This window comes from Halobellus sp. GM3 (assembly GCF_052545375.1).
Window position 1 is genome coordinate 508,632 of record NZ_JBQWLT010000001.1, and the last position, 46,271, is coordinate 554,902.

53 protein-coding genes, 1 tRNA gene and 2 pseudogenes are annotated in these 46,271 nt (G+C 68.2%); 28 read left to right on the top strand and 28 right to left on the bottom strand.

The features are described from left to right. Positions 1-141 precede the first annotated feature (141 nt). From ACT3HL_RS02490 to ACT3HL_RS02510, 5 genes are all read right to left on the bottom strand, one after another. Positions 142-924: a trypsin-like peptidase domain-containing protein gene (locus ACT3HL_RS02490; protein ID WP_445085215.1), complete on the bottom strand. Its 783-nt coding sequence runs from the start codon at positions 922-924 to the stop codon at positions 142-144. Positions 925-1,152: 228 nt separating this feature from the next. After that, positions 1,153-1,225 (bottom strand) — tRNA-Gln (locus ACT3HL_RS02495). 75 nt (positions 1,226-1,300) lie between these two features. Next, complete coding sequence (locus ACT3HL_RS02500) at positions 1,301-1,543, bottom strand: hypothetical protein (protein WP_445085216.1); 243 nt, start codon at positions 1,541-1,543, stop codon at positions 1,301-1,303. Positions 1,544-1,726: 183 nt separating this feature from the next. Continuing rightward, positions 1,727-2,179 carry an iron dependent repressor, metal binding and dimerization domain protein gene (locus ACT3HL_RS02505; protein WP_445085217.1) on the bottom strand — a complete coding sequence of 151 codons (453 nt, stop codon included), beginning with the start codon at positions 2,177-2,179 and terminating at the stop codon, positions 1,727-1,729. Between the two features lie 31 nt (positions 2,180-2,210). Continuing rightward, entirely contained in the window at positions 2,211-2,705 is a 495-nt protein-coding gene (locus ACT3HL_RS02510; RefSeq protein ID WP_445085218.1) for a ferritin-like domain-containing protein, read from the bottom strand. A gap of 296 nt (positions 2,706-3,001) precedes the next feature. Here ACT3HL_RS02510 and ACT3HL_RS02515 point away from each other — a divergent pair, with 296 nt between their 5' ends. The 4 genes from ACT3HL_RS02515 (at position 3,002) to ACT3HL_RS02530 (ending at position 6,984) form a co-directional block, all read left to right on the top strand. Then, complete coding sequence (locus ACT3HL_RS02515; RefSeq protein WP_445085219.1) at positions 3,002-3,433, top strand: DUF5791 family protein; 432 nt, start codon at positions 3,002-3,004, stop codon at positions 3,431-3,433. Then, positions 3,433-4,344: an NAD-dependent epimerase/dehydratase family protein gene (locus tag ACT3HL_RS02520; protein ID WP_445085220.1), complete on the top strand. Its 912-nt coding sequence runs from the start codon at positions 3,433-3,435 to the stop codon at positions 4,342-4,344. Before ACT3HL_RS02515 ends, ACT3HL_RS02520 begins: the two co-directional genes overlap by 1 nt. A gap of 244 nt (positions 4,345-4,588) precedes the next feature. Then, positions 4,589-5,782, top strand: coding sequence for a DHHA1 domain-containing protein (locus tag ACT3HL_RS02525; RefSeq protein ID WP_445085221.1), 1,194 nt, complete (start codon positions 4,589-4,591; stop codon positions 5,780-5,782). A gap of 107 nt (positions 5,783-5,889) precedes the next feature. Next, positions 5,890-6,984: an aldo/keto reductase gene (locus ACT3HL_RS02530; RefSeq protein ID WP_445085222.1), complete on the top strand. Its 1,095-nt coding sequence runs from the start codon at positions 5,890-5,892 to the stop codon at positions 6,982-6,984. 126 nt (positions 6,985-7,110) lie between these two features. Here ACT3HL_RS02530 and ACT3HL_RS02535 read toward each other — a convergent pair whose 3' ends face one another. Further along, positions 7,111-7,281: an HVO_0758 family zinc finger protein gene (locus tag ACT3HL_RS02535; RefSeq protein ID WP_445085223.1), complete on the bottom strand. Its 171-nt coding sequence runs from the start codon at positions 7,279-7,281 to the stop codon at positions 7,111-7,113. A gap of 176 nt (positions 7,282-7,457) precedes the next feature. Here ACT3HL_RS02535 and ACT3HL_RS02540 point away from each other — a divergent pair, with 176 nt between their 5' ends. From ACT3HL_RS02540 to ACT3HL_RS02555, 4 genes are all read left to right on the top strand, one after another. After that, the gene (locus ACT3HL_RS02540; RefSeq protein WP_445085285.1) at positions 7,458-8,585 is read left to right on the top strand and encodes an MFS transporter; all 1,128 of its coding nucleotides are present in this window, start codon (positions 7,458-7,460) and stop codon (positions 8,583-8,585) included. 121 nt (positions 8,586-8,706) lie between these two features. Continuing rightward, positions 8,707-9,840 (top strand): glycosyl transferase family 2, encoded by a 1,134-nt coding sequence (locus ACT3HL_RS02545; protein ID WP_445085224.1) that lies wholly within the window; start codon positions 8,707-8,709, stop codon positions 9,838-9,840. Then, the gene (locus ACT3HL_RS02550) at positions 9,833-10,453 is read left to right on the top strand and encodes a DUF7109 family protein (protein WP_445085225.1); all 621 of its coding nucleotides are present in this window, start codon (positions 9,833-9,835) and stop codon (positions 10,451-10,453) included. Before ACT3HL_RS02545 ends, ACT3HL_RS02550 begins: the two co-directional genes overlap by 8 nt. An 82-nt stretch (positions 10,454-10,535) precedes the next feature. After that, a complete protein-coding gene (locus tag ACT3HL_RS02555) occupies positions 10,536-11,135 on the top strand; it encodes an NUDIX domain-containing protein (protein WP_445085226.1) in 600 nt (199 codons plus the stop codon). Between the two features lie 19 nt (positions 11,136-11,154). Here the strand turns inward: ACT3HL_RS02555 and ACT3HL_RS02560 are convergent. From ACT3HL_RS02560 to trpC, 6 genes and pseudogenes are all read right to left on the bottom strand, one after another. Next, positions 11,155-11,553 (bottom strand): annotated as a pseudogene (locus ACT3HL_RS02560) (Hsp20/alpha crystallin family protein); the annotation flags it as partial. Between the two features lie 44 nt (positions 11,554-11,597). After that, positions 11,598-11,756, bottom strand: a complete 159-nt coding sequence (locus ACT3HL_RS02565; protein WP_445085227.1) for a DUF7559 family protein — start codon at positions 11,754-11,756, stop codon at positions 11,598-11,600. 147 nt (positions 11,757-11,903) lie between these two features. Continuing rightward, complete coding sequence (locus ACT3HL_RS02570) at positions 11,904-12,698, bottom strand: 2-amino-3,7-dideoxy-D-threo-hept-6-ulosonate synthase (RefSeq protein ID WP_445085228.1); 795 nt, start codon at positions 12,696-12,698, stop codon at positions 11,904-11,906. Between the two features lie 27 nt (positions 12,699-12,725). Further along, positions 12,726-13,595 carry a tryptophan synthase subunit alpha gene (trpA, locus tag ACT3HL_RS02575; RefSeq protein WP_445085229.1) on the bottom strand — a complete coding sequence of 290 codons (870 nt, stop codon included), beginning with the start codon at positions 13,593-13,595 and terminating at the stop codon, positions 12,726-12,728. A 1-nt stretch (position 13,596) separates the two neighbouring features. Continuing rightward, positions 13,597-14,892 carry a tryptophan synthase subunit beta gene (trpB, locus tag ACT3HL_RS02580; protein WP_445085230.1) on the bottom strand — a complete coding sequence of 432 codons (1,296 nt, stop codon included), beginning with the start codon at positions 14,890-14,892 and terminating at the stop codon, positions 13,597-13,599. Continuing rightward, the gene (trpC, locus tag ACT3HL_RS02585; protein WP_445085231.1) at positions 14,889-15,755 is read right to left on the bottom strand and encodes an indole-3-glycerol phosphate synthase; all 867 of its coding nucleotides are present in this window, start codon (positions 15,753-15,755) and stop codon (positions 14,889-14,891) included. Before trpC ends, trpB begins: the two co-directional genes overlap by 4 nt. 100 nt (positions 15,756-15,855) lie before the next feature. On the opposite strand from trpC, the gene ACT3HL_RS02590 reads away from it, so the two are divergent. Together ACT3HL_RS02590 and ACT3HL_RS02595 are read left to right on the top strand one after the other, a co-directional pair. Next, entirely contained in the window at positions 15,856-16,662 is an 807-nt protein-coding gene (locus ACT3HL_RS02590) for a pirin family protein (RefSeq protein ID WP_445085232.1), read from the top strand. Between the two features lie 98 nt (positions 16,663-16,760). Continuing rightward, the gene (locus ACT3HL_RS02595; protein ID WP_445085233.1) at positions 16,761-17,213 is read left to right on the top strand and encodes an MGMT family protein; all 453 of its coding nucleotides are present in this window, start codon (positions 16,761-16,763) and stop codon (positions 17,211-17,213) included. Between the two features lie 33 nt (positions 17,214-17,246). Here the strand turns inward: ACT3HL_RS02595 and ACT3HL_RS02600 are convergent, their stop codons facing one another. The 3 genes from ACT3HL_RS02600 to lonB are packed head-to-tail and all read right to left on the bottom strand — an operon-like array spanning position 17,247 to position 20,848. Next, the gene (locus ACT3HL_RS02600) at positions 17,247-17,594 is read right to left on the bottom strand and encodes a hypothetical protein (RefSeq protein WP_445085234.1); all 348 of its coding nucleotides are present in this window, start codon (positions 17,592-17,594) and stop codon (positions 17,247-17,249) included. Positions 17,595-17,648: 54 nt separating this feature from the next. Continuing rightward, complete coding sequence (locus tag ACT3HL_RS02605) at positions 17,649-18,563, bottom strand: CPBP family glutamic-type intramembrane protease (RefSeq protein WP_445085235.1); 915 nt, start codon at positions 18,561-18,563, stop codon at positions 17,649-17,651. A 5-nt stretch (positions 18,564-18,568) separates the two neighbouring features. Next, positions 18,569-20,848 carry an ATP-dependent protease LonB gene (gene lonB, locus ACT3HL_RS02610; RefSeq protein WP_445085236.1) on the bottom strand — a complete coding sequence of 760 codons (2,280 nt, stop codon included), beginning with the start codon at positions 20,846-20,848 and terminating at the stop codon, positions 18,569-18,571. 166 nt (positions 20,849-21,014) lie between these two features. On the opposite strand from lonB, the gene ACT3HL_RS02615 reads away from it, so the two are divergent. Both ACT3HL_RS02615 and ACT3HL_RS02620 read left to right on the top strand, forming a co-directional pair. Continuing rightward, positions 21,015-21,548 carry a nicotinamide-nucleotide adenylyltransferase gene (locus tag ACT3HL_RS02615; RefSeq protein ID WP_445085237.1) on the top strand — a complete coding sequence of 178 codons (534 nt, stop codon included), beginning with the start codon at positions 21,015-21,017 and terminating at the stop codon, positions 21,546-21,548. Next, complete coding sequence (locus ACT3HL_RS02620) at positions 21,545-22,375, top strand: SAM-dependent chlorinase/fluorinase (protein WP_445085238.1); 831 nt, start codon at positions 21,545-21,547, stop codon at positions 22,373-22,375. The genes ACT3HL_RS02615 and ACT3HL_RS02620 overlap by 4 nt, the downstream gene beginning before the upstream one ends. A 21-nt stretch (positions 22,376-22,396) precedes the next feature. Here the strand turns inward: ACT3HL_RS02620 and thsA are convergent, their stop codons facing one another. Then, entirely contained in the window at positions 22,397-23,962 is a 1,566-nt protein-coding gene (thsA, locus tag ACT3HL_RS02625; RefSeq protein ID WP_445085239.1) for a thermosome subunit alpha, read from the bottom strand. Positions 23,963-24,233: 271 nt separating this feature from the next. On the opposite strand from thsA, the gene ACT3HL_RS02630 reads away from it, so the two are divergent. Then, positions 24,234-25,070, top strand: coding sequence for an amidohydrolase family protein (locus ACT3HL_RS02630; protein WP_445085240.1), 837 nt, complete (start codon positions 24,234-24,236; stop codon positions 25,068-25,070). A 32-nt stretch (positions 25,071-25,102) separates the two neighbouring features. On the opposite strand, the gene ACT3HL_RS02635 is transcribed toward ACT3HL_RS02630, so the two are convergent. Both ACT3HL_RS02635 and ACT3HL_RS02640 read right to left on the bottom strand, forming a co-directional pair. Then, a complete protein-coding gene (locus ACT3HL_RS02635; RefSeq protein WP_445085241.1) occupies positions 25,103-26,005 on the bottom strand; it encodes a glycosyltransferase in 903 nt (300 codons plus the stop codon). Positions 26,006-26,109: 104 nt separating this feature from the next. After that, positions 26,110-26,832: a methyltransferase domain-containing protein gene (locus ACT3HL_RS02640; protein ID WP_445085242.1), complete on the bottom strand. Its 723-nt coding sequence runs from the start codon at positions 26,830-26,832 to the stop codon at positions 26,110-26,112. A 237-nt stretch (positions 26,833-27,069) separates the two neighbouring features. Here ACT3HL_RS02640 and ACT3HL_RS02645 point away from each other — a divergent pair, with 237 nt between their 5' ends. The 5 genes from ACT3HL_RS02645 to ACT3HL_RS02665 all read left to right on the top strand — a co-directional run bounded on the left by ACT3HL_RS02645 (position 27,070) and on the right by ACT3HL_RS02665 (position 30,155). Then, entirely contained in the window at positions 27,070-27,342 is a 273-nt protein-coding gene (locus tag ACT3HL_RS02645) for a winged helix-turn-helix transcriptional regulator (RefSeq protein ID WP_445085243.1), read from the top strand. 132 nt (positions 27,343-27,474) lie between these two features. Further along, the gene (locus tag ACT3HL_RS02650) at positions 27,475-28,275 is read left to right on the top strand and encodes an MBL fold metallo-hydrolase (protein ID WP_445085244.1); all 801 of its coding nucleotides are present in this window, start codon (positions 27,475-27,477) and stop codon (positions 28,273-28,275) included. Between the two features lie 62 nt (positions 28,276-28,337). Further along, complete coding sequence (locus ACT3HL_RS02655) at positions 28,338-29,150, top strand: YkgJ family cysteine cluster protein (protein WP_445085245.1); 813 nt, start codon at positions 28,338-28,340, stop codon at positions 29,148-29,150. A 77-nt stretch (positions 29,151-29,227) separates the two neighbouring features. After that, the gene (locus ACT3HL_RS02660; RefSeq protein WP_445085246.1) at positions 29,228-29,617 is read left to right on the top strand and encodes a hypothetical protein; all 390 of its coding nucleotides are present in this window, start codon (positions 29,228-29,230) and stop codon (positions 29,615-29,617) included. Positions 29,618-29,699: 82 nt separating this feature from the next. Beyond that, positions 29,700-30,155, top strand: coding sequence for a TIGR00725 family protein (locus ACT3HL_RS02665; RefSeq protein ID WP_445085247.1), 456 nt, complete (start codon positions 29,700-29,702; stop codon positions 30,153-30,155). A 55-nt stretch (positions 30,156-30,210) separates the two neighbouring features. Here the strand turns inward: ACT3HL_RS02665 and dph2 are convergent, their stop codons facing one another. After that, positions 30,211-31,245 (bottom strand): diphthamide biosynthesis enzyme Dph2, encoded by a 1,035-nt coding sequence (gene dph2 / locus ACT3HL_RS02670; protein WP_445085248.1) that lies wholly within the window; start codon positions 31,243-31,245, stop codon positions 30,211-30,213. 153 nt (positions 31,246-31,398) lie between these two features. Here dph2 and ACT3HL_RS02675 point away from each other — a divergent pair, with 153 nt between their 5' ends. Then, on the top strand, positions 31,399-31,773 hold the full coding sequence (locus ACT3HL_RS02675) for a YlbF family regulator (RefSeq protein WP_445085249.1): 375 nt from the start codon (positions 31,399-31,401) through the stop codon (positions 31,771-31,773). Between the two features lie 83 nt (positions 31,774-31,856). Continuing rightward, positions 31,857-32,483: pseudogene (locus tag ACT3HL_RS02680) on the top strand (MinD/ParA family ATP-binding protein); the annotation flags it as partial. Positions 32,484-32,635: 152 nt separating this feature from the next. Here ACT3HL_RS02680 and ACT3HL_RS02685 read toward each other — a convergent pair. Continuing rightward, on the bottom strand, positions 32,636-33,418 hold the full coding sequence (locus tag ACT3HL_RS02685) for a nitrilase-related carbon-nitrogen hydrolase (RefSeq protein WP_445085250.1): 783 nt from the start codon (positions 33,416-33,418) through the stop codon (positions 32,636-32,638). An 80-nt stretch (positions 33,419-33,498) separates the two neighbouring features. Between ACT3HL_RS02685 and ACT3HL_RS02690 the strand changes: the two genes are divergently transcribed. Continuing rightward, positions 33,499-34,125 carry a DUF7125 family protein gene (locus tag ACT3HL_RS02690; protein ID WP_445085251.1) on the top strand — a complete coding sequence of 209 codons (627 nt, stop codon included), beginning with the start codon at positions 33,499-33,501 and terminating at the stop codon, positions 34,123-34,125. Between the two features lie 33 nt (positions 34,126-34,158). On the opposite strand, the gene ACT3HL_RS02695 is transcribed toward ACT3HL_RS02690, so the two are convergent. Next, on the bottom strand, positions 34,159-34,452 hold the full coding sequence (locus ACT3HL_RS02695) for a hypothetical protein (protein ID WP_445085252.1): 294 nt from the start codon (positions 34,450-34,452) through the stop codon (positions 34,159-34,161). Between the two features lie 143 nt (positions 34,453-34,595). Further along, positions 34,596-35,600 (bottom strand): FKBP-type peptidyl-prolyl cis-trans isomerase, encoded by a 1,005-nt coding sequence (locus tag ACT3HL_RS02700; RefSeq protein WP_445085253.1) that lies wholly within the window; start codon positions 35,598-35,600, stop codon positions 34,596-34,598. A 256-nt stretch (positions 35,601-35,856) separates the two neighbouring features. On the opposite strand from ACT3HL_RS02700, the gene ACT3HL_RS02705 reads away from it, so the two are divergent. Next, positions 35,857-36,297 carry a hypothetical protein gene (locus ACT3HL_RS02705; RefSeq protein WP_445085254.1) on the top strand — a complete coding sequence of 147 codons (441 nt, stop codon included), beginning with the start codon at positions 35,857-35,859 and terminating at the stop codon, positions 36,295-36,297. A gap of 51 nt (positions 36,298-36,348) precedes the next feature. Here the strand turns inward: ACT3HL_RS02705 and ACT3HL_RS02710 are convergent, their stop codons facing one another. From ACT3HL_RS02710 to ACT3HL_RS02735, 6 genes are all read right to left on the bottom strand, one after another. Further along, the gene (locus ACT3HL_RS02710) at positions 36,349-36,552 is read right to left on the bottom strand and encodes a hypothetical protein (RefSeq protein WP_445085255.1); all 204 of its coding nucleotides are present in this window, start codon (positions 36,550-36,552) and stop codon (positions 36,349-36,351) included. Positions 36,553-36,812: 260 nt separating this feature from the next. After that, positions 36,813-37,205 (bottom strand): hypothetical protein, encoded by a 393-nt coding sequence (locus ACT3HL_RS02715; protein ID WP_445085256.1) that lies wholly within the window; start codon positions 37,203-37,205, stop codon positions 36,813-36,815. Positions 37,206-37,239: 34 nt separating this feature from the next. Then, on the bottom strand, positions 37,240-37,500 hold the full coding sequence (locus tag ACT3HL_RS02720; protein WP_445085257.1) for a cytochrome C oxidase subunit IV family protein: 261 nt from the start codon (positions 37,498-37,500) through the stop codon (positions 37,240-37,242). 9 nt (positions 37,501-37,509) lie between these two features. Then, positions 37,510-40,116, bottom strand: a complete 2,607-nt coding sequence (locus ACT3HL_RS02725; RefSeq protein WP_445085258.1) for a cbb3-type cytochrome c oxidase subunit I — start codon at positions 40,114-40,116, stop codon at positions 37,510-37,512. Beyond that, a complete protein-coding gene (gene coxB, locus ACT3HL_RS02730) occupies positions 40,113-40,811 on the bottom strand; it encodes a cytochrome c oxidase subunit II (protein WP_445085259.1) in 699 nt (232 codons plus the stop codon). Before coxB ends, ACT3HL_RS02725 begins: the two co-directional genes overlap by 4 nt. Before the next feature lie 105 nt (positions 40,812-40,916). Beyond that, entirely contained in the window at positions 40,917-41,435 is a 519-nt protein-coding gene (locus ACT3HL_RS02735) for a DUF6789 family protein (protein ID WP_445085260.1), read from the bottom strand. Positions 41,436-41,564: 129 nt separating this feature from the next. On the opposite strand from ACT3HL_RS02735, the gene cyaB reads away from it, so the two are divergent. The 6 genes from cyaB to ACT3HL_RS02765 all read left to right on the top strand — a co-directional run bounded on the left by cyaB (position 41,565) and on the right by ACT3HL_RS02765 (position 46,164). Then, positions 41,565-42,158, top strand: coding sequence for a class IV adenylate cyclase (gene cyaB / locus ACT3HL_RS02740; RefSeq protein WP_445085261.1), 594 nt, complete (start codon positions 41,565-41,567; stop codon positions 42,156-42,158). A 121-nt stretch (positions 42,159-42,279) separates the two neighbouring features. Beyond that, on the top strand, positions 42,280-43,485 hold the full coding sequence (locus tag ACT3HL_RS02745) for a methionine adenosyltransferase (RefSeq protein ID WP_445085262.1): 1,206 nt from the start codon (positions 42,280-42,282) through the stop codon (positions 43,483-43,485). A 25-nt stretch (positions 43,486-43,510) separates the two neighbouring features. Next, positions 43,511-44,746, top strand: coding sequence for a THUMP domain-containing protein (locus ACT3HL_RS02750; RefSeq protein WP_445085263.1), 1,236 nt, complete (start codon positions 43,511-43,513; stop codon positions 44,744-44,746). A 100-nt stretch (positions 44,747-44,846) separates the two neighbouring features. Further along, positions 44,847-45,137 (top strand): hypothetical protein, encoded by a 291-nt coding sequence (locus tag ACT3HL_RS02755; protein ID WP_445085264.1) that lies wholly within the window; start codon positions 44,847-44,849, stop codon positions 45,135-45,137. Between the two features lie 106 nt (positions 45,138-45,243). Next, a complete protein-coding gene (locus tag ACT3HL_RS02760) occupies positions 45,244-45,702 on the top strand; it encodes a DUF5804 family protein (protein WP_445085265.1) in 459 nt (152 codons plus the stop codon). 147 nt (positions 45,703-45,849) lie between these two features. Further along, positions 45,850-46,164, top strand: coding sequence for a PRC-barrel domain-containing protein (locus tag ACT3HL_RS02765; RefSeq protein ID WP_445085266.1), 315 nt, complete (start codon positions 45,850-45,852; stop codon positions 46,162-46,164). Positions 46,165-46,271: the final 107 nt, after the last annotated feature.

Below are 46,271 nucleotides of genomic sequence, written 5' to 3' on the forward strand. Positions count from 1 at the left end.
GCGTTCGAACCGCGAGGTCCCGAATCCGCTCGCCCTCTGGGCCCGACTCCGCGAGGATATTTCGTGCTCACGACGTTGTTCGCGCGAAAACAGTCCCGGCGGATCGAACAAAACAATCTTGCATCCACCGCCTCCACGTACTTACTTCCACTCTTGCACCCACTTCTCGATCGTTTTCGACGGATTGGCGGTCGCTAAACTCTCCTGTCTGGGAAATTCAGTGTAAACTTTTTCCGGACGGTCAACAGAACTTGATTCACCACCTGTTTTGGTGGTACCACTAATACAACCGAATACGACGCCGTCGAGTGTAACAATCGGTGAACCGCTGTTTCCTGGTGAGGTTGGGATGTCGGATAGTTCCCAATTGATGCCTTCTTCGTACCTTTGGTATCGACCAAGACTGATTACCCAGTCACCCACATCGCCGGGATGACCGACGCTCAATACAGGATCTCCCTTTGAGACGCCGGTGTTCGTTTTCATCGGGAGCGGCGAAGGAGTCTCCATATTCGTCTTCATCAGAGCAATATCTGGGATCATATCTTCGTGATAGCCGACTCGCGTCGCCGTGGCCGACCGACCATCGAATGTTTCGATATCCATCGTCTCGAAGTCCCGGGTGACGTGGGAATTAGTGATGATATAGCCATCCTCAATAACCCATCCAGTACCTCCTGAGTTACCTTTGGTGAGTTTGACGACCGATTGCTGGACGGTTTCCCCCAGATCTCCCGCTCTTGTGAGAGTTTCGTCTGAGAAATCGGAGCTCCCGTCTTGATGGTCGTGTTGAACCACTTCGTCTTGCGTACCGGCCGTTGAGCTCTCGTCTTGGGAAGACATCCCAGCACATCCACCGAGAATCCCGAGAGCACCGAGGCCGGTTACCGACATCCACTTCCGACGTGTCATCATCTTAGACATCTGTTAGGAGTGGTAGCAACTATCATTTATACCTAGTCATCTATGAAAGAAAGTGGAATTGGATTTCACTCCTGACACCCTTCGAATTTCTTGTTTGTACACAGACACGAAACTGGCTAGGAATGGAGGCTCTGGCACGCGCCATAGAGACTGTTCGAGACAGACTTCACCACCTGAAACTATCGGGAACAAATCTTTCGAAAACGAGGATTCGAGTCAAAATGGGTATAGTCCCGGGCGGATTCGAACCGCCGTCATGGGCTCCAAAGGCCCATATGATTGGCCACTACACCACGGGACTGCATCCGTTACTCACACCGCAGTCTTTGAAAACCCATCGGGTCGCGGCGAGCGCGAGACGGCGAGTGCGAGCGCGCTATTCGACCGCCGTTCCGTCGCGCTCGCGGCCGTCTTCGCGCGCTCCGTCGCGGGTGATCGTCTCCGTGCGGGCTTCCACTGAGAACCCACCGCACTCCGGGCAGACGTGATGCTGCACCTCGTACGTGACCTCACAGCCCAGACAGGCGTACGGGCCGTCCGCCTCTCTCGCCGCAGCGGTCCCGCCGCAGGCCCCTCCCACGAGCGAGCGGAGCCGAGCGAGCGCTGCTGTCCCATCCATAGGTGGCGATACCGTAGCAGCATCTTGAAGGTAGTGTTTCTACTGTGGCGTCTGCACCTGATTTCGGATCCGACCGCACGAGGGCTCGTACGAGGGCGTGCGATCGAATGAGCAAGCAGTTGCAAACGCTACTATAGCTCCGCCGATCGTATCCGCGGTCGAACGACGGGAGCGCGCCGCGGCTCAATCGGCGCGCTGCTCTCCGGTCTCGGCGCCTTCGACGCCGATCTCGAGATGGCAGCAGGCGTCGGTCTCCGGATCGAAGCAGTCGGGACAGTCCGCCTCCCGGTCGATGATCGTATCGAGGCGATCGGCGACAAGGTCGTCGATCACCGGTTCGAGGTCGCGGGCCTCCGCGCGGAACGCGTCGACCGAGAGGACGTTCGCGAGGAAGCGCTCGATGATACAGTACGTCTGTAACGCGTCGCGGGCGCGGACGATCCCCTCGTCGGTGAGCGTGACGCCTTTGTACTTCTCGTGTTCCGCCAAGCCGCGAGACTCCAGTTTGCCGATCATCTCGTTCGCGCTCGCCGGGCTGACGTCGAGTCGGTCCGCGAGCGATCCCGTCGAGGCCGGGCCGTTCTCCATCTGCTGCAGGAGGTAGATCGCCTTCACGTACTGGTCGGCCGTGTTCATTGCTCCCCTCCGTTCCGCGTCGTGTCTCGTCTCATTGGCGGGTGTTCATAATCTTCGTGACCTCTTCGACGCCCTCGGCCTCCTCCTCGCGGATCCCGACGAGGACGTCGATGAGGTGGTCGCGGTCGATGCCGAACGTCGCCTCCGAGGCCCGGATCGCGCCGACGAGGTCGTCGTAGAACTTATACGCAGTCTCCTCGTTGCAGAGCTGATCGTAGAGGATATCGTCGAAATCGTCCGGCGCGGTCCCGCCGTACTGCGCCTTTACGAGGGCTTCGATCTCCTCGTAGGGGATGCTCTCGGCGTCGAGTTCAGCGACGAGCGCTTCCAGTCGCTCGCGGTGCTCGGCCGACTCCTCGGCGGCGTGTTCGAGCAGCGATTCGATCTCTCCGTCGAGCTTCGGCCCGTCGTCGATCGACTGGTAGTGGTGATACGACCGGGCCTCGACGACCTCTTCGAGGACGATGCCGATCTGCAAGAGCCGCGCGAGCTGGTGATCGGAGTTCACGCGGTGGCCGACGCTCACGGCCCCACCTCCGGTTCTGTGGGCGATACGCGGTCCATACTCGTTCGGTCGGCGGTGACGGACTTAAGCGGTTCCCCTTCGCCGACGCCAACCGACGTGCCCGCTGTCGGATTCCTCCAACGGTCGAATCCGTGCGTTTCCTCCGTGTACCGTAGCGTTTGCACCTGATTGTACACTCGACCGAACGACAGCGTGCGGTCGAGCGCGCAACGTGCAAACGCTACTACAGCTCTGTGACTCCTCGAGGCGCCCGCAACAACCGAGTGAGTGAAGTCTCTCAAAGCCCACACTCGCGTATGCTCTACGACGCGGCCGACGAGCCGGCCACGTTGACGGCCGAGACGCTGCGCGAGGCGTACGAAGCCCAGCTCAGAACCGTCGTGAACGACGTCGGCATCGAGCCCGCCGCCGCCGAATCGGGGGTCGACGCCGAACTGATCGAGGCGATCGAAGCGGGCGGCGTACCCGACCTCCCGGTCGAGGACGCCGCGGCGATCCTCGCGCTCGCCGACGGCCGCCCCGACGCGGAGTCGATCGTTCTCGAACTCCGCGATCACTTGCTGTTGGCGATGACGACCGGCGTCGTCGACGTGGATACGATCGCCTCGAACGTCGATCTCGACCTCTCGGGGCAGGAGATCCAGCAGGCGATCGAGGGGCGAACCGCGATGACGCTCGGCCAGCTCGCCGCGATCCAGCGGTACCTCGCCGAGCGGAACGATCGCTGATGTCCCGGGTCGTCATCGTCGGCTGCGGCTACGTCGGCCTCGAACTCGGCCGGCAGCTCGCCGCGGCCGATCACAAGGTGACCGGGGTTCGCCGATCGGACGAGGGGCTCGCGGCCGTCGCCGACGCCGGTCTCGACGCCCACCGCGCGGACGCGACGGCGCCGGAGACCCTCTCGGGACTCCCCGACGCCGACTGGGTCGTCTTCGCGGCCAGTTCCGGCGGTCGCGGCGCCGACGCCGCCCGCCGCGTCTACGTCGAGGGGCTCCGGAACGTCATCGACGAGTACGCCGGGCGAGACGCGCCGCCGGATCGACTCGTCTACACCTCTTCGACGGGCGTCTACGGCGATCACGGCGGCGACTTCGTCGACGAGGAGACGCCGATCGATCCCACGACCGAGAAGACGCGCGTCCTCGCGGCGGCCGAGCGCGTCGCCCTCGAGGGGGCGACCGACGCCGGGATCGAGGGCACCGTCGCCCGGTTCGCGGGGCTGTACGGCCCCGGGCGCTACCGACTCGACCGCTATCTCTCCGGGCCGGTCACCGAGGGCTACCTGAATATGGTCCACCGCGAGGACGCCGCCGGCGCGGTCGCCTTCCTGCTGGAGTCGGACCTCGCGCGCGGTGACGTCGTCCTCGTCGCCGACGACGAACCCGCCAAGAAGTGGTCGTTCGCGGATTGGCTGGCCGAGGAGTGCGGCGTTTCTCCGCCGCCGAAGCGGACGGTCGAGGAGCGACTGGCGGCCGAGAGCCTCTCGGCGGCCGCGCGTCGGCGCCTCCGGACGAGCAAGCGATGCTCGAACCAGCGACTGCGCGCGCTCGGATACGAGTTCGCCTATCCGACGTACCGGGAGGGCTACCGGGCCGCGGTCGAGGCCTTCAGATCCGGGGCGGACGCGGCGTCGGTTTGAGCGGTCGGGGTTGGTTTGAGCGAACGCCCCGTTCGTTCCTCGGGTAAGCGACGCCCACGGGTTTGTACCGGTGGCCCGAGGGCGACGCGGTTGTTGATGTTAGTTGTATATGGCGACATTTGCGTGACAGATAGCGACCTATAGTTCACCGATTGTGTTATTTACCTTCGATTGACGGCCGGAAAGCCGGACTTGTTGCGGGAATTGAGGGAATCTTCTTGGGGATGGACCCGTACCGTTCGGTATGGCGTCCCCGCTCTCCGAACTCGATTCGAGCCTCGGTTCGGAGCTGCTCGATCGCGCGCGGTGGTTCGTCCTCCAGTATCCGGCACTCACCGTGGTACTCGTCGTCGGGCTCCTCGCGCTCGTCGTCGGATACTACGCCCTCAGACACTTCGAGCGGCCGATGGGGACGCGCTTCCGCGATCGGATCGCGGCGCTCGACGAAGTCGCGGTCCTGCTGCATCCGAACCCCGACCCCGACGCGATGGCGACGGGCATCGGCGTCGCCAGCCTCGCGGCGCAGGTCGGGACCGACGCCCGCGTCCAGTACCCCGGGCAGATCCGCCACCAGGAGAACCGCGCCTTCCAGACCGTCCTCGACCTCGACATCGACCGGATCGACCACGTCAGCGACCTCTCCGCCGAGCACGTCGTCCTCGTCGACCACAACCGGCCGCGGGGGTTCGCCGGGTCCGACAGCGTTCTCCCCTTCGCGGTCATCGATCACCACCCCGGCGACGGGACCGGCGAGGCGTTCACCGACGTCAGAACCGACTACGGTGCGGCCTCCAGTATCGTCACCGAGTACTTCCGGGATCTGGGCGCCAAGCCCGTCCCCCCCGCCAAACACGAGAGCGAGATCGACGCCGACTACACGGTCTCCTCGATGGTCTCCACAGGTCTCCTCTACGGCATTTTGACGGACACGAAACGGCTCACTTCGGGGTGCTCGGCCGCTGATTTCGCGGCCGCTGGCTTTCTGTATCCCGGCGTCGACGAGGACCGGCTCGACCGGATCGCCAACCCCGAGGTGTCGACCGAAGTGCTGGAGCTGAAAGCCCGCGCGATCGCCGGCCGCGACGTCCGCGGGCCCTTCGCGGTCAGCGACGTCGGCCGGATCTCGAACGCCGACGCCGTTCCGCAGGCGGCCGACGAACTCGTCCAGTTGGAGGGCGTCACCGCGGTGGTCGTCCTCGGCGAGCGCAACGGGACGATTCACCTCTCGGGTCGGTCCCGCGACGATCGCGTCCATATGGGCCGTACCCTCGATGCGGCGCTCTCGAACGTCCGCGACGCCTCGGCCGGCGGCCACGCGCGGATGGGCGGCGGACAGCTCCCGCTGCGTGACGGCGCGATCCGGACCGACGGCGGCGACCCCGTCGACCGCGACGCGCTCGTCGAACGGCTCTTCGAGTCGATGACCGGCGACGTCTAGCGACGCGCTGACCGGGGGCCGCGCGCCGTCTGGGACCCGCCACCGCGCTCCGACGCGTCGGTCGGTCCCTTCGACGCGCGTTTACCGCTGGGACGCGTACGGCCGCTATGGCGACGAGTCAGGGGACGTGGGCGTATCGCGACCGATTCGGCGACGCCTTCGCGCGGACGTACTTCCGGCGGTTCGGACCGGGCGTCGCGTCGAGCGTCGGCGTCGGGACGTATCTCGGCGAGCCGACCGACGCGGTCGACGACGGGTACCGCGACGCCCTCGTCGAGGCGCTGGAGTCGGGCGTGAACGTCGTCGACACCGCGATCAACTACCGCTGTCAGCGGAGCGAGCGCGTCGTCGGCGAGGCCGTCGACGCCGCCGAGATCGACCGCGAGGAAGTCGTCGTAGCGACCAAGGGCGGCTTCGTTCCGTTCGACGGCTCCCCACCCGCGGACCCGAGCGCGTACGTCCGCGAGGAGTTCCTCAGAACGGGGCTGCTCGACGCCGCGGACCTCGCCGCCGGGAGCCACGCCATCGCGCCCGACTTCCTCGATGCGATGCTCGATCGCTCGCTCTCGAACCTCGGCCTCGACGCCGTCGACTGCTACTACGTCCACAACCCGGAAACGCAACTGCGGACGCGGAGCCGCGAGGCGGTGTACGACCTGGTGGAGGCGGCCTTCGAGCGCCTCGAACGCCGGCGGGCAGCGGGCGATATCGGCGGCTACGGCGTCGCCACGTGGGAGGCGCTTCGCGTCCCCCGCGACCACGACGCGTACCTCTCGCTGCCGGAGATCGTCGCGCGCGCCGAGGCCGCCGCGGCGGCCGTCGGACTCGACGGATCCGGCCTGACGGCGGTTCAGCTCCCGTTCAACGTGACGATGGCGGACGCGTTCACGGTCGCGGCGCACGCGCACCCGACGGAGGACCGCGACGTCAGCGCCCTCGACTACGCGCAGGCGGCCGGCCTCGACGTCGTCGCGAGTGCGTCGATCGGACAGGGCGATCTGGCGTCATCGATCCCCGCGGCCGTCGACGCGGAGCTTCGGGGCGATACGGCCGCTCAGCGCGCCATCAACTTCGCCCGGAGCGCCCCCGGCGTCACGACCGCGCTCGTCGGCACCAGTTCTCCGGCGCACGTCCCCGAGAACGTCGCCGCCGGGACGTTCGAGCCGCTGGGCGCGCGGGCGTTCGACGCGGTCTTCGAGTGACGCGCCGCGCGGGTCTTCGAGTGACGTGCCGCGGCAGTCTCACTCTCACCCCTCTCGTGGCCGTTTCACTGACGGGCCTCGGGGCTTGACCCCGGGCGGTTGACTCGTCCGTTCGCCTCCGTGCCCCTAGCCGAGTTCTTTCCACTCGCGGTCACAGCCGGGGCAGCGCCGCACCGTGAACACCTCGTCGGGATCGTTCCTCGTCTTCAGCGACTGACCGCACGCCACGCAGATCAGCCGCTCGTACGTGTCCTTTTCTAACTCCCCGTCTCGAAGCCCCTTCCGCGTCGTCTTCATCCCACCTCTGGACTCGGGGTCACGAGGTAAAAAGACCGGTACCGGTCCACACTTCCGCGGGGGATTCACGCGATTTCGGCGTCGGGACCGCAACGCGTCGGGACCGCAACTATTGAAGTCGACGCCGGCGAAGGGCGGCCGTGTCCCGCCGCCGTCTCTTCGGCTCGCTCTGTTCGATGATCTTCCTCGTCAGTCTCGCGAGGGTCGTCTTCGCGCCCCTCCTGCGGGAGTTCATCGCGGTGTTTCAGATCGGCGAGGGAACCGCGGGCCTCATCGCGACGCTCGCGTGGCTCGGGAGCGCGCTCCCCCGCGTCCCGACGGGGTGGCTCCTCACGCGTGTCCCGCGTCGCCGAGTGGTGCTCGCCACCGGCGCGGTACTCACCGTTGCGGCGGCGTTCACGTCGACGGCCACTTCGGTGTCGATGGTCGGCTTCGGCGCGCTCCTGATGGGGCTCTCCTCGGGCGTCTACTTCGTGGCCGCGAACCCGCTCGTCAGCGAGCTCTACCCCGAGCGCGTCGGCCGGGCGATCGGCATCCACGGGATGTCGAGCCAGCTCGCCGCCGTCGTTGCCGCGCCGCTCGTCACGCTGGTGCTGCTGCTGTTCGCCGACTGGCGAGTCGTCTTCGTCTGCATCGCCGTCGTCGCCGCCGCCGCCACGGTCGCGCTGTATTACGCCGCGCGGGCCGCCGCGCTCCCGGACGCCGGAACCGCAGACCGGGACCTGTTCGGCGCGATCCGCGCGGAGTGGCGAGTCGTCCTCCTCGGTGTCGTCGTCGTGGGCGCGACGGGGTTCGTCTGGCAGGGGCTGTTCAACTTCTACGAGCTCTACTTGTTGACCAAAGGGATCGACGAGACGACGGCGAAGAACCTCCTGACGGTGATCTTCGCCGCCGGCGTTCCGGCCTTCTTCGTCTCCAGCCGGCTCGCGGACCGACTGCCGCGCGTTCCGTACATTCTGGCGATCATTGGTTCGTTCACCGTGTGTGTGCTCGCGTTGACCGTCACCTCGGGGCTGATCCCCGTCATCCTACTCACGGCGGTGATCGGATACGTCGTCCACAGCCTGTTTCCGGCGGTCGACACGTACCTGCTCGATACGCTCCCCGACGACTCCCGAGCCAGCGTGTACGCGTGGTTCTCCGGCGGGATGATGGCCGTTCAGGCGACGGGATCTTCGATCGTCGGGGCGCTTCGTGAGGGCGGGCTCGCCTACGACGCGATCTTCACGCAGTTCGCCCTGGGGCTCGGCGTCGTCGTCGCCGGACTGCTCGTCTTACAGCGCGGCGGTCGGCTGCCGGAGTGAACCCCCCGGGCTGTGGTCTCCGAGCGCTCGTTCGTTCGGGGCATACCGGCCTGTTCGGTCCGCCGGTCCCACCGGCCCGGAACCCCCGAACTTTTGCTCGTCCCGACCGGAGGGGACGCCGATGGAGTACGTGCAATCGCGGGTGACGACGCTCCACGACCTCTCGGGTCCGCTCCCGTCGGCCCCGACGGACCGAACGGCGGTCGTCGTGCCGATGGCGGAGCGCGAGCACCGGACCGACGCCGCAGATCGGGTGTTCTCGACGCTCGAACGGCTGAACCCCGCACGCGTCGTCGTCCCGCTGCGCGCACCCGCGGCCCGCGTCGGGCCGATCCGCGAGTGGCTCTCGACGTACGATCTCCGATTGGATCTCCTGTGGTGTGACGGCCCCCGCGTGGCCGGCCTGCTGGCGGACGCCGGACTCGACGGCGGTCGCGGGAAGGGACGCGACGTCTGGTTGGGGCTCGGCTGTGCGACCGACGAGGCGTTCGTCGTCGTCCACGACGCCGACACGACGACCTACGGCGAGTCGTTCGTCCGCCGGCTGCTGTTTCCGCTCTCTCGGGGGTACGACTTCTCGAAGGGGTACTACGCCCGCGTCGAGGAGAACCGCCTCTACGGCCGCCTCTTCCGCCTCTTTTACGTCCCGCTCGTCAGGGCCCTCGTCGATTCGAACCCCGGCCCGTACCTCCGGTATCTGGACTCGTTCCGCTACGCCCTCGCCGGCGAGTTCGCCGCCACCGCCGAGACGGCGCGGCGGATCCGCGTGCCGAGGGGCTGGGGCCTCGAAGTCGGCACGCTCGGCGACGCGTTCGCCGCCGCCGGCTTCGACGGGACCGCGCAGGTCGACCTCGGCACCTACGAGCACGATCACCGCCCGGTCGACGGCACGACCGGCCTCTCGGAGATGAGCCGAGCCGTCGGCGAGACGCTCCTGCGGAGCGTTCTCGAACGCGGTATCGACGTCGACTTCGGGACGCTCGTCGAGCGGTATCGAGAGACGGCGCGGTCGCTTGTCGACCAGTACGCGCTCGACGCGTCGTTCAACGGGCTCGACTTCGACCGGGGCCACGAGCGCGCGCAGGTAGATCGCTACGCGGCGGCGATCAGGGAACCGACCGCGCCCGACGACCGACTCCCGGCGTGGGAGAACGCGCCGCTCTCACCGGCGGCGATCGAAGCCGCCGCGGCCGCGGACGTCGAGTCCGCTATCGACGCCGCGACCGCCGACGTGCGGGGTGGCGACGATGACTGAGGACGAACCGGGCGGTGCGACCGACGGCCTGACCGCCGGCGAAACCGACGGTGCGACCGACGGCGCGGCAGACGGCGAGTCCCCCTCGGCCGCCGGCCTCACGCCGGACGAACTGGCCGGCATCGTCGACCTCTTTGGCGGCCTCACGCTCGAGGACCTCGAACGCGCACTCGAGGAATTGGCCTTCAAGCGGGGCGTCGAGATCGACGGAGACGAGGTCGAAGCGGCCGTCGACGGCGCGGTGTCGGCGTACGCGCTCGTCCGATACGGGACCGGGGGACAGACAGACGCGAAAGATACCGGCGGGCAGACGGACGCGAAAGCGGACCGCGATCTTCTGGTCCCGGGGCCGACGGCGTTCCCGACGCTCCCGGCGAACGCGGAGGACCTCCCCCACATCCTCGACGTTCCGACGCGGCGTGTCGACCGTTCGGCGGCCGGGCAGGCGGTGGCCGAACGGCTCCGAGAGGACGCCGCGAACGCCATCGAAGCGGGCGACGAGGCATCGATGCAGGCGCTTTTCGACGTGACCTACGACGTCGACGTGTGGTCCGACACCGTCGACGTCGACGGCGTCCGCGAGCGGCTCGCCGGCGCGCTCGAGGACGCGTGAGCGAAGCGCGGCCGTGCGCCGAATCCTTCACGAATCTTCAGCCGACAGTATAAGCCCCCTCGGGTCGTACACCGCTTCGAGTATGGATCTCTCGCGGGTGACGGCGCACGCGCCGACGGTCGTCGACGACGCGGGCCGGCAGGCCGCGGTCCTCGCCCCGGTTCTCCGCCGGGACGGGGAGGACCACGTCCTGTTCACGAAGCGCGCGGAACACCTCGGCGAGCATCCCGGACAGATGAGCTTCCCCGGCGGATCGCGCGAGCCCGAGGACGGCGGTCTGGAAGCGACCGCCCTCCGCGAGGCCGACGAGGAAATCGGGTTGCGACCGCCGGAGGCGACCGTCGTCGGTCGACTCGACGACATCCGGACGGTGACGGACTACTCCGTGCGACCGTTCGTCGCGCGCGTCCCCGACCGGGCGTACGACCCCGACGAACGCGAGGTGGCCGAGGTCGTCGCGCTCGCGGTGTCGGATCTCACCGCGCCGGAGAACTACGAGTCGGAGCTGCGCGAGCACCCCGAGTACGACGCCCGCCGCATCCACTTCTTCCACGTCCGCGACTACACGGTCTGGGGCGCGACAGGCGTGATGCTCGTCCAACTGCTCGAACTCACCACCGACTGGAACGTCCCCGAAGAGCCCGACCGCGTGGTCGGCCCCGACGCCGAACTGCCGGTGTGACTCGGGAGCGCTAGGCGCCGTCGACGCCGCGTTCCCGCTTCGGCACGCGGACCTCCAGTGTCCCCTCTTCGGTCACCGTCGCAGTGGCGCCCTCTGGATCGACGGCCGCGCCCTCAGGCAGTGGCGCCGCCCCGTCGAGGGAGAGCCCGCGGCCCGGAAAGCGCATCTCGAACCCCTCGCGGAAGTCGCGGAAGCGGTCGACCGTGACGCGCACGACACCGTCGGCGAAGCGCACGTGCACGTCCTTTCCCCTGACGCCGGGCGCGTCGAAGACGACGAGGTAGGCGTCCTCGCTCTCCAGCAGGTCGTACGGCAGCGGGGTTCGCTCCTGCACGCGGGCGACGCCCCGCCCGACGCGCTCGAGGGCGTCCTCGGCGATCGACTCGCCCAGTTCGCGCAGTCGGCCGGGATCGCCCAGACCGCGGACCGGCCCCCGGCCGCCGAGCGCCCGCTCGGACCCGGTCATAGCTCGATCGCCTCCAGCGTGTCGCTCTCGCGGCAGTACGGGCAGACGAAGTCGGCGACGCCGACGCTGTCCGGCATATCGTACGTGTAGTGGAGCTCGAACATGTCGAGTTCGCACTCGTCGCTGACGCATCGAACTTCGAGCGTGGCTGGCATACCTGCGCGTTGACTCGCCACGATGATAAACGCGCGGGCTTCGACGAGAGAAAAGACGATGTAGGGGCGCTGTGCACGCGTCCGCACTGAGCGCGCGCCGCTTCGGCGGTACTGCGGCGATCGCGCTGAGCCAGCGCCCTCGCGGCGTTACGCTTCGATACCGATCCCGGCCGCCTCGACCGCGGTGTCGACGTCGGCGTCGTCGTGGATGATCGCGCTGACCGCGCGCGTGATCGCCTCGGGGTCGTCGTGCTGGAAGATCGACCGGCCCATCGAGACGCCGGCCGCGCCGGCGTCCATCGCCCCGCGGACCATCGCCACCGTCTCGCGGTCGGTGCCGCGGCTGCCGCCGGCGATGACGACCGGGCGGCGGGTCGCCGCACACACCCGCTCGAAGGAGTCGGCGTCGCCGGAGTAGGCGGTCTTCACCACGTCAGCGCCGAGTTCCTCGGCGATTCGGACGGCGTGCGCCAGACTCTCCGCGTCGTGTTCGTCGACGCCGGGGCCGCGCGCGTAGCTCATCGCGAGGACGGGGATCCCGAGCCGGTGGGCCTTCTCGGTCAGGTCGCCGAGCTCGGTCAGCTGACCGGGCTCGTGGTCGCTGCCGACGTTGATGTGAAAGGAGACCGCGTCCGCGCCGGCGCGGAGCGCTTCCTCGACGGACCCGGTCCGGCGCTTGTCGTTGGAGTCGGGGCCGATCGACGTCGAGCCGTTGAGGTGGACGATGTACCCCTTGCCGTTCTTGTTCGGGTGGACGCGCGGGGCGACGCCCTTCTGGGTGAGGACGGCGTCCGCGCCGCCGCGCGTGATCGCGTCGACGGTCGATTCGAGGTCGACGAGTCCCTTCACGGGACCGAGTGTGATGCCGTGGTCCATTGGCACGACGAGGTATCGCCCCCCTGTGGAGATGCGATCGAGCCGTGCCGAGAGTCCTGCGTCCATCGTGTGTGATCCTGTGGCAACCGTCGGTTATTTGCCTTCCGCTTGGGGCACGCGTTGTTCGTATCCGCGACGCGCGCCAGCTTTCAGTTCTCGGGCCTTCTCCTCCAGTCGCGCGGCGACCTCGTCTGCGGAGTCCTCGGATTCGACGCCGCCAGCCACTATGTCGACGAGCGCGCTGCCGACGATGATCCCGTCTGCGCCCCCGGCGACGATCCGCTCGGCGTGCTCGCCGGTCTTGATGCCGAACCCGACCGCCTTCGGCACGTCGTATCCCGCGAGCCGTTCGAGGCTCGCCTCGGTCTGTCCGGAGACGTCGTCCTGCGCGCCGGTGACGCCCAGCCGGGCCTGCACGTAGACGTACCCCGAGACCCGCGACATAATCCGATCGAGCCGCTCGCCCCGCGTCGTCGGCGCGACGATGAAGACGAGGTCCAGCCCGAACTCGTCGCAGGCCTCCCGGAGCGGGTCGGCCTCCTCGGCGGGGAGGTCGGGAACGACGAAGCCGGAGAGGCCGACCTCGGCGGCGCGCTCGACGAAGGGGCGCGGGCCGGAGTCGTCGCCGTACTGGTAGATGAGGTTGTAATAGGTCATACAGACCAGCGGCACGTCGACCGCGAGGTCCTCGACGAACTCGAAGAACCGCTCGGGGGTCATCCCCCCTTCGAGCGCTCTGACGACCGCGCTCTGGATCGTCGGGCCCTCCGCGATCGGTTCCGAGAAGGGGAGGCCGAGTTCGATGACGTCGGCGCCGCCGCGTTCGAGCGCCTCGACGTATTCGAGCGACGACTCGTAGTCGGGGTCGCCGGCGGCGAGGTAGGGGACGAACGCCGGCCCGCCCGCGAAGGCCGCTTCGAGGTCCGACGCGCCGGCGTCTCCGGATCCGGTCGACTCCGCCATCTCAGATCCCCCCCGAGAACTCCGACAGCGACGGTGCCGCCTCGATGTCCCGCGCTTCGGTCTCCTCGATCACCGTTTCGAGGTCCTTGTCGCCGCGGCCGGAGACGTTCACGAGGACGACGTCGCCGAGGTCCTCGTAGTGCGCTTCGAGGTAGCCCAGCGCGTGGGCGGATTCGAGCGCCGGGATGATGCCTTCCAGCTGTGAGAGCCGGTGGAACGCCTCCAGCGCCCCGTCGTCGCCGACGTTGACCGCGTTCACTCGCCCCTCGTCGACGAGCTGGGCCAGCTCGGGACCGACGCCGGCGTAGTCGAGGCCGGCCGAGACGCTGTGGCTCTCCATAATCTGGCCGTCGCCGTCTTGGAGAAGCTTCGTCCGCGCGCCGTGGAGCACGCCCTCCTCGCCGGTCGACAGCGACGCGGAGTTGGGCGCGACGCCCGCCTCTTCGTCGACGTCGAGGCTCGATCCGCCGGCCTCGACGGCGTAGAGGTCGACGTCGCGCTCTCGCGGCTCATCGCCGCTCGATTCTCCCGCGGAACGCGGTTCCGCGCTGTCGACGAAGTGCGCGAACGCCCCCATCGTGTTCGAGCCGCCGCCCGCGCACGCGAGGACGGAGTCCGGAAGGCCGCCGGTCTTCTCGCGCAGCTGCCGGCGCGCCTCCTCGGAGATCACGGCCTGAAAGTCCCGGACCATCGCGGGGAACGGGTGCGGCCCGACGACCGAGCCGATGACGTAGTGGGTGTCCTCGACGTTCGTCGCCCAGTCGCGCATCGTCTCGGAGATGGCCTCCTTCAGGGTGCCGCGCCCGGTTGTGACCGGATTCACCGCTGAACCGTTGAGCCGCATCCGGAAGACGTTGGGGCGCTGCCGGTTGATGTCGCGCTCGCCCATGTAGACTTCGCAGGGCATGTCTAGGTGCGCGGCCGCCATCGCCGTCGCGGTGCCGTGCTGGCCCGCGCCCGTCTCGGCGACGATGCGCTCTTTGCCCATGTACTTCGCGAGGAGGACCTGTCCGAGCGCGTTGTTGAGCTTGTGCGCGCCGCCGTGGACCAGGTCCTCGCGCTTCAGGTAGACGTCGCGGCCGTACCGTTCGGAGAGCCGCTCGGCGTACTGCGTCGGCGTCGGCCGCCCGCCGAAGTCCCGAAGCCGCGCGCGGAACTCGTCCATGAAGCCGTCCTCGTTCTCCAGCACGTAGCGCTCGTAGGCGTCCGTCAGCTCCTCGATCGCCGGCATCAACGCCTCCGGTACGTACTGACCGCCGTACTCGCCGAACTTCCCGTCCGCGTATTGCTGTGTCATCGTGTGTCTGCGTCCGTGGTCGTGTCAGTCGCTTCTGTGGTCGCTGTACTCGTCGTTTCCGTCTCGGTTCCCGCTCTGCTCACCGCTTCGGCGTCGATCCCCGTGAGCCGTTCGGTGTTCGTCTGCACGTCGCCGTCCATAATCGCCGTCCCGATAAGAAGCGCGTCCGCGCCGGCGGCGCGCATCCGCCGGGCGTCGGCCGTCGTCGTCACGCCACTCTCCGCGAGCAGGGTCACGTCGTCGGGCACGTGCGGAGCGAGGCGTTCGAAGGTGCCGAGGTCGACTTCGAGTCGGCCCAGATCGCGGTTGTTGACGCCGATGATCTCGGCGCCGACGTCCAGGGCCCGATCCAGTTCCCCGCGGGTGTGTACCTCTACGAGCGGCTGAAAGCCCCGATCGCGCGCCGCCTCGTACAGCGTCGGGAGCGAGTCGGTGCCGTCCTCGTCGAGGAAACGCGCGATGAGTAAGAGCAGGTCCGACTCGACCGCGTCGAGCTGTGACTCCCGAACGACGAAGTCCTTCCGGAGCACCGGCACGTCGACGGCCTCGCGGACGCGGCGGAGGTTCGCGAGCGACCCGCCGAAGTGCTCGGGTTCGGTCAGCACCGATAGCGCCGTCGCGCCGCCGGCGATCATCTCGCGGGCGAGCGAGACGGGGTCGTCGGTCCGCTCGCCCTCGGTCGTCGGACTCGTCGGCTTGACCTCCGCGATGACCGGGACGCGTCCCGCCGCCTCCGTCGCCGCGACTGCCTCGGGGAACGATCGCGCGTCGACGTCGACGCGCTCGTCACCGCCGGGACGCTCGCGCGCCGCCGAGAGTATCGACCGCACCTCCGGCGCAAGTTTGTCCTCACTGGCGTTCATCTATGTTCATTAACGGACTCTTTTGCACATAAGGCTTGCGCGTCGCCGGCGGCTCCGTCGACCCGTGGGCCTATCACTCTCGGCGGCCTACCCGCCGTCGATGGACGACTCAGCAGCGTCCCGAGCGCACCCCCACATTCACACGGCACCGCGGACGGACGTCTCGCAGGACCAAGGATCGTTCAGGATCCACTTCAACTTCCCCGGCCGGGCGCTCCCTGCCCGCGACGACCACGGTTACGGTCCGCTGGCGACCGTCGTCGAGTCGTTCATGGATCCGGGCACGCTGATCCGGATGCACCAGCACCGAAACGAGGAGATCGTCTCGTGGGTGCCCGCGGGCGTGATGCGCCACGACGACCGGCGGGGCAACGCGCTCGTCACCGACGCCGAGCACCTGCTCGTGATGAACGCCGGCAGCGGTTTCTGGCACGCCGAGGAGACCCGCGAGGACGACCCCCCGCTGCGGATGCTTCAGATCTTCGTCCGCCCGCACAGCCTCGATTTGGAGCCGGAGATCCAGCACGAGCGGCTCCCCGACGCGGAACCCAACGCGTGGAGACACCTCTTCGGGCCGGCGGAGGGTGACGCGCCGTGTTACGTCCGCAACCGCGTCGATCTCTACGACTGTCGGCTCGCCTCCGGCGAGCGCGCCGCGCTGCCGTCGCGGCCCGATTGGGACACCTATCTCTACGTGTTCGAGGGGTCGGTGACCGTCCGGGGCAGCGCCGCGAGTGCGGACGGCGTACCGACCGAGGGCGAGACCGCGGAAGTCGGATACACCGAGAGCGCGCTGGTGACCGGGGAGGGCGACGCCGGCGTGACTGCCGACGAAGACAGCGTCCTCGTCGCCTTCTGCGTCGACCCCGACGCGCCGATCACCCGTCAGGGAACGATCGGTCGCTGAACAGACGGTCGCTGGACGATCGGCCGGAGGTCGCAGGTGTCCGCCCTCTGTCGGCTCGCACCGCGAAGATTCAAGGTCGAGAGCGCGCAAGCCCGCCTATGGACGTCGGCGTCTTCGCCCGCGAGTCGGACAGGCTGGACCGAGCGGTCGAGATCGGGGTCGCGAGCGGCCGCGTCGTCGGCGTGTCGTTCCCGGCGGAGATCCCCGACGACGCCGAGTCCGACCACCCGCTCTTGGACCGCGTCTTCGCGTACCTCGCCGGCGAGCCGGACCACTTCGATGACGTCGAGGTGGCGCTGACGGTCGGGACGACCGAGCGCCGCGTCCTAGAGGCCGTTCGGAACGTCCCCCACGGCGAGACGGTGTCGCTCGAGCGCGTGGTTCGGATGGCAGGCCTCGACCCCGAGGAGTCGGCCGACGTCGAAACGGCTCGGAGCGCGCTGGCGGCGAACCCCGTCCCGCTCTTCGTTCCGGACCACCGCGTCCGCGACGCGCCCGGCGGCGCGGCGGCGTCGGTCGCGGCGCGGCTCCGGGCGATCGAATCGGACTGACGCCGCGCCGGACTGACTTCGGGGCGCCCCGCGTCAGCCGCGCCGCCGACTCGACCCCCGCCGCAGGAGGAAGTAGCCGACGAAGCCGACGACGAAGAACGCCGTAGACGCCAGTTCGGCGACACCGAGCCCGGGCAGGAGCGCCAGAAGCTGTGTGACGCCGGCGAGCACGAGCGCGGCGGCCGTGACCGCGACGAGTCGGGCGTCGTCGGACGGGGACCGGTTCGCGTAGACGGCGTACCCGAAGTAGCCCGCGACCGCGGCGAACCCGAGGTCCGCGGCGGTTGTCAGCAGGGGATTTTCGGTGAGTATCGACGCGACGAGAAGCACGAGGTATCCGATGAGCACCGACTGCAGCACCGTCCGGGAGCGGGGTTCCATACCGACCCGGTGCGCCGGAGTGACAAAAGCCGTTGCGTTGGTCCGAGCGCCGTCTCACCCGGCGCCCCCGGTCCACTCGACGCCAAGTCCCTCGTGAACGACGAACTCGAGGGCGTTCACGAGGTAGTGGGCCACGACGACGACGAGCAGGCTCTCTGTGACGATGAACGCCGCGGCGAGCACGAAGCCCAGCGTCCCGGTCACGACCACGCCGAGCCGACCCTGCGCGCCGTGGCCGAGCGCGAACGCCCCCGAGGAGACGATCGCCAGTACCCACGGCGACACGTCGTACCCGGCCGCGACGACGCCGACGAGCGCGCCGCGGAAGAGGACCTCCTCGAAGCCGGCGATCACCGGGAGCACGACGAGCAGGAGCGCGGCCCAGCCCAGCCGGGTACCGGGCGCGAGCGCGCTCCGGAGCCGTTCGCCCTCGCCGAGGCCGAACCGCGCGCCGGCCGCGGCTCCCGCTTCGTTCGCGGCGTAGAGGGCGACCCCGAGACCGACACCGAGCGCCACCGCGCGGCCGCCGACGGCGCTCGGGTCGGCGCCGAAGGCCCACGCGGGGATCTCCGCGTACCACGCGCCCGCCAAGAGCAGCGCGCCGAAGAGCCCCTGCGAGACGGCGACGTTCGCCAAGAGCGACGCGGTCGAGAGGTTCGGTTCCGCCGACGTGGCGTCGGTCGCCCCGGTGTCCGCGGGACCGTCGGGCTGACGGTCCGTCCGGGCGTCGGTCACCCGGCACTCGGTTCCGGATCTCGGGAGCGTGACCGTCTCCGTCGTCGGCTCGCCGCCGTCGTCGGGGGCGTCGCCGACTTCGGTGTCGGAGGCGGGCGCAGGCGCAGAGCCATCGGCTCCTCCGTCGAAGCCGTCGGTATCCCCGTCGATAACGCCGCGCGTCGCGTGCGCGAGTAAAAGCAGGCCCGCGGTGACGACGAACGCGAACCCCGCGAACGTCGCCCACTGGGGCATCCGCGTTACTGCGGGCTCGGGCTGGAGGGCCCGGAGACGGCCTCTCCCTGCGAGAGCGCCGAGCCGGTGATGCTCTTGAGGCGGTCGACGAGCGAGTCCTTCTCGGGCTCGCCTTCGAGTGCGATGTCGAGCACCTCGCTGATGTGGCTGACCGGGATGATCTCGACCATCTCCTCGTACTCCTCTTCGATCATCACGTCCTGCATGTTCGCCGCGGGGATGATGACCCGGGTGCAACCGGACTTCGCGGCGGCCTCGATCTTGTGCGTGACGCCGCCGACCGGGAGGACGTCGCCGCGGACCGAGAGGCTGCCCGTCATCGCGAGCGACTGGTCGACGCCCATGTCCTCGAGCGCGGAGATGACCGCAGTCGCGACCGTGATGGAGGCGGAGTCGCCGTCGACGCCCTGCCCACCGGTCTGGACGAACTGGATGTGGATGTCCTTCTCGGAGATGTTCTCGTCAGAGAACTTCTTGATGATCGCCGAGACGTTCGAGACGGCCTCTTGGGCCATCTCCTTCAGTTGCCCAGTGGCGATCACTTCGCCGGGCCCCTGCGAGGGCGTGACTTCAGCCATCACGGGGAGCATGATACCCGAGTCCTCGCCCATCACGGCGAGCCCGTTGACGCGGCCGACCTCGTAGCCCTCCGAGACCTGTAACTCGTAGTCCTTCCGGCGCTCGATGTAGTCGTCGGCGAGCTGCTGTTCGATCGAGCGGCTGCGGCCCTTCGCCTGCAGCACGTGATCGCGCGTGACGAACTCGGCGTCCGCCGAGCGGGCGATGTCGCCCGCGACGCGGACCAGCCCGCCGAGGTTCCGGAGCTTGAGGGTGAGGTGCCCCTTCCGTCCGGCGCGGCGCCGAGCTTCGAGGATGACCTCCTCGATCGCCTCGGCGGTGTACTCCGGCAGGCGGCCGTCCTTCGCGACCTCTTGGGCCACGAAGCGGGCGTACTTGCGGCGCATCTCGGGGGTGTCCTCGATGGTGTCGTCCATGTACACCTCGTACCCGTAGCCCTTGATCCGCGAGCGCAGCGCGGGGTGCATGTTCTCCATCGCGTCGAGGTTCCCCGCGGCGATCATGATGAAGTCCGTCGGGACGGGCTCGGTCTGGACCATCGCGCCCGAGGAGCGCTCGGACTGGCCGGTGATCGAGAACTCGCCCTCCTGGATCGCCGTCATCAGGTGCTGCTGGCTGCGGATGTCGAGCGTGTTGATCTCGTCGATGAACAGCACGCCCTTGTTCGCCTTGTGGATCGCGCCGGGCTCGACGCGGTCGTGGCTCGGCGTCTCCATCCCGCCGGACTGGAACGGGTCGTGGCGGACGTCGCCGAGCAGCGCGCCGGCGTGCGCACCGGTCGAGTCCTCGAACGGCGCGGTCGTCGTGTCGGCGTTGTTCACGATGAGGTTCGGCACCATCGCGTCGCCGCCGCGGGAGCCGTAGCGGAACGCGAGGTAGATGACCCCGGCCGCGAGGATCCCGAGCAGGATCTGCCCGGCGATGATGAAGGAGTAGCCGATGACGATCGCGATGATGATCCACATGAGGAACGAGCGCATCTGATTGCGCTTTCGCGCCTCCTCTTTGTGGGCCTCGACGATCTGCTCGCCCTTCCCGGCGGGTACGGTCCGAACCTTGGGGTTGTTGCCGTCGTCGGGGTTGTGGTAGACGAGCACGTCCTGCAGCTCCTCGGGCGGCAGGAGCTCCGACATCGCCTTCGCGAGCATCGACTTGCCCGTCCCGGGCGAGCCGATCATCATCACGTGTCGGCGCTGCTTGGCGGCCTTCATCACCACGTCGCGGGCGTGCTCCTGCCCGATGACCTGATCAACGAGCCGGTCAGGGACGTTGATCTCCTCGGTGGTGTCGATTCTGAGTCCGCCGAGGAGGTCGTCCTCGTCGACGTCGTCTGCGACCTCGGCGTCGACCGTCACGTCGCTGCCGAGGTCGTCGATCGTTCCCTCGACGCCCTCGTCGGGTCCGTCTGCGCCTTCCTCGGAGTGATCGAATTCACCGTCACCGACGACGTCGGACTCGCCGTCGACGTCTCTCTCGGCGATCGCGCTCCGGCCGTTCCCGTCTCGGTCCTCGGAGACGGAGTGCCCGTTCTGTCTCCCCTCCCGGCGGTCCTGCCCGTCGGGACCGCCCGCTCGGTCGACCGGTTCCTCCGAGCCCCCACCGGCGCCTCTGCGTTCCCGGTCGGACGGCGGCGAGTCGGGCGCCTCGTCGGCGACGCCGCTCCCCTCCTCGGGGGCGTTCTCGTCGGCTTCCGTATCGTTACTCATAGAATACTTCGCTACCAGTATGGAGGGTCGGGCGACTGATATACTTTCTCCTCGCGTGCGCCGCACCTACTACTCCGATACGGGCGTTCTGTGGCACTCTATGCCCTGATTAGGCGCTCTGTGGTGTCTCGGGGTATTTATAAACTCTCGGTCCCAGAACCGACGTATGCGGGGGTTCTACATCGGCCGGTTCCAGCCCTATCACAACGGGCACCACCGGATGGTCGAGGAGATCGCGGGCGAGGTCGACGAACTCGTCCTCGGAATCGGATCGGCGGGGGACTCACACAGCCCTCGGAACCCCTTCACCGCCGGCGAGCGCGTGATGATGGTGACGAAGTCGGTCGCGGATCTCGATGTCACCACCTACGCGGTCCCGATCGAGGACCTCGACCGGAACTCCGTGTGGGTGAGCCACGTCCAGAGTATGTCGCCGGCGTTCGAGGTGGCGTACTCGAACAATCCGCTCGTCATACAGCTGTTCTCTGAGGCGGGCGTCGACGTCAGGCAGTCGCCGATGTTCAACCGAGACGTCCTCGAGGGCGCGGAGCTGCGCTCACGGATGATCCGCGGCGGCGACTGGCGGAGCCTGGTCCCGGACCCCGTCGTCGACGTCGTCGAGGAGGTCGGCGGCATCGAGCGCATCCAGCGCGTCAGCGACACCGACTCGAACGGCGACGCCGCCAGCGACCCCGAATGATCACGCTCGCTTCCGACTTCGGATCGCCGTACCCGGCCGCGATGAAGGGCGTCTTGCTCCGGCGAACAGACGCCCGACTCGTGGACGTCGCTCACGACTTCCCCAGACAGGACGTCCGCGCGGGCGCGTTCTGGTGCCGCGAGACGCTTCCGTACTTCCCGCCCGCGGTGCATCTCGTCGTCGTCGACCCCGGTGTCGGGACCGATCGGGACGCGATCGTCGTCCGCGCCGGCGAGCACGCGCTCGTCGGCCCCGATAACGGCGTGTTGCTGCCGGCCGCGCGGCGCATCGCGGCCGAATCGGGAACCGGGGCTCGTATCGAGTGCTTCTCCTACGCGTACGACGACCCCGACTCGTCGACGTTCCACGGCCGCGACGTGTTCGCGCCCGCGGCGGCCGCCGTCCACGAGGCCGGCGTCGACGCGCTCGAATCGGTCGACTCGCTCTCTCCGGTCGAGTCATTCGCTGTCGACGGCGCGCCCGACGCGGTCGTCGGCTGTCGGTTCCCGGACGCCGAGGTCTCCGCCGACGAGGCCCGCGGCGAGGTGCTCGTCGTCGACGACTTCGGGAACGTGATCACGAATGTCCCGGGGTCGTACCTCGACGGCCGCGAGGGCGAGACGGTCGCGGTGAACGGCGAGTCCGCGGCGGTCGCGCGGGCGTTCGCGGCAGTCGACGAGGGAGCGAGACTCGTGACCGTCGGGAGCCACGGCTACGTCGAGTGCGACGTCAATCGGGGCCGCGGCGACGAGTCGTTCGGACTCGCGCCCGGCGACGACGTGGTGGTCTCGGTGTCGTCGGCCCGGAACGCAGCCGATCGAACGTAGCCAAAAAGGGCGTCTCTGTGGTCAGTTCGCGGCGATGACGTCGTCGATGCGGACGATCATCGTCGCGGCCTCGGTCGCGGAGGTGACGGCGTCGCGCTTGACCGCCGCGGGGTCGAAGATTTTCGCCTCGATCGGGTCGCCCACCGCGCCGGAGCGGCCCTCGGAGATGATGCCGGCGACGCCCTCGCGGTCGTACGTCGAGCGGAGCTTCACGACGGCGTCGATCGGGTCCATCCCGGCGTTCGTCGCGAGCGTCCGCGGGAGCGCCTCGACCGCGTCGGCGAACGCCTCGGCGGCGAGCTGCTTGCGCCCCTCGATGCTGGCGGCGGCCGAGCGGATGTGCTCGGCGATCGCGATCTCGGTCGCGCCCGCGCCGGGGACGACGCCGCCGGCGTCGATCGCGGCGACCGTCACGTCGACGGCGTCGTTGATCGCGCGCTCCAGTTCGTCGACGACGTGCTCGGTGCCGCCGCGGAGCAGGATCGTCACGGTCTCGGCGGCGTCGCCGCCCTCGACGAAGGTGAGCTCCTCGTCGCCGAACGTCCGCGTCGCGATGCGGTCGGCGTGGCCGAAGTCCTCCGCCTCGAGGTCGTTCACGTCGCCGAGCTGTTTCGCTCCCGTCGCTCGGGCGAGCGCTTGCGCGTCGGAGGACTTCACGCTCTCGAAGGCGAGGACGCCCGCCCGCTCGAGGTGATCGGCGACGCGGTCGGCGATCGACTTCGTACAGAAGACGACGTCGACGCCGGCGTCCGCGAGCGCCTCAGCGTAGCCGCGGAGCTCCGACTCCTCGGCGTCGATGGCCGCCTCGAGCTGTTCGACAGAGGAGATGGTGTACTCCGTGTCGGCCTCGCCCTCGCGCACGTCCAGTTTCGTGTTCACGATGGCGACGGTGGCGTCTTCGACGCTCCGCGGCATCCCGTCGCGGACGCGCTCTTTGTCGACGACGACGCCCTCGACCAGTTCGGTCGACGACGACGACGCGCCGGTCTGCGTGAGCACGCGGACGTCGTCGTCGAACTGACCGCTTCCGTCGCGGACCGCGCGGACCGCGCGCACGACGAGGTCCGCCAGCACGTCGGCGGTGACGTCGCCGGTGCCCTTGCCCGTCATCGACGACTCCGCGACCGCGGCGAGCACGTCGTCGTCGAGGTCGACGTCGAGCACCCGCTCGTCGATCGCTTCCTGCGCGAGCTGGGCGGCCTCGTTGTATCCCTCGACCACGACCGTCGGGTGGAGGTCGTCGTCGAGGAGGTCCTCGGCGTGGATCAGAAGCTCGCCCGTCAGCACCGCCGCCGTCGTGGTCCCATCGCCGACGCTCTCCTCTTGGGTCTGTGCGACCTCCACGATCATCTGCGCGGCGGGGTGCTCGATGTCCATCTCCTCGAGGATCGTCGCCCCGTCGTTGGTGATGACGACGTCCCCGGAGGAGTCGACGAGCATCTTGTCCATCCCTCGCGGACCGAGCGTGGTTCGGACCGCGCTCGCGACGGCTTTGCCCGCCCGGATGTTCGAGTCTCGGGCGTCGCGGCCGCGCGTTCGGTCGCTATCGCTGGAGAGGACGTACAGTGGCTGCATACGTGTCGACATAGTTATGGAACCTCACGAGTATTGAGGTAAGCAGTTCTATAAATACGTTTCGGATGTGGTTGCGGCGTAAGACGCCTATAACGGGCGGTATGAGGAGCTAAACGCCACCCGACGGCGGTAGCGGAACTCGTACGAACTCTACCCACCTACCACATTCTGTATGGGAACGTCGGACGGGCGTTCGGACTCGGGTGGGGTACCGCCGCTACAAACGTGGGTACCGCCGCTACAAACGCTACTACTATTTGCGTCGCCGTGCCAGTGACCGACGATGCTGGAGTTGAACCACGGGTTCAGGGTCGTGGACCTCCACGCGCGCTTAGACCCGAGCGGAGAGGAGGTCGTCGCGAGCCGAGGCCGTGAGACGACGCCGGAGGCGCTCGAACGGGAGCTGCACCAGGCGGGCGTCGTCAGAGCAGTTGTCTCGCCGTCTCCGGGCACGAACCCGGCCGGCGGCGGCTACCTGCGGGCCAACAACGCCGTCGCCCGGTTGAGCGTCGACCGCCCGTTCCTCGCGTTCGCCCGAATCGACGGTCCGCGCGCCCCCGGGTCCCGCGCGTCGGCGCGGCTGCGCAACCTCACGGCCTCGCGGGAGCCCCACCACGCCAGTCCTGACGATATCGAGCAGTACGCGTACGACGACCGATTCTACGGGTTCACGCTCGATCCGGCCACGGACGGCCTCCCGGACGAGGAGACGCTCGCGCAGTTAGCTGACGTCGGGCTCCCGGTCGTCGTCGAGGGGGGACAGGCGTTTCCACCGTCGGCGGTGGCCGAGACGCTTCTGGAGTGGGAGTTCCCCGTCGTCCTCTCCAGTTTCGGCGGCTACCCGCTCGACCGCGACCTGATGGTCGCGGCGATCGACCTCCTCGACGAGCACGACAGCCTGTATCTCGACACTCGAAACGTCAGGTTCCGCGGGATCCTCGAACAGGCGCTCTTAGAGCACCCCGACCGGGTCCTCTTCGGCAGCGGCGCCCCCGAAGCGCACCCGAGCGTCGGCGTGATGGAGATCCTGACACTCGACGTCTCCGAGGACGCGATGCGGCGGGCCTTCTCGGTGAATCCCTCGCGTATCGTTCCCGCCCTCGCCCCCGGAGAGACGTAGCTCAGTCGCCGTCGATCCACCCCGTCGTCGTTTCAGCGCCAGTCGTACGTCGCGACCGCGCGGTCCGCCCGCCGCGAGCAGCCGTGCGGATTGCGCGCCTCCGTGCGGTCCCGCGCCCGAGCGACGAGGCCGTCGGACCACCCGGTGGCGATGCCGACGATGACGTCGCGCCCGGTCCCGACCCATCCGGTCGGCGTCGCCTCGCCGGCGACGACCTCGCGCGCGGCCGCGACCGCGTCGCCCCCGGCGTGGGCGGCGATCCGCCGGAAAATCGTCGGTCGAAGCCCGTAGTTCTTGATCAGGCGGTATGTCAGCGCGCGATACTTCCACTCCTGGTTCCGCTCGTCGACGCCGCCGTCGGCCTCGTACTCCGTTCGCACGCACATATCGGCCTCCCACCCGACCGCGGTCTCGAGCCCGGCGAGTCGGTGGGCGACGTCGCGTGCGCCGCCCGTTTCGAGGTACTCGTCGAAGCCGTCCAGCCGATCGAGCACGTCGGCCCGAAACGCGACGTTGCCGCCGTTGAAGTACGTCACGTGTCGGCCGCGGATCTCACGGGTTTCGGGAGCGGTCGTCGTCATCCCGGCGGGAAGCGTCTCGTGGACCGGTCCTGTCGCGACCGGCGCGCGCTCCAGTCCGGCCTCGATAGCCGCCGGCCACGTCTCCTCGACCGACAGGTTGTGACGGAGAAACGCGATCGCATCGCCCGATGCGGCGCGGATCCCGGCGTTCCGGGAGACGTTCAGCGTCCGATCGGAGACCTCGATGAGCACGTCGACGTCGTCTCGGTCGCGCACCATTCCGGTGGTTCCGTCGGCGGAGGGGCCGTTGACCACCACGATCTCGGCGTCGGGCGCGTGCGCGGCCAAGCTGTCGAGGCTGGCCGCGAGGTGGTCCCGCCCGTTCAGCGTGGGGACCACTACCGAGAGCTCCATACCGATCGGTTGCGATACGTGAACTTAAATGTCGCACCTCGTGGAGGCGCGGTCCCGATGAGACGGTGCGGTGTACGCCCGTGGGCCGAAAATCGGCTCGGACGCTACCGCCGATTGTCGCCCTTCACCGTCGCTGTCCAGTACGAGACCGACGCCAGCGCGTCGCCGACGGCGGTCGAGCCGATCGAGGTGTCGAGGTCGCGGAACCCCTGGGCGATGCCGTTGGGGATCTTCCGGTAGAACCCGTAGGGCAGCAGGAAGTCGTGCTCGTCGGCCTCCAGCCGCAGGCCGGCGTCCTCGAGCAGTCGGTCGACTTGGCTCCGAGAGTAGAGATGCGAGCCCATCGGGAGGAGCCAGTTGTACGCGACCCGCGTGCTCCGCCCGTTGAACGTATCGAAGAAGACGATATCCTTCGAGACCCTCGCCATCTCGGCCATGAACTTCGCCGGGGTGTCGGCGAGGTGGAAAAACCGCATCGCGAAGACGGCGTCGAAGTGGTCGTCGGGGAAGGGCAATCGGGCGGCGTCGCCGCGTAGGAACTCGATGTGGTCCGCGACGCCGGCGCGGCGGGCCTTCTCGCGCCCCTGCGCAAGCATGGCGTTCGAGATGTCGAGTCCGACGATGTTCGCCCCGCGCTCGGCCAGCATCACCGTGAACCGCCCCGTCCCGCAGGCGATCTCGAGGACGTCTCGGTCCTCGACCGGCCCGACGGCGTCGACGACGGCCCGCTTCTCCCGGCTATCGATGAGTCTCCCGCCCCGTGAGAACCGCTTCGAGTCGTACTCCTTGGCGACGTCGTCGGCCTGGTACCACTCCTTTCCTTTCACGCTACCAGTCCGTCCTCGCTCGCGGATTAAAACCGTACTGGATACGCGCCGCGGGAACGTGACGGCGCTGCCGACTCATCGCGAGAACCGGCAGCGGGTTCAAAAATCTGGTCTCGACGGGTCGAACGGCGTGTTTGTCCCGTGACTCCACGGGACCTTATATGCGTATAAGGTCTACGGATTGTATTGTCACACTTGTAGGCAACCTTTACCACGTGCTGGCGGCTCTCAGGCTGTATGAGCACCACCACCGCAGACCTCGACGGCGACAGCCTCCTCTCGGAGTCGGAGTTCCGCGACCGCCTCCGCGAACTCCCGCCGAGCGCGAAACTCGTCGCGAAAGTCCTCGAGAGCGACGCGCCGCTCTCGCAGGGCCAACTGGCCGAGGAGTCGCTGCTCCCCGACCGGACCGTCCGCTACGCGCTCAACCGCCTCGAAGACGTCGACCTCGTCGGGTCGCGCTACAGCTTCCAGGACGCGCGCAAGCAGGTCTACTACCTCAACACCTGAGAGAGTCCTCCGTAGACGCCGACGAGAAGGAGTAGATACCCCGAAGACGCGGAGAAGTAGGGGAAGGCACCGACCAGCCCGGGTCCGTCCGACGACGGTAGCGTTTTCTGCGGACGCACAGAACGGGAAGCCGTGACACCGGCTCGCCAGTCTCCCGTCTCGGTCCGCCGTATCCCCGTCCCGTTTTCGAGTCCCGTCCCGTCCGGCTCGACCAACGCCTACCTCGTCGGCGACGACCCCGCGGTGCTCGTCGATCCCGGCGGCCGCAGCGACGACCTCGACGACGCCGTCGACGCCGCGAACGTCGAGCACATCGCCGTCACCCACGCCCATCCCGACCACGTCAACGGAGTAGCCGCGTACGCCGCCGAGACTGACGCGACCGTCTGGTGCCGTCGCGGCCGCGAGGACCGCTTCACCGACGCCGCGGGCGTCGCCCCCGACCGGACGTTCCTCGAGGGGAGCGAACTCCCCGTCGGCGGCCTCTCCGTCATCGACGTCCCGGGACACGCGCCCGACCACGTCGCCTTCGAGACCGAGGCCGGAACGCTCTGCGGCGACGTGGCCATCGCCGAGGGGAGCATCGTCGTCGGGGCGCCGGAGGGCAGCGTCCGCGCGTACCTCGTCGCGCTTCGGCGGCTGTACGCCCGGAACCCGCGCCGGCTCTATCCCGGACACGGGCCCGTCATCGACGACGCGCGCGGCGTCTGTCGCCGTCTCATCAGCCACCGTCTCGACCGCGAGCGCCGCGTGCTGGCGGCGGTCGAATCCGGCGCGGCAGACGTCGACGCCGTCCTCGAGGCCGCCTATGACGGAGACCTCGAGGGCGTTCGCCGCCTCGCGCGGATGACGGTCGTCGCCCACCTCGAAAAGCTCGACGCCGATCGCCGGGTTCGGTACGACCGCGAGACCGAGACGGTCGAACCGCGCTGAGAGGGCGTGAGTCGGAGCGACCGACCGAGAGCGTTTTCTCCGCGGCGCCGCGAGAGGCGGCCGTGAACGAGGCGTCGACCCTGGAGGCGGAACTCGGCCGCGCCCGCGACCTGTCGGTGTCGGAACTGGCGGACGCGATCGAGTCGATCGGGTTCGAGTGCACGCGCTGCGGCGCGTGCTGCAAGAGCGGCCACGACGAGGAGACCGGCGAGGACGAACCGCACACGGCGACGGTGTTTCCCGACGAGGTGCGGCGGTTACGGGACACGGCCGCCGAGAGCGGACCGTCCGGCGGCACACCCGACGCCACAGCCGGCACCGCGCCCGACGCGGCGTACGACTGGCGCGACGTCGCCCGCCCGATGCCTTACGGGCTCGTCGAGGGCGACGACGGGCCCGAGGGCGAGACGTTCGAGTGGGCCCTCCAGACCGACGCCTGCGGCGACTGCGTCTTCTACGAGGGGGCCGAACCGGCGAAAGGAGACGACACGATGGGAGACGGGGACGACGCGATGGGGGCCGGCGCTTGCAGCGTCCACGCGGACCGGCCGCTGATCTGTCGGACGTACCCGTTCAGCGTCGCGCTCGGCGGGACGAGCCAGCCGATGGGTGAGGCTGTCGACGAGGAGGGGGTCGTCCGCGCTCACGAGTGCGAGGGGCTGGGCCGCGAGATCTCGCGCGCGGACGCCGAGGACCTCGCCGCCGCGCTCAAAACCCGGGCGGTTCGCGAACTGACCGAAGCGATCGGCGTCCGAGACAACTACGAACCGGTCGACGCGTCCGATCACGGAGGCGTGGTCGTGTACGACTCCGAGGGGCCGAAGCGCGCGGACGGGACGCCGGTTGATGAGACGCGGACCGACGGGACGGAGTAGCCGCTTCCGACCGGTGGTCTCGGCGTGCGGGAGCGGCCGGTAGGCTTCTTACCGAGTCGTCCCTACCGCGCGGTAGTATGACGGCAGATCCCTTCCAGCGGATCGAACGCGTCGCCGAGGGCGACGAGGTAGCGCTGACCTTGGCGAGTGGTTCTACCACCGTCCGCGGCGTGGCGCTCGATTCGCCGATCGTCACCCGCGTGGTCGCGGTGAGCCGAGAGACCGTGGACGCGAGACAGAAGGACGTCGGCATCGACGGGATCGTCGACCGTCGGCTCGTTCGCCTCGCGCCCGTCGACGGCGACGACGCACACGAGGCGTACGTGATCGAAACGCGGGATCCGGTCCTTGGAGAACGGACGGTCTGTCCCCTCCGAGCCCGTCCCCCGGGTGGCGGTGATCCCACGGCGGACGTGGAATCGCTCCCGGTCGTCGGCGACATCGAAGCGATCGAAATACGCCCGTAGTCGGGCAGGGACACCGGCCGCCGTCTCGGCGTGCGCTCGCCGAAGCCGAAACCACTACCGACGCTCGCGACGAGTCACGGCTATGCGAGTCAGCGTCATCGGCGGCGGCACGGTCGACGGGGCGGAGACCGAGACGGCCGAGACCGTCGGGCGACTCCTCGGGCGGCGCGGCCACACGGTCGTCTGCGGCGGTCTCGGTGGCGTGATGGAAGCGGTCTGTCGCGGCGCGAGTGAGGCCGGCGGCCACACCATCGGAATCCTCCCGACGGAACGCCGCGAAGATGCCAACGCGTACGTCGAGGAGGCGATCGCGACCGGTCTCGGGCACGCGCGCAACCCGCTCGTGGTGCTGAACGGAGACGCGGTCGTCGCGGTCGACGGCGGCGGCGGTACGCTCTCGGAACTCGGCTACGCGGCCGTCTACGATCGGCCGGCAGCGGGGATCGGAACCCACGAGGCCGCGCACGTCGAAGCGGTCGAGACGCCAGAAGAAGCGGTGGAATACGTCGAAAGCGCGGCTGCATCGAAGACACGCTGATCGTCTCGTTTCCGCGCCGGCAACTCGCTGACACGGGGCGGGATTCTCGACGACCTCACCACGTGCCGTGGAACGTGTCGAACGAGAGCGAGTCCAGCGGCTCGTCGCCGACGGCGATCCGGTACTCGCCGGGCGTGAGCATCGGCTTGTGGAACCGCGGGCCGTCGTCGGTCGTGATCCGGGGACAGCCCGTGTTGACGAAGGCGTCCATGTCGAAGTTCCGCAGGCGGTCGGGGGTCACCTCGTCCATCGTGATCAGGTAGGCGTCGTCGTTGTCCTCGATGATCGATTCGGCGATCTCCATCCGGCCCTGACCGATCTTGGTACAGAAGATAACGCCCCACTTCTCGGCGTCCATCGCCCGGTGGACCGCGCCGTATCGCTGCTTCAGGAACTTCTCCGTGTCGGCGATGGTCACGACGTTGTTCACGGGATCGGCGATCACGACGTTCTTCTCGGGGTGCTCCATCGCGAGGCCGAGCGGGTGGAACTTCCCGCCGCCGACGTAGAGCACCTGATCGGCGTCGATGTCCGCGGAGGCGTAGTTGCAGCCGAGCACCTGCCCCTCGTAGGTCAGTCGGTCGTCGCCGCGGCGGGTGTGGACGTCGTAGTCGCGGTCTTCGAGCCACTCGACCATCTCGCCGAAGCGGTTCATGTGCTGGGCGGTCGTCACCAGTCCGACGTCCTCGCCGTCGAGTTCGTCGACGGCCTCCTCGAGGATCGGGAACGGGTCGACGTTCGAGAACAGCGGCACGTAGATGATCTTCTCGGACTCCTTCATCGGCGAGTGGCCGAAGTGGACGAACACGTCGGTCCGCCGCATCAGGTACGTGTCGAGGTCGCACGCGCCGTAGCAGGGCTGCCCCGAGAGCATAAACGTCACGTCGTCGCTGCACAGTTCGCGCAGGTCGTCGGCGACGGCCGGGCCGCGGCGCTTCAGCCCCTCGGGGAACTGCAGTCCGACCCGCGACGCGTCGCGCTCCTCGATGGCCTCGACGATGCGGTCGAGTTCGTAGTCCCACTCCCGGTCGTGCTTCAGCGACATCCCGGTGTTCCGGAGGTCTCCTTCCGTGGCGGCGTCCTGACTCATTGCACCGTCGTAGCCGGCCGACGCCCATAACGCCGGCGGTTCCGAGACGGCGGAAAACGACCGCGTGAGCGTATTGTCTCCGCACAGGCGATCGTCACCACTTCGCAGTGCCGCTCCGGCAGGTTGAAACGCGCGGCGATCCAAAGCGCGACGATGAGCGTCCAGACAGATCGGCTCGAGGAACTCGGACACGACCTCGGCGAGGCGATCGCCGAGACGGCGGAGTACGAGGCGTTCGAGGAGGCGAAGGCGGCCGTCGAGGGCGACGACGAGGTGCAGGCGCAGATCTCGACGTTCCACGACCTCCGCGATCAGTATATGTACGCCAGACAGACCGGCAACGCGACCGAGGAGGGCCTCGAGAAGGTCCAAGCGGCCCAGGAAGAACTGCACGCGATGCCGAAGATGGCCTCCTACCTCGACGCCCAAGAGGAGCTTCGGGACCGGCTCGAGACCGTCAACAAGGCGATTTCCGAGCCGCTCGCGGTCGACTTCGGCGGCGAGGCGGGCGGCTGCTGTCACGACTGAGTCGAACGAACCCTTTGCTGCGGTTCCCGCGCGGCGGTCGAGTCCACCGAGCGTTCATATACGAAACCGCGGCCACGGTCGGTATGCTCGCGATCGCCGGCGGAAAAGGCGGCAGCGGAAAGACGACCACGACGCTCGGCGTCGCACGCGCGGTCGACGCGCCAGCGCTCGCCGTCGACGCCGACTGTGACCTCCCGAACCTCCACGCGCTGGCGGGCGTTCCACGCGATCCGCCGACGGGCGCTGTGGGCCATCCGGACCCGCACGCGTCGTCCTCGGCGGTGCGGATCCTCCCGGCTCCCCGCGACGCGCCGGACGGAATCGGCGGCCGGCTGCGTCGGCTCGGGACCCTCGAAGCCGCGGACGACGCGCTCGTCCTCGTCGACTGCCCGGCCGGCGCGGGACCGGACGCGACGGTGCCGCTTCGCGCCGCCGACGGCGTCCTCGTCGTCGCGACCCCGTGCGTGGCCGCGCTCCGCGACGCGGCGAAGACGGCCGCGATGGCACGCGCGGTCGGAACGCCGGTCGTCGGCGGCGTCCTCACGCGGGCGCGTCTCGTCCCGCCCGGCGTGCACGACCTCCTCGGCTGTCCGGTTCTCGGGACGGTTCCGCCCGCGACGGGGGAAGCCGCGGGCGACCCCCTCGTCGATCCGTCCGTGAGGCGCGCGTACGACGATCTCGCGCGGGCGCTGCTGGATCGGCTCTCCGGCGACGGCCGAGTGGATGCCGGATCGGCCAGCGGCCGACCGGCCCGACCGGACAGCGACCGCTCGGCCGGCTCACGGGACGGACGGCCGGCCGGTGCTGGTGGTGACCGACCCACCGGCGATCGCCGAACGAACGGCCGGTCCACGCGCGGTGGTCACCGCTCCTTCCGAGAGTCGTCGTAAATGCCGATGAGCTCTCGTTGTGCCTCGAGGGCCGCCGGGTCGAGGTCGACGACGATGTCGTCCGCCCGCCGATCGAGCGCGGCGTGAACGCCGCCGTCCGGCCGCGCCACGATCGACCGACCGGCGTATTCGACGACGGGGGCGTCGGCGACGGTGCGCCGCCCCGTCCGACCCGCGCCGACCGCCCACCGGACGCCGTCGAGCGCCCGCGCGCGTACCAGGAGCGTCCAGTTCTCGCTGTAGGCGGCCGGCCACGCGCCGCCGACGAACAGCGCGTCGACGCGCTCGCGCGTGAGTTCGGCGCTGTCGGCGACGAAGTTGAGGTCGTAACAGGTGAGAATGCCGGCCCGTCCGACCGGCGTCTCGACGATCGCTATGTCCTCGCCGGCATCGAGAACGTCCGCCTCGCCGCCGCGGAGGTGTCGCTTCCGGTAGACCGCACGCACGCCGTCCGGGGCGACGTACGCGGTCGCGTTGTACAGGCTGTCGCCGGAGCGTTCCACGAACCCCACGACGAGCGCCGTCTCTTCGCAGGCGGCGACGTCGACGAGGCGGTCGAGCTGATCGTCCTCCCGCCGGAGCGCGACGTCGGTGACGCGTCTGTCGGCGACGAACCCCGTCAGCGCGCACTCGGGGAACACCGCGACCTCGACGTCGTCCGGGAGGCCGACCACTCGACGCTCCACGGTCGTAAGATTCGCCTCGACTGCGAGGTCCTCGACGTCGAGCTGGCAGGCCGCGACGGTGGTCGACATACCTCCCGACTCCGGGACGCGAGCAAAAATACTCCCCGTTCGACCGAAAGCCTAAGCCAGTCGGCTCCGAAGGCCACGTCGTGGCAGACAGGCTCTCGACCGGCGTCAACATCCTCGACCGCCAACTCGACGGGGGGATTCCCCCGGGGAGCATCGTGCTTCTGGCGGCGGACCCCGCCAGCCAGTCGGAGCTGTTTCTCTACGAACTCACCGCGGTCCGCGCGACGCTGTATCTCACGACGATCAGGTCGGATCAGGCGATCTTGGACGCCATCGATCGAACGCCCGGCCGCGTCGGTGACCCGACCGTCCGCGACGTCGGCGGCGACGCGCCGCTCGACACGGCGAACCGGTTCGTCCGGGACCTCCCCGAGGGAGCGAACCTCGTCATCGACGTCGTCGACGCCCTCGAGGACACCGAGCCGGCCCGGTACCGTCAGTTCCTGAACGAACTCCAGACGCACATGGTCAACACCGGCGGGCTCGCGGTCCTCCACGGGATGAAAGGCGACAGGGAGCCCCGGAACCGCGGATACACGAAACACATGGCCGACGTGGTGTTCGATCTCCGGACCGCAGTCAAGGGCTCGGAGATCGAAAACCGCCTCGCGGTCCCGAAGTTCCGCGGCGGCCGCCCGCTCGAAGAGACGATCAAACTCCGGCTGAGCGAGCAGGTCACCGTCGACACGAGCCGGGATATCGCCTGATCGCCTTCGCGCGTTGACCCTCGGCCACGCGTCTCAGACGACGAATCCGAAGTAGCTGAACGCGCCCAGCGTGACCGCGACCGTGAGGAGCGACCAGTTTCGCGGCGTGTCGAACCCCCCGAGGTCGAGTCGTCTCGTGAACAGCGAGACGAAGTACGGGGCCAGCGGGAGCAAGCGCGGAACGAACGGGATCTCGCGGCCCAGCCCGTACCGGAGTGCGAGCGTCAGCGCGATCGTACACGCGGCGGCGACGACCGCGACTCGCAGGTCGTCGGTCGCCGCGACAAACGCCGCCGTTTCGTTCGCGTCGGGAGGTTTTTCGGCCATTGAGACGTGGGCGTGGTGGGTTCGAGAACGAGCTATCTGGGGGCTGACGCAGTTGGAGCCGACGACCGGTCCGATACTCGCGCATCGCGTCGGTCGACGGGCGGCCGCGCCTCCTCACGCGTCTCGGGCTTCGAACGGCGTGATTACTCTTCGATGTCGGCGTCGAGCTCTTCGGCGAGTTCGTCGGCGTCGACGTCGACGTCCTCGATGGCGTCCTCGATGTCCTCGGCGCCGACGCCGCCGGCGCCGCCCATCATTCCGCCGAGACCGCCCATCATCCCGCCCATCCCGTCGATGGTCTCCTGGACGATCACGCGGTCGAGCTCGAGGCGGTCCATAACGTCCTGTGCGATCTGCTGCTTCGAGAAGAGCCACTGCTGGTTCATCGTCATCTGCGGGGTCGCCTCGATGTACAGCGTCTCCTTTTCGACTTCGACCGTCTCGGTCTCGGGTTCGACGTCCTCGTCGGCGTCGTCGCCCTCGTCGGCCTCGTCCTCTTCGGACTCGACGACCTGCTCTTCCTCGACCGTGTCGGTCTGGATCCAGACCTCGGGGGGCTGCTGGAGGTACATCTCGAGGAGGCTCGCCGCCTGCTCCTCGCGGTCGTCGACGACGTCGAGGATCTCGTACTCGTATTCGAGGTCCTCGCCCGCGAGCGGGTGGTTGAAATCGACGCGTGCGCGTCCGCTGACGATCGTCACGATCTGGCCCTGCTCGCCGTCGATCTGTACCTGCGCGCCCGGATAGCGGCTCTCCTCGTCGATCTTGTTCGCGCTGACGGTCCGGACCTGATCGTCGTCGTACTCGCCGAACGCCTCGGCGGCGGCGATGTCGATCGCGCCGGCGTCGCCGACCGACGCGCCGATGAGCGCCTCGTCGACGCTCTCGAAGACGTGCCCGGCACCGATGACGATGACGCGCGGTTCGAACTCGTAGTCGTCGGTGTCGATCTCGGCCTCTTCGGCCGTCTCCAGATCCGTGGTGTCGACGACGGTGCCGTCGTCCGTCGTCCGGATCGTGTACGCGAGACGGACGAAATCGCCGTCTTGGATGGCGTCCTCGGCGACGCTCTCCTCGACGGTCCCCTCGTCGGGAGCGTCGGCGTCTGCCTGCGATTCGGCGTCGTCCGCCTGCGGTTCGTCACTCATACCCGGATCATCACCCGTGCGACCCTTAAGAATCACGTTTCTCCCCGCGGAGCGATATCTCGACTGAACCGGCCTGTGGTCGATAGCCCCACGGTTCGGGCTCACCGGTGCCAGCGCGTATAGTAGCGTCTAGGGACACATCCTCGCCCGCTACGACGACTGTGGAGTTGTCACCGGCGCGGTCGCAGCGTCACGGCCCGTCCCGCCACCGAGTATTTATCACGTAAGAATGTGTATAATTGATGGAGGCAGTCGTATGGTACAATCGGTGTTACTCGCGGGCTTCGTCGTCGGCGTGGCCATCGTCGTGGGTATCGCAGTGGCCTTCGCACGCGGGAGGTACCAGCACACGCCGAGCTTCACGGGCGAGAGAGCGACATCGGCTGATGGCGTCCTCAGTGTCGCGCGGACGCCCGCCGCGTGGGCGGTTTCGTTCGTTTTTCTGACGCTCTTGGCCGGCGGCGCGACAGTGCTCGCGGTCGGCGGCTTCGGCGTCTCTCCCGGTGTCGCCCGGGGTGCGAGCATCCTGCTCGCGGCTGTCGGCGGCGCGGTCCTCGTCGGCTACATCTTCTACGGGACGTTTGTCGCCGCGCGCGCACGTGGGCTCCACACGGCGCAGGCCGCCGCCTTCGGCTCTTGGGCGGTGGGCCTGCTGTTGCTCGTCGCCGTCGCGGCGAGCCTCCTCGGATTCGCGTGAGCCGCGGACGGGCGCGGTGACCAGTGCCGTTCCCGCTTCGCGCTGTGACGCTTATGCCCCGTGTTGGTTTTCGCCACTCGCCTCCGGAACGCGGGCGACGGCGGCGGTGAGCACGCCGACGCCGACGAGGGTGACAGCCCCGCAGGCGGCGACGACTGCCGTCGGAAGCCCCGCTGCCTCCGCACCGAGGAGGGCGAAGATACCACTGGCGACGAGGCCGAGGGCCGCCGCCATTGCGAGTTCGGTTCCGTCCATCGGTTCCGTGTTCGGCCGCCACAGTGGTAAATGTTGACTCGTAGCGTTGTTTCGACGTAGGTTTATATACGATCAGGGGGCCAGCGCCCCTATGACGTAGAAGACGTCCCGCGTCGAGTCGCGGTTGCTCGGCACGTCGACGCGGGACGGGAAGTGCCGACTGTCAGCCCTATTTCGTTCGGAAGGCTCCGGTAGCGCCCCGCCTCGCTCACGGCTTCGACGGTCTGTCGTCGCTCCACCACTCCGGCGCACTCCCGCTCTCACGACTCCGGCGACCCGCTCGACGCGATGGCGACCACGAGGAGGAACACCGCAGCGAAGAGAACGAAACTCGGTCCGATCACGACCGCGTCGGTGAGACGGCCGTCGGTTTCCTGAAGGACCATCACCGCGACGCCGATACCCACCGGGAGCGAGAAGAGAAGCGCATAGCCGAGGACAACGCGGCGACGAGCCTGTTGTCCGGGGTCGGCCTCTGACCGGTCACCACGGGAGTCTCCGGTCACGTCCCGAGAGTCGCCTTCGCCGACGTCGCAGGCGTTGTTTTCGATCACATCCAATTCGACATCGTCGACCTCGTCACGAGCGGTGTCGTCGATCACGTCCCCGGCGGCATCGTCGACCGCGTCCGGGGCGTCCTCGGAATCAGTCACGGGCACGACCGCCTCAACAGTAGCACAATCATCATCAGAGGATGGAGTACGACGCGGCGAGCGTCAGCGCCAGCGCCGCCACGAGGCCGCCGAGGACGACGTACGTCAGCGATCGCGGTTCGAACCGGAGGTGCTGGAAGTACGCCGCCACGAGAACGGCCTTGAACGCCGAGAGCGCGACGATGATGCCGAGCGCCGTCCAGTACGCCAACCCCGCGAACTCGACGAGGACCTGAACCGTCGCCGAGACGAACAGGACCGTGAATATCGCCGTGTACAGTTTCGTGTGTGTCATTGGTTCACCTCACAGGATGTAGAACAGCGGGAAGAGGAACAGCCAGACGATGTCCACGAAGTGCCAGTAGAGCCCGAAGTACTCCACCGGCCGGTGGTCCGTCAGGTACGCGCCGCCGATGGACCGACCGAGCAGGTACAGCGCCCCGAGCAGTCCCGCGATGACGTGTGCGGCGTGCAGCCCCGTCGTCAGGAAGAACGTCGAGGCCTGCACCGTCGCGGTCGGGTCGACGCCCTCGTGAAACAGGTGCTGCCACTCCAGCGCCTTGTTGCCGAGGAATCCGATGCCGAGGACGAACGTCGCCGTCAGACTGGCGAGCAGTCCCCACCGGTGTTCTTTCTGCGCGGCGACCAGCGCGAGGACGACGGTGAAGCTACTCGCGAGCAGAATGTACGTGTTCACCAGCCCCGGAATCGGGTCCTCCGGGACCGGTTGCCAGCCGACCCACCCGGCCGCGACGCGAGTGAACACGTACGCGCCGACGAAGCCGCCGAAGAGGACCACGTCGGAGGCGAGGAAGATCCACATCCCCAGCTTCCCGTTTTCGACGCCGTCGAACGGCCACGCCTCGCCGAAACCGCCCTCCGGGGCGTCGAACGGTTCGATCGCCCACGCGACGAGCGACCCGAGGACGAGCGCGCCCCCGACGACGGCGGCGAACCCGTAGATCGACCCGGCGATCCCCTCCGCGAGCGATCCCTCACGGATTCCCGACAGTCCCAAAAAGAGCAGGAACGCCCCGACACTGACCGCGAACGGCCAGTAGCTGGCGTGGTCGGCGTGGTCATCGTGGCTTGGGTGTCCGCTGTGCTCCGGCTCAGCCGTCGGCGCGTCGGCGTCGACAGCGACGCCGCCGTCCGTGGCCCCCTCTGATCGGAACATCAGGTGCCCGCTGCCGTACGACGGCACGCCGGGGAAGTTCTCCCTTGGGGGCGGCGACGAGACAGCCCACTCGGCGGTCCGTGAGAACTCCCACGGGGTGTTCCCGACGCGCTCGCCGCCGAAGGCGCTCTTCGTGAGATTGTAGAACATCAGGACGAACGAGAGCCCGAGGACGAACGCGCCGACGGTGGCGAGCCTGTGCCACGGGGTCATCCCGGTTTCGTACTGGAAGACGCGCCGCGGCGTCTCCCAGGCGACGAACATCGGGAAGTACAGCAGATTGAATCCGACGAAGTAGGCCGCGAAGTGCGCCTTCCCGAGGAACTCGTCGTACATCCGTCCCGTGATCTTCGGGAACCAGTAGTAGAGGCCACCGACGAGCGCGGTGACGCCGCCGACCATCACGTAGTGGAAGTGAGCGACCACCCAGTAGGTCCCGCGGAACTCGTAGTCGAGGACGATCGCGCCGAGGAAGACGCCGGTGATGCCGCCGAGGATGAAAAGCAGCAGGCCGCCGAACGCGAAGAGGAACGGGGTCGTGAACCGGACGCGACCCTTCACGAGCGTGTAGATGAGCGCGAAGACCATCAGGTCGAAGGGCAGGGAGATGCCGATCGTGGTCACCATAAACAGCGTCTTGATCTGGAGGTTGATTCCCGTCAGGAACATGTGATGCATCCAGACGGCGAAGCTCTGGAGCGCCACCAGGACCATCGCGGCGATGAACCACTTTCGGCCGACGATTCGACGGCCCGTGAAGGTCTGGAAGACCTCGGCCATTATCCCGAGCGCGGGGAAGAAGACGATGTACACCTCCGGGTGGCCGAAGAACCAGAACAGGTGCGTCCACAGGAGCGTCCCGCCGGCGGTTTCCTGAACGAAGTAAGCGGTGCCGAGGATGCGGTCCGACGAGAGAATGAGGAGCGCCGCGAGCAACGCGGCGAAGGCGAAGAGCATCATCCACACGGTGAGGAGAATCGACCACGAGAAGATCGGTAATCGCCTGAGCGTCAGCCCCTCCGCGCGCATCCGGTGCATCGATGTCAGGAAGTTCACCGACGAGACGGTGACCGAGACGACGAACAGCACGAGCGCGAGGATCGCAGTGTTCGCACCGACGTCCGGCGTGAACGTCGGGAGGTTCAGCGGGGCGTACATCGTCCATCCGCCCGCGAAGGTGCCGCCCTGGAAGAACGAGACGACGAACAGGAGCCCCGAGGAGAGGTACAGCCAGAAACTGAGCGCGTTGAGCCGCGGGAACGCGAGGTCGTCAGCGCCGATCTGCAGCGGCACGACGTAGTTCGCGAAGCCGAACGCGAACGGCGAGAGGAACCAGAACACCATCACGAGACCGTGCGCCGATACGGCCTGATTGTACGCCATCGCGCTCAGAATCCCTTCGCCGACGGCCCGAGATTCCCACAGCTGGATCCGCATCAGCCACGCGAGCAGTCCGCCGAGGAGCAAAAAGAAGAGCGAAGTGACGACGTAGAGGATGCCGACGTCCTTGTGGTTCGTCGTCGTCAGCCAGTGCCGGACGGTCGAGCGCGAGGGATACGACGCCTCCGCGGCCGATTCAGCGGCGGATTCCTCCGCGAGCCCCTCCCTGGTGACGGTTCCGCCGTCGGCCGTTCCGCCGTCGGCCGTTCCCCCGTCGGTGGCCACCCGGTTGTCGTCAGACGCGCCCCTATCTTCCGCGTCATCAGCCGATCCCGCCGGTTCTTCGTCGGTCATGAGCTATTGTTCGTCGTGTTCGCGTACCACTCGCGATACTCGTCGGGTTCCATCACGACGACCGTCGCCGTCATGTACGAGTGGCCGCTCCCGCAGAGTTCGTAACACTTTGCCGTGTAGTTTCCAGTCTCCCCGGCCTCGACCCACGTGGTCGTGGTCTGTCCGGGAACGGCGTCGGTCTTGACGCGTAACTCGGGTACGCCGAAGTTGTGGAACACGTCGCTGGAGGTGACCCGGAGTCGGACCACCTCGCCGCGCGGCACGCGGAGGACGCCGTCGCTCTCGTGCCCGTTCGGATAGGTGAACTCCCAGCCGAACCGGTACCCCTCGACGTCGACTTCCGCCTCCGCCTCCGGCGGATCTTCGACGTACAGGAGCGTCATATACGTCCACGCGACGAGCGAGATGACGATGATCGTACTGAGCGCGAACGAGGTGAACAGCTTCCGGCCGCCGCCACCGCCGACGGGTAGTTCGCCGAGCGTCGGCGGCTCGAAGTCGTCGTCGCGGTGTTCGCCGTCGCGGTATCTGTACGCGTTGTAGAGCATGTACGCGACGACCACGACGCCGACGAGTACGCCCAAGCCGAGGAAGACCTCGAAGGTGTGCTCGAAGACGACCGCTCGAGTCCCCCGCGGGACCAACTCCACCTGCGCGAATAGTGCGAGGGTCGACCCCCCAGCGTGAACGCTCATCGTTACCACGCCTCTATCAAAATTTGTCCCGAACGATACTTATAAATTTCGCGAGTGATGCGGGCAGATTCTCAAGGAGTGCTCAGGTCTCGACCCGAGGGCAGTTCACACCTGATGTTGCGGGATACCGATCGTACGGCTCAGTCCGAACCCGAGTACGAGTCCGTAGATCCAGTGCCCCGCTAGGGAGAAGAGGACGAACGCGATCACCGTGGCGAGGTCGCCGCTCGGCCACAGCCCCGGGAGGAACCCAAGCCAGAACGCCGTCGAGAACGTCACTCCCCGGAGGTATCGAGGGTTCTCCGGCGGGAGAAACGCGCCGACGACGAGAAACGTCAGCGGGAGCACCACGGTGCCGCCGAAGAGGAACAGGCCGACGCCGAGCACCACGGTCGGTTCGAGTCCGAAGAACTCGGCGAACCCCGCGAATCGAACCACCGGCTCGACCCGAAAGACCCCCAAGAGCGCCGGAATTCCGACCAGTACCGGCAACATCGCCACTGTCCCGACTAGCCCCGCGCCCATCGCAGTGAGAACGATGCGGGGAGTGATTAGTAGCTCGGTCGCGTCGGGGTGCTCTCGCTCCGTTATCTCCGGCGGCGTTTCCGATAACTCACTGTTCATCGTCCCACTGGTCAGTACGGAATCTATAATGATAAATCATTCTGGTGGCTCGGCCGCACTCGAGCTCAGCAATTTCGGGTCGATCGTCGATTCCGACGGTTTTTCTCTGCCGCGGTCGACCGCTCCGATATGTACGAGGTCGAACTCAAGGTGGCGGCGTCTCACGAGGGGGTTCGCCCCGCGCTCGCCGACGCCGGCGCGGAACGCACCGCGCAGACGAGGCAGGTCGACACGTATTACGACGCGCCCCACCGGGACTTCGCCGAAACCGACGAGGCGCTCCGTCTCCGGTCCGAGACGCGGATCCCCGATTCGGACGACGACACCGGCGAGGCGGACGCGTCGACGACGAAACTGACCTACAAGGGGCCGCTCGTCGACGCGGAGTCGAAGACGCGGGAGGAACACGAGACGGTCGTGGACGACGCCGACGCCGCGGCCGCGATATTCGACGGCCTCGGCTTCGACCCGGCGGCGACCGTCGAAAAGGAGCGGGAGTTCTTCGACCTCGACGGCTACACCGTCGCGCTCGACCGCGTCGTCGGCCTCGGCGAGTTCGTCGAGGTGGAGGCCGAGGCAGACGAGCGCGCCGCGGTCGACCGCGTCCGCGACGGCGCGTTCGACGTCCTCCGACGGCTGGGTCTCGACCCGACTGCACAGATCCGAACGTCGTATCTCGGGTTGCTACTCAGCGACGCCGAAGGCGCGGAATTCCCCCGGTGAGCGGACGACTACGGCGGCCAGTGAGTCGAACCGGATGCGCCACGGGGATACGCCAAGGTAATATTATTTCGACCCAACTTTTCCGCAAGTTATAGAACGGATCGGACAGAAGAACGGGGCAATGACCGAGCGGAATATCGCTATCGAGGCCGCAGAGCGGCACGCCGTCGAGGATCAGGGGGTCGAAATAGTCGAGCGGAAGGGGATCGGCCACCCTGATTCGATCTGCGACGGGATCGCCGAAAGCGTCTCTCGGGTACTCTCGAACCTCTATCTGGATCGCGTAGGGAAAGTCCTCCACTACAACACCGACGAGACGCAGCTCGTCGCCGGCGAGTCGGCGCCCGGCTTCGGCGGCGGCGAGATCGTCGAGCCGATCTACGTCCTTATTGTGGGCCGCGCCACGCGGTCGTACGAGGGGCAGACGCTCCCGGTCGATGTGACCGCCATCTCGGCCGCCCGCGACTACCTGAACGAGCACATCCCCGAACTGGAGTTCGGCTCCGACATCGTCGTCGACACCCGGCTGGGGGAGGGCTCCGGCGACCTTCAGGACGTCTTCGGCGAAGAGGGCGCAGAGGTCCCGATGTCGAACGACACCTCCTTCGGCGTCGGCCACGCGCCGCTCACCGAGACCGAGGAGATCGTCCTGACCGTCGAGCGCGACCTCAACGGCCCCTACGCGGCCGACAACCCCGAGCTCGGCCCGGACGTGAAGGTGATGGGAAAGCGCGAGGACGACCAGATCGATATCACCGTCGCCGCGGCGATGGTCGACGCGCACATCGACGACCTCGACGACTACGACGCCGCGGTCGAACGCGTTCGCGCGCACGTCGCCGACGTGGCGAGCGGACTGACCGACCGCCGGGTCCACGTCGACGTCAACACGGCCGACGACTACGACGAGGGATCGATCTACCTCACCGTGACGGGCACCAGCGCGGAGATGGGCGACGACGGATCCGTCGGTCGCGGCAACCGCGCCAACGGGCTCATTACGCCGAACCGGCCGATGAGTATGGAGGCGACGTCCGGGAAGAACCCCGTCAACCACATCGGGAAGATCTACAACCTCCTGTCGACGGACATCGCCGAGGCCGTCGTCAGCGAGGTCGACGGCATCCGCGACCTCCAAGTGCGGCTGCTCTCGCAGATCGGTCGTCCGATCGACGAACCGCACATCGCCGACACGAAAGTCGTCACCGAGCCCGGCGTCGACCTCGCCGACATCGAACCCGAGATCCGCGCGATCGTCGACGACCGGCTGGCGAACGTCACCGACGTCACGCGGCGGGTCATCGACGGTGAGCTTTCGACGTTCTAAAGCTCGTCCGACCCCAAATCGGCGCGTGAGCGGGACGAACACGACATCCTCCGACGGCGGCGAAGACGCGGTGCTGGTCGGCTACGGCGACTTCGGCACGAAGAGCAGCGCGGTCCGCGCGAAGATGGCCGACCGCGTCGCCGACGACGTCGCCGCCGCGCTCGCCGCGGCCGAGATCGACGCCGCAGTCGAACGGCCGTGGTCGCGCGTCGTGATCCGACCGGACGCGCCGACCGCGGCGGCCCGCGTGGCCGCGACGCTCCCCGGCGTCTCCTTCGCCCGCCCCGCTATCGCGGTCGAACCGCGTATGGATCTGATCTGCGAGGCGGCTCGAACGCTCGCAGCGACCGGGCCGCACCGCTCCGAGGAGACGTACGCGATCGATGCCGACCGGGTCGGCCCCCCGGACGCCCACGCCTTTTCGAGCCGCGATCTGGGCGTCGAGGCCGGTCGCGTCGTCGGCGAGGAGACCGGCGCCGCGGTCGATCTCGACGATCCGGACCGGACCTATCGGATCGAGGCGCGCGAGTCCGAGGCGTTCGTCTCCGCGCGACGCTTCGACGGGCCGGGCGGGCTCCCGGTCGGGACACAGGGCCGCGCCGCGGCCCTCGTCAGCGGGGGGATCGACTCCCCGGTGGCGGTGTGGCGGCTGCTCCGGCGCGGTTGCGTCGCGGTCCCCGTCTACGTGGATCTCGGCGACTACGGCGGCCCCGACCACCGCGCCCGGGCGATCGAAGTGATTCGGACGCTACAGGCGCGCGCACCGCGAGCGGACCTCCGGCCGCGCGTCGTGGACGGCGGGGCGTTCGTCGACCGCATCGTGGACGCCACCCGCGACACGCGGATGCTGTCGCTCCGGCGGGCGATGCTCGCGGCCGCCGAGGGCGTCGCCGAGGGCGAGCGCGCCCACAGCGTCGCGACGGGCGAAGCGCTGGGACAGAAGTCGAGCCAGACCGGCGGGAACCTCGCGGTCACGGACGCCGCGGTCTCGCTCCCGGTCCACCGACCGCTTCTCACGGTCGATAAGCCGGACATCGTCGCCGAGGCGCGCGATCTCGGGACGTACTCGGACGCGACGCTCCCGGTCGGATGCGATCGGATCGCGCCGTCGCACCCGGAGACGAACGCGACGCCCGCGGCCGTGGCGGCGGCCGAACCCGAGGGGCTCCTCGAGATGGCCCGCGAGGCCGGCCGGCGGGCGGAGGTCGTCTCGTGGGACGATGCCGTCCCGTGGGAACACGACACACCACATACTGTGTGAATGTCTAACTCCACGGGAGAAATCCTTACTAATTAATCCGGTTTGTGTGAAAGACCGGGCAAAAATAGGTTTACATACCTTCAGACTGTACGTTCTGTCGATGTCAAAAACGTGCCGCCCCACCCCGTCGGTGTCCGACTCGGAGTGGACCGTGCGGCAGGTGGTCCCGCGCTGTGACTGGGATGCGGTCGTCGAGACCTGTCCCGCCTGCGGCGACGCGGTCGACCTCCGAGACCCGTACGTCCAAGTCGAACTCGACCGAGAGCGGACCCCCGATCGCAGCGTGAAGCTGACGCACGAGCGTCGCCTGCTCTCGTTCTGCGGAGAGGCGTGCGCGGCGCAGTGGCTCGACGGGTCGACGGCGCGGTCCGACGAGACGGCGGACCGGTAGTCCGCGCCAGCGGCCGGGGTCCGTCGGTGTTCCGGCCCCGCCGCCCGCCCCCCGGCGCGCGAAGCGCACCGCAACCGATTTATCGACGCATCTCCCCACGGGAACCGTGACGCGGGTCTGTTTCGTCGGCGCTCCCGACGTCGACGTCCAGTACGAGTTGCTCTCCCGAGAGACGGCGCGCGAGGCGCTCTCGACGTACGAGCGGCACGCCCCCTTCGAGAACTCGATGGCGGTCGATACGGTGAGTCTCGGCGCGGCCGTCTCGCTGTGCAACGACCTGAACTGGTATCTCGTCAGATTCGTCGATTTGGCGCTCGTCCGCGAGCCGAGCGTCGTTACCGACGAGTGGCTGAGTCGCTCGCTCGCGACCGCCGTCCGCGACGGCGACGTCCGGCCCGAGGAGACTGGCGAACGGCTCGCGGTGTACGGACTCGAAGACGGCCGCCCGGTCGAACCGATGTACGTCACTCGCCGCCCCGACGGCACCGTCCCCGCCTACGACCTCCGGCCGGTCGAGGAGACGGTCGTCGTCCGGGTGACCGACGCGGAGTTCGACGGTCGGTGACAGTAGTTTCGACAGTCGATGACGGCGGGAGTCGACGGCGAGAAATCGCCATATCGTCTGACGGCTGGCTTGCCCGCGTTGGCGTGCTCGGCGGGCGCGTCGGGGCTCCTGCGAACAATTAAGGCAAACGCTCTCATTCAGGCGGGTATGGACGAATCCCCTCAGAAGATCACGACGCTCGTCGGCCGCGAGGTGTACTCGAACGAAGGCGTGTTCGTCGGCGAGGTCGCGGACGTCCGACTCGACATCGTGGACCGACACGCGGTCACCGGTCTCGCGCTCGCGCAGGTCAACCAAGAGCTGTTCGGCGATCTGCTCAACACACAGAAGGGAATCATTCTCCCGTACCGCTGGGTGCGCGCGGTCGGCGACGTCATCCTCATCAACGACGTCACCCTCCACGACGTCCTCGAAGAGCTAACACAGCCGAACGAAGACCCCGAGGACTCCGCGATCGCGTAGCGACTCGGTCTGTCTCTGTGGACTGTCGATTCTGTCTCTGTGGACTGTCGATTCTGTCTCTGTGGACTGTCGATTCTGTCTCTGTGGACTGTCGATTCTGTCTCTGT

Excerpts from the sequence above, each read along its gene's own strand:
- trpA (WP_445085229.1), bottom strand. The coding sequence starts at position 13,595 with ATGGCGGAGTCGACCGGATCCGGAGACGCCGGCGCGTCGGACCTCGAA.
- ACT3HL_RS02755 (WP_445085264.1), top strand. The coding sequence starts at position 44,847 with ATGTCAAAAACGTGCCGCCCCACCCCGTCGGTGTCCGACTCGGAGTGG.
- ACT3HL_RS02545 (WP_445085224.1), top strand. The coding sequence starts at position 8,707 with ATGGAGTACGTGCAATCGCGGGTGACGACGCTCCACGACCTCTCGGGT.
- ACT3HL_RS02645 (WP_445085243.1), top strand. The coding sequence starts at position 27,070 with ATGAGCACCACCACCGCAGACCTCGACGGCGACAGCCTCCTCTCGGAG.
- ACT3HL_RS02530 (WP_445085222.1), top strand. The coding sequence starts at position 5,890 with ATGGCGACGAGTCAGGGGACGTGGGCGTATCGCGACCGATTCGGCGAC.
- dph2 (WP_445085248.1), bottom strand. The coding sequence starts at position 31,245 with ATGAGTCAGGACGCCGCCACGGAAGGAGACCTCCGGAACACCGGGATG.
- ACT3HL_RS02590 (WP_445085232.1), top strand. The coding sequence starts at position 15,856 with ATGGACGACTCAGCAGCGTCCCGAGCGCACCCCCACATTCACACGGCA.
- ACT3HL_RS02550 (WP_445085225.1), top strand. The coding sequence starts at position 9,833 with ATGACTGAGGACGAACCGGGCGGTGCGACCGACGGCCTGACCGCCGGC.
- ACT3HL_RS02520 (WP_445085220.1), top strand. The coding sequence starts at position 3,433 with ATGTCCCGGGTCGTCATCGTCGGCTGCGGCTACGTCGGCCTCGAACTC.
- cyaB (WP_445085261.1), top strand. The coding sequence starts at position 41,565 with ATGTACGAGGTCGAACTCAAGGTGGCGGCGTCTCACGAGGGGGTTCGC.
- ACT3HL_RS02565 (WP_445085227.1), bottom strand. The coding sequence starts at position 11,756 with ATGCCAGCCACGCTCGAAGTTCGATGCGTCAGCGACGAGTGCGAACTC.
- thsA (WP_445085239.1), bottom strand. The coding sequence starts at position 23,962 with ATGTCGACACGTATGCAGCCACTGTACGTCCTCTCCAGCGATAGCGAC.
- ACT3HL_RS02630 (WP_445085240.1), top strand. The coding sequence starts at position 24,234 with ATGCTGGAGTTGAACCACGGGTTCAGGGTCGTGGACCTCCACGCGCGC.
- coxB (WP_445085259.1), bottom strand. The coding sequence starts at position 40,811 with ATGAGCGTTCACGCTGGGGGGTCGACCCTCGCACTATTCGCGCAGGTG.
- ACT3HL_RS02490 (WP_445085215.1), bottom strand. The coding sequence starts at position 924 with ATGTCTAAGATGATGACACGTCGGAAGTGGATGTCGGTAACCGGCCTC.
- trpB (WP_445085230.1), bottom strand. The coding sequence starts at position 14,892 with ATGACACAGCAATACGCGGACGGGAAGTTCGGCGAGTACGGCGGTCAG.
- ACT3HL_RS02540 (WP_445085285.1), top strand. The coding sequence starts at position 7,458 with ATGATCTTCCTCGTCAGTCTCGCGAGGGTCGTCTTCGCGCCCCTCCTG.
- ACT3HL_RS02570 (WP_445085228.1), bottom strand. The coding sequence starts at position 12,698 with ATGGACGCAGGACTCTCGGCACGGCTCGATCGCATCTCCACAGGGGGG.
- lonB (WP_445085236.1), bottom strand. The coding sequence starts at position 20,848 with ATGAGTAACGATACGGAAGCCGACGAGAACGCCCCCGAGGAGGGGAGC.
- ACT3HL_RS02615 (WP_445085237.1), top strand. The coding sequence starts at position 21,015 with ATGCGGGGGTTCTACATCGGCCGGTTCCAGCCCTATCACAACGGGCAC.
- ACT3HL_RS02695 (WP_445085252.1), bottom strand. The coding sequence starts at position 34,452 with ATGGCCGAAAAACCTCCCGACGCGAACGAAACGGCGGCGTTTGTCGCG.
- ACT3HL_RS02765 (WP_445085266.1), top strand. The coding sequence starts at position 45,850 with ATGGACGAATCCCCTCAGAAGATCACGACGCTCGTCGGCCGCGAGGTG.
- ACT3HL_RS02505 (WP_445085217.1), bottom strand. The coding sequence starts at position 2,179 with ATGAACACGGCCGACCAGTACGTGAAGGCGATCTACCTCCTGCAGCAG.
- ACT3HL_RS02720 (WP_445085257.1), bottom strand. The coding sequence starts at position 37,500 with ATGACACACACGAAACTGTACACGGCGATATTCACGGTCCTGTTCGTC.
- ACT3HL_RS02705 (WP_445085254.1), top strand. The coding sequence starts at position 35,857 with ATGGTACAATCGGTGTTACTCGCGGGCTTCGTCGTCGGCGTGGCCATC.
- ACT3HL_RS02500 (WP_445085216.1), bottom strand. The coding sequence starts at position 1,543 with ATGGATGGGACAGCAGCGCTCGCTCGGCTCCGCTCGCTCGTGGGAGGG.
- ACT3HL_RS02735 (WP_445085260.1), bottom strand. The coding sequence starts at position 41,435 with ATGAACAGTGAGTTATCGGAAACGCCGCCGGAGATAACGGAGCGAGAG.
- ACT3HL_RS02675 (WP_445085249.1), top strand. The coding sequence starts at position 31,399 with ATGAGCGTCCAGACAGATCGGCTCGAGGAACTCGGACACGACCTCGGC.
- ACT3HL_RS02535 (WP_445085223.1), bottom strand. The coding sequence starts at position 7,281 with ATGAAGACGACGCGGAAGGGGCTTCGAGACGGGGAGTTAGAAAAGGAC.
- ACT3HL_RS02635 (WP_445085241.1), bottom strand. The coding sequence starts at position 26,005 with ATGGAGCTCTCGGTAGTGGTCCCCACGCTGAACGGGCGGGACCACCTC.
- ACT3HL_RS02555 (WP_445085226.1), top strand. The coding sequence starts at position 10,536 with ATGGATCTCTCGCGGGTGACGGCGCACGCGCCGACGGTCGTCGACGAC.
- ACT3HL_RS02600 (WP_445085234.1), bottom strand. The coding sequence starts at position 17,594 with ATGGAACCCCGCTCCCGGACGGTGCTGCAGTCGGTGCTCATCGGATAC.
- ACT3HL_RS02525 (WP_445085221.1), top strand. The coding sequence starts at position 4,589 with ATGGCGTCCCCGCTCTCCGAACTCGATTCGAGCCTCGGTTCGGAGCTG.
- ACT3HL_RS02515 (WP_445085219.1), top strand. The coding sequence starts at position 3,002 with ATGCTCTACGACGCGGCCGACGAGCCGGCCACGTTGACGGCCGAGACG.
- ACT3HL_RS02745 (WP_445085262.1), top strand. The coding sequence starts at position 42,280 with ATGACCGAGCGGAATATCGCTATCGAGGCCGCAGAGCGGCACGCCGTC.
- ACT3HL_RS02595 (WP_445085233.1), top strand. The coding sequence starts at position 16,761 with ATGGACGTCGGCGTCTTCGCCCGCGAGTCGGACAGGCTGGACCGAGCG.
- ACT3HL_RS02710 (WP_445085255.1), bottom strand. The coding sequence starts at position 36,552 with ATGGACGGAACCGAACTCGCAATGGCGGCGGCCCTCGGCCTCGTCGCC.
- ACT3HL_RS02665 (WP_445085247.1), top strand. The coding sequence starts at position 29,700 with ATGCGAGTCAGCGTCATCGGCGGCGGCACGGTCGACGGGGCGGAGACC.
- ACT3HL_RS02620 (WP_445085238.1), top strand. The coding sequence starts at position 21,545 with ATGATCACGCTCGCTTCCGACTTCGGATCGCCGTACCCGGCCGCGATG.
- ACT3HL_RS02725 (WP_445085258.1), bottom strand. The coding sequence starts at position 40,116 with ATGACCGACGAAGAACCGGCGGGATCGGCTGATGACGCGGAAGATAGG.
- ACT3HL_RS02660 (WP_445085246.1), top strand. The coding sequence starts at position 29,228 with ATGACGGCAGATCCCTTCCAGCGGATCGAACGCGTCGCCGAGGGCGAC.
- ACT3HL_RS02685 (WP_445085250.1), bottom strand. The coding sequence starts at position 33,418 with ATGTCGACCACCGTCGCGGCCTGCCAGCTCGACGTCGAGGACCTCGCA.
- ACT3HL_RS02605 (WP_445085235.1), bottom strand. The coding sequence starts at position 18,563 with ATGCCCCAGTGGGCGACGTTCGCGGGGTTCGCGTTCGTCGTCACCGCG.
- trpC (WP_445085231.1), bottom strand. The coding sequence starts at position 15,755 with ATGAACGCCAGTGAGGACAAACTTGCGCCGGAGGTGCGGTCGATACTC.
- ACT3HL_RS02700 (WP_445085253.1), bottom strand. The coding sequence starts at position 35,600 with ATGAGTGACGAACCGCAGGCGGACGACGCCGAATCGCAGGCAGACGCC.